This window comes from Arthrobacter sp. 05L421 (assembly GCF_056397785.1).
Map to the genome: position 1 here is coordinate 1 of NZ_JBFTOC010000003.1, position 55,057 is coordinate 55,057.

A 55,057-nucleotide genomic window follows, 5' to 3' on the forward strand; every position below is an offset into this window, starting at 1 on the left:
CTTCTCGCTGGTCTCCCTCTCGGCGACTTAGAAAACAATACACCCACCCACGCCCCACCGCAACTCCACCCCCGGCCACGGCCCCACCACCCCGCAACCCCGGAAATCCGCGGCAGAACACCGCTCCCGACCCCCAAACGGCACCCCGGCACCACAACCACCAACTATGCCGTGCATCACCACAACCAGCACGCAGTCAACCAACACCGCCGGCCCCCACCAACACCGCAGGCACGAAACAAAGGAACAACCCCGCCGCAGCCGGCGACGCAGCACCGCGGCGGACCTCGGACCACCCAGAGCGCCCCAGGCACCCGCAATCGGTGCCTTAAACACAAAAAGGGCCGGCAACCAAACGGTTGCCGGCCCTCCTTCAAGCCACTGGCTTCAGGACTACTGAATTACCAGGAAGACTTCGTGATACCCGGGAGCTCACCGCGGTGAGCCATGTCGCGGAAGCGAACACGGGAGATGCCGAACTTCTGGAAGGTACCGCGGGGACGGCCATCGATGATGTCGCGGTTACGCAGACGTACCGGTGAGGCGTTGCGGGGCAGCTTCTGCAGGCCGAGGCGAGCAGCTTCACGTACTTCGTCGGTTGAGTTGGGATCAACCAGGGCCTTCTTCAGTTCGAGGCGCTTTGCAGCGTAACGCTCGACGATGACTTTACGCTGTTCGTTCTTAGCGATCATTGACTTCTTAGCCATGTGTTTAGCGCTCCTCTCGGAATTCGACGTGCTGGCGGATTTTGGGGTCGTACTTCTTCAGAACCAGTCGGTCCGGGTCGTTACGACGGTTCTTGCGCGTCACGTAGGTGTAACCCGTGCCCGCGGTCGACTTCAGCTTGATGATCGGACGTACGTCCTTATCCTTTGCCATTAGAGCTTCACTCCTCGTGCCAGGATGGCGGCGACGACTACGTCAATGCCGCGTACGTCGATGGTCTTGATGCCACGAGCAGAGACCTGCAGCGTGACGTTGCGGCGCAGGGACGGAACCCAGTAGCGCTTCTTCTGGATATTCGGGTCGAACCGGCGCTTGTTGCGACGGTGCGAGTGCGAAATGCTGTGTCCAAAGCCCGGCTCGGCTCCGGTCACCTGGCAGTGTGCTGCCATGACGACTCTCCTCAAAAATATATGAAACGGCTAACGGAGTTCCCGCTGACCGTGCGTTAGGCGGCGTCCGCATCCGGCTCCCGCCCCCAATCACCGATTCCGCGGGATTGAAGCAGACGGCACAAACCGTCTGGTTCCTCACTGCGGCGAAGATTGTGGGCCACGGGCACCTGACGGTGACGGTCCTTGGACAGCCATTGCGAAGTGCCGGGATGCTGGGCGAATACAGGAATGCGCGCAACTTGAGCCCCTAACTACCGGCCTGCAGGACCGTCGATTTCTCAGACGAGTCCTGCCAACCGGAGCAATTGCGCACGCTCCGCGCCACCTAGCGCCTACCAAGTCTACGAGTTCGGCGATTTAAAGACCAATCCGTCAATGAATGGTGTATGGGGCAGCGGCCGTCAGCCCGTCCGGGCAGACGGGCGGGGTGCGCCGAGGTCATATGCCTGACGAAGCATTTTCACAGCCAAATGATAGGCAGAGAGACGATTCTGGATGCATGAACACACAACTTCTGACGAGCCGTCCCGGGGTTCGCCGCCGCTCCGGTGGCGCTGCGAACCCCTTCAGGGGACAGCACCGGCGGCGGTTGCTGAGAACGGACCTGCTGACGGTCCTTTTCTGGGCGTCCCTGGCGGGCGCCGTCGCTTTGTGGCTGGCCGATGGCGGCATTGCCGGCTTCTCGACGGCGGCCGGCTCCTTCACCGCGTTGGGGATTGTGGCCGGCCTCGCAGGCATGGATCTGGTGCTTCTCATGCTGCTCCTGGCAGCCCGCATTCCGGTCATCGACCACACCGTCGGCCACGACCGCGCGCTTGAGTTTCACCGCAAGCTGGGCAAGCCTGCCCTGTACCTCCTGCTCGCCCACGGGATCCTCATCGCGATCGGCTACGGCATGGCCGAAGGGCTGGACCCTGTCAGTGAGTCGGTTGCGCTGTGGGTCCTGGTACCGGACATGTGGCTGGCCTATATCTCCATGCTCCTGTTCATCGCCGTCGTCGTGACCTCCCTCGTGGCCGTCCGACGTCGGTTCCCTTATGAATTCTGGTACGCCGTCCACCTCCTGACGTACGCGGCGGTCCTGACCGCGATCCCCCACCAGTTCAGTGTGGGCGGTCTCTTTGCCGAGGGCACCTGGCAGCGCTGGTACTGGCTGGCACTGTGCATCGCCACCGGCGCCGCCCTGCTCTACTACCGCGTGGCCCAGCCCCTGGTGGCAACGTTCAGGCACCAGTTGACCGTTAAGCGGGTGGTACGGGTGGCGCCTGGGGTGGTGAGCATCGAGATGTCCGGCCTTGGCCTGGACCAGCTGGCAGGCAGCGGCGGCCGGTTCTTCATCTGGCGGTTCCTGGCTCCCGGCCTGTGGTGGCATCCGCACCCGTTCAGTCTGTCCGCCGAACCCGTGCACTTCGACGCCGCCGGCCAGGGCACGCTGCGGATCACCGTCCGCAACCTGGGCCGGGGTTCGGCTCAGCTGGCCGCGCTGAGGCCGGGCACCAAGGTGGCGCTGGAGGGTCCTTACGGGCTGTTCAGCACGGCCGCGCGGAGCCGAAACCACGTGGTGATAGTCGGTGCCGGGATTGGCATCACCCCGATCCGCGCCCTGCTGGAAAGCACGCCCTTCCAGCCCGGGAACGCCACTGTCATCCTCCGCGGGCACAGCGAATCCGGGCTTTACCTGGGCGAGGAAATCCTCGCCCTCTGCCAGCAGCGCGGAGCCACGCTCTTCCACCTGACCGGCTCCCGCCCGGCCGGTGTCCGGACCTGGCTGCCGGAGGGCTCCGCGCGTGCCGGCCACCGGCTGGCCAGTTTTGACCCGAACGTCGCCGAGGCTGACGTGTACGTCTGCGGCCCCGCCGCCTGGGCGCAAAGCGTGCTTGAGGACGCCCGCGACGCCGGCGTCCGGGAAGACCAACTCCACTACGAAAGGTTCGACTGGTGAGAACCCGCGCCGCGGTTTCAGCAGCCCTGGCCTCCGCCGGCATCCTCATTGCAGGCTGGCAGTCGGGCGTCCACATAGCCGATACCAGCAGCTCCGTCGCGAGCGCGGCCACCGGCGCCAAAGCGTTGGGCACGGGCGGCTCATCAGCTTCGTCCGGCTCGTCTGGCGCGGGCTCCACGGGGGCCTCGGGCGCCACGGGGGCCTCGGCGAAGGCCGTGGGGACGTACGCCGGCTCGGTGGTCCAGACCAGGTTCGGCTCCGTCCAGGTCCAGATCACGGTTCAGGCCGGAAAGATCACTGATGTCACGGCACTGCAGCTGACCGACGCTGAACGCAGGTCGGTGCAGATCAGCAACGAGGCAGCCCCGCTCCTGCGCGACGAGGTGCTCCAAGCGCAGTCCGCGAACGTGCAGACCATCAGCGGTGCCACGGTGACTTCCGACGCGTACTTGAACTCCCTTCAGGCGGCCCTCGATGCAGCCAACCTCTGAGCTGGGCGGCTCCGCTCTGAAGGCCCGGACCTTCGGCTCCATGGGCACCGTCATCAGCCTGACAGTTCCGTCCGGGGCCATCCCGGTAACAGCGGGCGACGGTGGTGCTGAGCTCGACACCGCAGCCACCGCCGTCGAACGGGTGTTTGCCCGCGCGGATGAGACCTTCAGCCTCTACCGTCCCGATTCCGAGGCCAGCCGGCTGGCGCGCGGGGAGCTTTCCCTGCGGGGCGCATCCGCCGGGATGCGGGACCGCTACGCGGATGCACTCAGCTGGCGGCTCATGACGGAGGGCGCGTTCTCCCCGGAGCGGCCCGACGGCGTGCTGGATCTTTCCGGGATCATCAAGGGCTACGCGATCGGGCAGGCCGGTGCCGCGCTGCGGAGCCGGGGGATCACCGACTGGTGCCTGAATGCCGGCGGCGACGTGCTGGTGATGGGCTCGCCCGTGCCGGGCAGCGGAGCCGCGTGGGCGGCCGGGGTGGTTGACCCGCTGGACCGCTCGGCACTGCTTTCCGCCTACGGGCTGGGCGGGCCTGGCACCCGGTGCGCCCTCGCGACGTCGGGCTCGGCGGAGCGGGGGGACCACATCTGGACTGCGGGCTCCCGCGGCGTCGAGTTCGCCCAGGTCTCCGTGGCCGCAGCAGACATTGTCACGGCCGATGTGCTGGCCACGGCGATCGTTGCGGGCGGGACGGCAATGCTGCACCGGGCCACAGACGGCTGGGACATCGATGTGCTCGCCGTGCGCCGCACCGGGGAACTGCTCGCGACGCCGGGATTCCGTGGCTAGGTTGCCGTTCTAGAGGTGGGTCAGCTGGCCGTACTTCGGTTCCAGTCCGTCGCCGGAGGACTTGCCGGTGACGCGCCGGACAACCCACGGCCCGGCGAATTCGCGGACCCATCGGGCATTCGCACGGAGGGCGTCCACTCGGCTCAACTCAGGGACCGGAGTCATGGGCGGGACGTCTATCGAGTGCTCGTGGGCCAGGACCGTAAGGACGCGCTTGGCCATGTTCGCGTGGCCGGCGGCGGACATGTGCATCCGGTCGGTGGCCCACATGCCCCAGTCGTAATACTCGCTGAAACGCCAGTAGTCGACCAGCAGGGCACCGTTGTCTCCGGCGATGCCACGAACCAGTTCGTTGTAGATGGCCGTGCGGCCGCGCATGGTGCCGAAAATCTTGGAGCCCCTCGCGTCGAAGCCGGTGAACATCACCACAGTGGCGCCGGTGGCCGTGAGCTTGCGGATCCCGGCGTCGTAGTCGGCCAGCAGGTCATCGATGTCGACCTTGGGCCGGAGGATGTCGTTGGCGCCGGCGTAGATGCTGACCACGGTGGGTTTGAGTGCGACGGCGGCATCCACCTGTTCGGCCATGATCTGGCGGAGCTTCCTGCCGCGGATGGCAAGGTTCGCGTACCCGAAGTCCGGGTCGGCGGCGCCGAGCCCCTCTGCCACGCGGTCCGCCCAGCCCCGGACGCCATTGGGCCGGGTGGGGTCGTCGTCGCCGACGCCTTCCGTAAAGGAGTCTCCAAGGGCTACGTAGCGGGACGTGAAATCCATGGGTCAAGTCTGCCAGCAGTTGCCGCGAGCAACAAAGACGGGATGCCCGACGGCGGCGCATTCAGCATTGGTGCTTAGATGTCCCGCAGAATCCAGTGGTCGTCGTCGAGGCGGGCCACGATTTTTTCGCCGATCCGGGCCAGGTCCGCGACGTCCTGCGGGCCCAAGGCGTCGAGGAACAGTGACCGGACCGCCTCCACATGGCCCGGGGCAAGCTTCACGATCGTCTCCATGCCAACATCGGTCAGGTGCGCCGTAGTGACGCGGGCGTCGCCGGGGTGCGGCCGCCGCTCAAGCCAGCCGCGGTTCTGCAGCTTGGTGACAACGTGGGAGAGCCGGGACAGGGAGGCGCTGGTGCGCGCGGCGAGCTCACTCATGGGCAGGAAACGCCCCTCGGTCTCCGAAAGCATCGCCAGCACGTTGTAGTCGAACAGGGAAAGCTTGCCCGCGGCATGGAGCTGGGTGTCCAGGGCTGCCGGCAGCATGGTGTTGATGCTGAGCTGGGCAAGCCAGGCCCGGCGTTCGTCGGCGTTGAGCCAGCGGGGTTCGGTCATGGCTACATTCTAGGAGACTGGAAGCTTGACGATTCAACTTCAGGCTGGGGAATTCCAGAAAAGTTCCCGCCTGCCCGCAGCCGGGTACCGGTAGGCTGGCCGCATGTACGTAGTCTCCCTGACATACAAGGTCCCCGACGACATCGTGGAGTTCCATCTTGCGGCGCATGTCACGTGGCTGCAGGCGGCCTTCGACGAGGGCGTCTTCATGGTCGCGGGGCGCAAAATCCCCCGCACCGGTGGCCTGTTGCTCTCCAACGCGGACCGGGCCAGCCTGGATGCCGCCCTGGCCAAGGACCCGTTCTACGTCAATGGTGTGGCTGATTTCGAGGTCATGGAGTTCCATGCCAACAGGGTGGCTCCGGGCTACGAAAACCTGCTGGACAGCTGAGTCCCTGGCGGCTACCCGGCGCTGGCCTGGTTCCCGGCGCGTTGATTCTTTAGTAGCTTCTTCAGGCCGCCCTTGCGGGGGACCCTCACGGGTTCGGGCCAGCGCGGCCGGAGCTGGTCGCCGAGGGTGACGCCGCGCAGTTTGCGTCCGAACAGGGGCAGCACCCAGTCGTGGACCCAGCGGCGCTGCCGGCGTTCCCACTCCCGCAGGCCCGGTTTCACCGGCGGCTCCAACTCCTTGGGCTTGATCTTGTGGGGCACGCCGAGGTGGTCCAGGACCTGTGAGGCGAGGTATTTGTGGCCTGCCTTGGACATATGCAGCCGGTCCGAATCCCACATCCGTGGGTCATGGAATGCGTCGAAGCGCCAGTAGTCCACCAGCACCGCGCCGTAGCGGCCGGCGATCTCGCGGACCCGCCGGTTGTAGAAGGCGTTGCGCTTCTTCAGCGGCTCCAGCAGCGCGGAGACCTTGACGTCGAAGCCGGTGAACAGCACCAGCGTGGCCCCCGTGCCGGCGAGCGCAGCCACGACGGACTCGTAGTCCTCCATGAGGGTGCCGATGTCCGTGCCGAAATCCAGGATGTCGTTGCCGCCCGCGTACAGGGTGACGAGCGTCGGCTCCATGGCCAAAGCAGGACCGAGTTGCTCACCGATGATGTGGCGCAGCCGCTTGCTGCGGATGGCCAGATTGGCGTACTCCCACCCCGGCTGCGCTTTGGCCAGCTTCTCCGCGACCCGGTCCGCCCAGCCCCGCACGCCGTTCGGGAACCGGGGATCGTAGTCCCCCACACCCTCGGTGAAGGAGTCCCCCAAGGCAACAAAGACGCGCCGCCCACCCCGATCCGGAAGCAAAGGAAATGAAGCCACCCCAAAACCCTAACCACCTCAAAAAACGGGCAGGGAAAGAGCAAGTTAACCCAAGGTGACCGCCCCGAGACCCGCATGGCAAAGCAACGGTCCGGGGCGGAAGCCCGGTAGAACAGGCGGACGGCACCGCCGAAAACTACAGCTCGGCTCTCCCCTGCCGCCAGTACCCCATGAACGCCACCTGCTTCCGGTCGATCCCCACGTAGCGCACAAGGTACCGGCGCAGCTCCTTGACGGTGGCCGCTTCGCCGGCGATCCAGGCGTAGAACGGCAGGGCCCCGGCGGGCTTGCCCGGGTTTTTGCTGGCTCCGATCGCCGCGGAGTCCATCCGGGCGGGGGTTTCCCAGAGGATGTCCTGGTCCACGTTGACGTCATCGGGTTCGGGGCCGGCTCCACCGGCCGCGGCCTTGAAGCCCACCCAGCCCGGCTCGGGAACAGCGGCGCGGACCGCCTCCTGCAGCAGTTCGCCGTGCGGACGTGAGCGGCCAATCGAGGCGCCGCGTGCCAGCCAGGTGATTTCGACGTCGGCGTCCGACTCAAGCTCCAGGAAGTCGCCGGCCTCGGGGACTTCAAGGAACGCGTGCCCGCTCATGTAGGACGGGAGGCTTTCCAGGATGGCGCTGATGGCCGGAACAGCGGTCTCGTCGCCGGCAAGGAGTACCCGCTGGGCCATGCCGGGCCGCCATTCGATGCCGGAGTAGGTCTCCGCCGTGACACAGTGCGCGGCCCGGTTGTTGGGTCCGATGATGGTGAGGGCGTCGCCGGGCTTGGCGTTCAGGGCCCAGTTGGCGGCGGGTCCGCCGTTGCCGGCGGCATCGAAGTGCAGCACGAAGTCGACGTCGATCTCCGGGTAGACGGCGTCGAGGCGTCCCTGCCGCACGGTGTAGGTGCGCATGGAGCCGCGGGTCGCCGGATCCATGGCCAGCCATTCCTGGTACCAGCCGGACTGCTCCATCTGGAACACCGGCAGCGGCAGCTGGGTGCCGTCCTCGGCGAGGGACGGGATCATCAGCTTCACGCGCAGGTCCAGGGTTTCGCCGTGGACGCCGAAGTCACGCAGGGAGTACCCGCCGAAGGTGATGCGGCGGAAATTGGGGCTGAGCTGCTGCACCGCGGCCACCGTCACGCCGAGCGCCAAAGTCATCGGTTGGGTGGTTGCGCTGCTGTTAACTGCCCTCATGGGACCAACTCCAGGGTTGCTGATTCGGCTTTTGGGAAATGGGTGTGGTGCCGGCCAAGCGGAATGATCAGCGGCGTGCCGGATATGGGATCGGGCAGCACCCGCGAGTCCAGGCCGAAGACGTCACGGACCAAGTCCTCGGTGACGACGTCGGTGGCGGTGCCCTCTGCCACGATTTTGCCGCCCTTCATGGCAATCACATGGTCCGCGTACCGGGCCGCCAGGTTCAGGTCGTGCAGGACGATAGCCACGGTGGTGCCGCGGTGCCGGTTCAGGTCGGTGATCAGGTCCAGGACCTCCACCTGGTGGGCCAGGTCCAGGTAGGTGGTGGGCTCGTCGAGCAGGAGCACCTCGGTTTCCTGGGCAAGCGCCATCGCGATCCACACGCGCTGGCGCTGCCCGCCCGAGAGTTCGTCGACATTGCGCTCGGCAAGCTCCAGCGTTTCGGTTGCTTCGAGCGCGCGCTGCACGGCTAGATCATCGGCCGCGCTCCAGCTGCGGAAGAAACCTTGGTGTGGGTAGCGGCCGCGGCCCACGAGGTCGCGGACCAGGATGCCGTCGGGGGCGGCGGGGTGCTGCGGGAGCAGGCCGAGGATGCGGGCGAGTTCCTTGGCTGGACGGGAATGGATGTCCTTGCCGTCGAGCGTCACGGTACCGCCGGCCGGCTTCAGCAGCCTGGACAGGCCGCGGAGGAGCGTGGACTTTCCGCAGGCGTTGGCGCCCACGATCATTGTCACCTTGCCCTCGGGGAGCTCCGCCGTGAGGTCTTCCACCACCCGGCGCTGATCGTACTGCAGCGTCAGGTCCTTGGCGTTGAGAACTGCCATGTCAGGCGTCCTTTCGGTTGGCTGTGACCAGGAGCCACAGCAGGAACGGGGCTCCCAGCGCGCCGGTGACCACGCCGACGGGCAGGACGGTGCCGTCCAGCAGCAGGGGGGCGATGTTGGCGGCGAAGTAATCCGCTGCGAGGACAATTAGGGCCCCGACGAACGCGGCGGCCGGGAGGCTGGACGTGCCGGTGAAGCGGCGCGCGATGGGGCCGGCCAGGAAGGCCACGAACGCCACAGGCCCGGCGGCGGCCGTGGCGACGGCGGCCAGGGCGACGGCGGCGGCCACCACGCCCAGCCGGGTGATGCCTACCCGGATGCCGAGTCCGGCGGCGGCGTCGTCTCCCAGTTCCAGGATCCGGAGCGGTCCGGCGAGGACGGCGACGGCGGGCACGAGGACCAGCAGCGCCAGTGCCAGCACGCCGGCGCGGTCCCAGCTGGCGGAGTTCAGGGACCCGTTCAGCCAGATCAGGGCCTCGGACGCGGTGCGGATGTCCGCCCGTGTCATGAGGAAGTTGACCACGGCGTTCAGTGCCGCGGCGATGCCGATGCCGGCCAGGATGAGCCGGCTCCCGGCCGCGTTGCCACGGTTGCCGCCGCCTGATCCGAGGGAACCGCTCCGGGAGATCGTGTAGATCAAGACCGCTACGGCCATGGCCCCGCACAGCGCCGCGCCGGAAACGGCCGCTCCGGAGGCCCCGAAAACGACGATGGCGGTGACGGCGGCCGCGCTTGCCCCGTAGCTGATGCCGATGACGTCGGGACTGGCCAGCGGGTTGCGCAGCATGGTCTGGAACAGGATGCCCGAGAGCCCGAAGGCAATCCCGATCATGGTGCCGATGACTGCCCGCGGGAGCTTGTTCTCCATCACGATGAAGCTGGCGCCGGGGATTTTCTCGCCGCCGGTGAGGTGGGCCGTGAGGATCCTGAAGAAGTCCGGGATGGTGACGGTGTAGCTGCCCAGCAGGATGTTGACAGCGAGGAGCACCACGACGGCGAAGGCCAGGAGGGCCGTCCGGCTCATGAACCGGGCATTGCCGGCCGGTTGGTGCTCTGCGGGGGCGCTGCCACCGAGCTCGTGCCTGACGTTGGCGAGGTCTGCCTGGCTCACAGCCCTGCCCCTTTCCCGCGGCGGACCAGCCACACGAAGACGGGCGCACCCACCAGGGCCGTCATGATGCCCGCGGGGACTTCGCCGGGGAGCAGGATGACACGGCCCACCACGTCCGAGAGCAGGAGCAGCACGGGTGCCAGGACCAGCGAGAAGGGCAGGATCCAGCGGTAGTCCGGGCCGGTCAGGAAGCGGACGGCGTGCGGAACCACCAGGCCGACGAATCCGATTGGCCCGGCCAGTGCCGTGGCGGAGCCGCAGAGCAGCACAATGCCCAGCGCGGTGACGCCGCGGGCCAGGCCGACGCGCTGGCCCAGGCCTCGGGCGATGTCGTCCCCGAGGGCGAGGCTGTTCAGGATCCGCCCGGTGAACAGGACGATCAGTGCCCCGGCAGCCAGGAACGGCAGCTCGGGCAGCACCACCGACCAGTCCCGGCCGGCGATCCCGCCGACCTGCCAGAAACGGAACCGGTCCAGGGTGTCCTGGCTGGAGACCAGGACGACGTTCATCAGCGAATACAGCCCTGCGCTCAGGGCCGCGCCGGCGAGTGCCAGTTTGACCGGCGTCGCCCCGTCACGTCCCATGGAGGCGATCAGATAGACGGCGACGGCGGCTGCTGCGGAGCCGATGAACGCGAACCAGATGTAGCCGGTCAGGGTCGAAACGCCGAAGACGTAGATCCCGGTGACGACGGCGAGGGCGGCGCCGGCGTTGACGCCGATGATGCCGGGGTCGGCGAGGGGGTTGCGGGCCACCCCCTGCATGGCCGCGCCCGCCAGCCCGAGGGCGCCGCCGGCCAGCAGGCCCAGCACGGTGCGCGGGATGCGGGCGTGGATGACGGCGTGGTTGCCGTCGGTGGGGTCGAACTGCGTCAGCGCCTGCCAGACGGTGCCGAGGGGAATCCCGCGGGCGCCGACGGTCAGGGACGCTGCACAGACCAGAACAAGTACGACGACGGCGGCCAGCAGCCAGGCGGCCTGCGTTGCGGGGGCTTTCCTCCCGGTGGGGGCCGGGGGTGCGCCGGCCGCGCTGGCGGCGGGCGCCGTCGTCGTACTGTTCGTCATGGGAGGGTGTTACTTCGCTGCGGTGACTTTGTCCGCTGCGGTGGCCAGCTGCGGCAGGAACGTGTCCAGTGACCAGGGCAGGCTCAGCGGTGAGGAAGCGGAGATGGACAGCGTCAGCGTGTTGTTCGAATCGGCAACCAGGGCGCCGCTCTTGATGGCGGGGATCTGGCCCAGGAGCGGGTCGGCCTTGATGGAGCCGGTGGTGGCCGCATCCGGCACCCAGGTCACGAAGATGTCCGAGGTGAGCTCGTTGGCCTTTTCGGCGGACCAGGGGATGAAGAATTCCTTGGAGCCCTTGGAGTTCTCCTCCACGACGGATGCGAGCTTCATGCCGATCTCGCTGAGGAAGCGCGGACGGTTGTCGTTGGCCGTGTAGACGTTGACGCCGTCGCTCTTGTCCGGCTCCAGGTTGCCGTAGATGAAGGTTTTTCCGGTGATCTGCGGGTACTTGGAGACCTTGTCCTTGATGGTGGCCTCGGTGTCAGAGACCAGTTTGTCGGCTTCGGCTTCCTTGCCGAGGGCCTTGCCGATGATGGTGGCGGAGTCCTGCCAGGACGTGCCGTAGGCGATCTCCGGCTGGGCCACGACGGGTGCGATTTCGCTGAGCTTCTTGTAGTCCTCCGCCGTCAGGCCGGAGTAGGCGCCAAGGATGACGTCCGGATTGAGCTTGGCGATCTCGGTGAAGTTGATGCCGTCGGCCTCGGAGAACTGGACGGGGGCCTTCGCCGAGCCGAAGCCCGCGCCGAGCTTCTCCAGCGCGGCGTCCTTCCACGGTGTGGAGCCCTTGTCATTACCGCCCCATTCGTTCTTGGGGACGCCCACGGGAACCACTCCGAGGGCAATGGCGACATCGTCGTTGACCCAGGAAACGGTCACAATGCGCTTGGGTTGTTCCTTGATGGTGGTCTCGCCGAAGAGGTGCTTGATGGTGACCGGGAAAGCGATGCTGACCGGCTGGCTGGGGGCGTCCGTCGCCGTCGAGGTTGCCGGGCCGGTGGAGCAAGCGGTCAGGGTAAGCGCGACGGCGGCCAGAAGAGCTGCGGGCCGCCCTGCGGTCTTGCGGAGGCTGCGGCCGGCTGGGCGGCCGGCGGAACGGGGGAAGACGGCGGAAGCCACGGAACTCCTTAGGTAAGTGATGCAAACCTAAGTAAGGCTAGCCTATCCTTTGAATAATTAAGAAAGGTTTGAGTAACGTAATTGTCTCAATGCAAACAACGCGGGGTCACTTATAGCCCATAACGGTGGCGTTTATGGGCTATAAGTGACCCCGCGTTGCCTTGGAGTGGAGTGGTGGTCAGCGCAGGACGATGTCCACAGGGTTCGCCTCGGACCGCCAGATGCCCTCGGTCCCCGCACGCGGGGCAATCACCGGCGCCGTCAGGACGCCGGAGCGGTTAGTGCGTTTGTCCCGCAGGATCTCCGTCACCGATCCCAAGTGCCGGGAGAGGTCGATCACGTTCTCCGGCGCGGCCAGCAGCAGCTGAAAGCCGAACTCGTGCAGGGCCTTGATGCCCGCCCCGGCGAACTCCTCCGAGGCGAGCACGAAGGCCTCGTCCATCATGACGGTGCCGTAGGTGGTGAACCCCTGCTCGGCGATGCCCAGCTGGTAGCTCAGCGCCGCCGCCATGATGAACGCGGTGAAGCGCTGCCGCTCGCCGCCGGACATGGAGCCGGTGTCCGCGTGCATGTAGACCTCGGTTTTCTTCTGGCCCTTCCCCGCCCCCTTGGGGCCGGCACTGTGGGCACCGGTACTCTGCACTTCGCGGTGCTCCTTGCACTGGATGAACAGGTGGCCGCGGACGTCCAGCACCTCGGCGCGCCAGCGCCGGTCCTCCGGAGTCTGCGAACCGAGCCGCTTCACGAGCGTTTCGAGCGACTTGTAGCGCGTGGTGAGCTCGGCGTCGTCGTCCGTCGCCGCCCCGGACGCCGCAGTGACCGTCTTGCCCGGCCGGGTATGCCGGACCTTGAGCGCGTTCTGGATGGCGTCCTTGAACTGCTTAGCCGTCGCGGGCAGCGTCTGTTTGATATCGAGTTCCAGGAAGCTGCCCTCGTGGAAGTTGACCTCGGACAAGATTCCGTTCAGCGGCAGGATGCGGCTGGTGATGGCGCGGCGCTCCTCGTCCAGCAGGTGCAACAGGGTGCTGAAGGATTCGTGGGTCCGCTGGTTGAAGAACTGCCGGAATTCAGCCTCCTGGGCGGGCAGCCCGTCGCTGACAATCGCGTGGTAACGGGATTCGAACTCCCCCGCGGCGCCGATCGAGGTGCCGTGGTCCGCGGAAATCGCCGTGCCCCATTCACGGACGAAGCCCTCGAAAATGCGGGTGAGACGCTCTGAAGTGGCCTGCCCGCGGGATTCGGCCCCATGCAGTTCCGCAAGGAGCCGCGTGCGGACCTGGTTGGCCAGATTGTCGAGTTCGTGCATCTCCAGGACGTCGCCGAAGCCGGCGAAGTACGGTTCCAGCGCGGCAACGCCGGCGTCCGACGGCGGCGCCTGGGCCAGCCGGCTGCGGGCGGCGTCGAGCAGCGAATCAGCGGCGGTCATGCGCGCATCGAGGGCTTTGTACTCGCTCTGCAGCACGGCCGCGGCCTCGGTGCTGGACTGGTGCCTGTGCCGCGCGGCTTCGATGCTGGCACGCAGCGGTTCGAGGTCCGCCTGCGCGGCAAGGGCGTCCTTGAGGCGCTGCTCGATCCGGGCGAGCTCCTCCGCGGCCACCGCGGCCGAGACCTGCTCCCAGGTCCGGTGGTCATCGGCCACGCGGCGCAGGGCATCGAGCTGGCGGGTCATGCCTTGGTGTGACTCTTCCCTGGTTTGCGCCAGTTCGGCGGCCTTGGCCAGCGCCTGTTGCAGGTCCTCAACCTGGGCCGCCACAAGTTCGAGCTTGGCGGCGTTGTCGAACCCGAGGACGTAGTCCTGCCGGGACGTGAAGCGATCGTCCTTTTCCACCGTGTGGCGGTTGCGCTTGACCACGCCGCCCAGGCTCAGGCCCTTGTCCAGGCCGGCGAGCTGGTCCGGGTCTTCCACGCACGGGTAGGCGAAGTCGAGGGCAATCCGTTCGCGCAGCCACGCGCTGGCCTGCCCAAGGGCATCGGCGTGAGCGCCTGCGGCCAGGCCGGCGTCGGTGAGGAAACGGAGCTTGGTCAGCAGATCGCCGTCGGCCACGTCCTCGACAGCCAGCGCGCCGCCGGCCAGGGGCCGGGAGACGTCTACGGCGCGCAGCGCCCCGCGCACGGAGTGATCGTTGAGGTACCGGGTGACTGCCGCGAAGTGCTCGCCCGGGACCAGCAGCGTGGTGGCCAGGCTCCGCAGCGCGCGCTCGGCGGCCGGGCGCCACTGTTCCTGGCCCTCGGCGAGGTCGATCAGCTCGCCGCCGAAGGGCATCTGTTCCTCGGGCACGCCCGCGGCGGCCGCAATGGCGCTGCGGTTTTCAATGCTCGACGGCGGCAGCAGCGACTTTCGCGTCTTCAGCGAGACGAGCTCCTGCTGGGCCGCGGCGAGTTCGCGCTTCCGGGTGGCGTGGCCGTCAAAGGCCTCGAAGCGCAGTTCCTTGAGTGCCTCGGAATCGTCCTGGAGCTCGGCCGAGCGTGCCGCGGCGTGCTCGTGGGCCCGTTCCCAGCCGGCGGCCGACCACTGGAGTTCCAGCCCGGCGTCGGTCAGCGCCTTGCGGGTCGATTCCTCCACCTCCTGCCGGAGCTTGAGCCCCACCCGGGCGTTCTCCAGGGACTGCTCTATCGCGGAAATCGCGTTGCCGCCCTGGTTGTTGTACTCCCCCTCCAGCTGGCGCAGCTCCTTGGCGAAGCCGTCGCGGACAGCGCGTTCGGCGGCGAGGTCACTGGCCTTGGCCTGGGCGAGCTCCTTCAACCGGGCCAGGGTCTTCTCATGGACCGTGACAGCGAGCTGCTGCTTGTAGGCCTCGAATTCCTCACCTGTTAGGTCCCGCAGCCGGTTCGCGTCCAGCAGCGCCTGCGCGTATTCCTTGTTCAGCCCGGGGACGGGCGCCAGCTGGTCGCGCTGCTGCCGGACGTCCTCGAGGCGCTGCCGGATGGACATGAGGTTGCTGAATTCCTCGACGACGTCGTCCGCCGCCGCAAGTGTGGCGGGGGCATCGAGGACCTGGTCGCGGAAGAAGGTGTTGACGCTGCCGCCGAGTCCCTTGCCGGCCTGGATGACGCGCAGCAGCGGGAGGGCCTGATCCGAGTTGATGCCGAGGAGGCGGCGGAAGCGTTCGGCGAAGGCCTTGTGAACGTCGAAGATCTGGGCGTCCGGGAAGATCGCGTCCAGCGCGGACTTGGTGAAGCGCTTCTCCGCGATGCCCTCGATCGCCGCGAGGTCCAGGGGCTTGTTGTCGATCATGTAGTACCGGCCGACGCTGGATTCCGTGCCGTTCTTGGGCAGGTCGAACAGCGCCGATACCGTCACCCGGGTGCCGGCGGCGTTGTCAAAGGTGAGCGCGACGGCGGACCAGGTGGCGCCGGGGCGCTGGAACGCACTCGCGGAGCCCTCGCCCACCGCCTTGTCGCCCACCTTGCCGCGCATGTACGTGAACGTGGTGCGCTTGTCCTCTACAGCGCCGCCGGCCCGCTGCGCGGCGGCTTCGTTGGAGCGGGGACGGGCGTCGAAGACCCGAAGCATGGCATCGAACAGCGTGGACTTGCCGACGCCCGAGTTGCCGGTCAGCAGGGTGCCGTTGCGGTCCACGTGCATGGTGTGGGCGCCATGGAACGTGCCCCAGTTGACCACCTGGACGAGGGCCAGGCGCATCTGGCCGGGGTTGGTGAGCTCGCCCATGGGCAGCATGGTTGCGAGGCTCACTGGGCTGCCTCGTTCGTTTCCGTGGTTGCGTCAGGCGTGGCCGGTGATGCCGCTTTGGGGGACGACGACGGTGATGCCGCCCCCGGGGCGGCATCACCGTCGTCGTCCGGGTCGTCATCCGTGCTTGCCGGTGTATCTGCATCGAGCTCCAGGAGTGGCTCGGTGCCTGACTGGTCTGTGCTGGCCGCGATGAGGGCTTCGATTTGGGCCGGGATGTCGCCGATGTTTTCGAACGGGAGGGCCAGGGGGAGGGCGTTGGAGATGGTGTAGACCTCGTCCAGGCCCGTGGCGAGGAGGAGCTGGCGGGCCAGGAGCTTGGTAATGGCGCGATTGACGACGTCGGCATCGCGCAGGGCATCCTGCTGGCCGGTGGGCTGGTAGTGGGCCACGAGTTCGGCGATTTCCTCGCGCGTGATCGTGGGGTCTGTCTGGGCGGTGACGTGGCGGTCCAGGAGCAGGCGCAGGCGGAGCAGGACGATGGTTTCGACCCGGCTCAGGGCACGTTGCTGGCGCAGGATGCTGGAACGGGTGCTGCCGCCGATCGCCTCGGGGTCCACGGGGCGCAGGACGGCCACCTTGCGTTCGTGGTCCAGCTGCAGCGTGAGGAAAAGTTCGGAGAGGCGGCTGCGGAGGATCAGCTGGTTGTCCAGGAGCGTGGTCCACAGTTTTTCGTCGCGCCCGCCGTCGATGTATGGGCCCTTGAGCAGCTTCACGAGCGCCTGCCGGACTTTCATCGGGAGCACGCCGGTATCGCCCGGGAAGAGGGCGGCGCCGTCGACGAACGTGTCCCGGGGAGTGACGGTAAAGGGGTCGCTCCGGACGTGGCCGCCGTCGTTGTCGGCGGGCACAGGGGGCAGATCGGCTGTCGCAGTCTCTGTCGCAGTCGAAGTCGCAGTCGCAGTCTCAGTCTCAGTCTCAGTCTCAGTCTCAGTCTCAGTCTCTTCAGTCATGGTCAATCCTTTGCGAGCGTGACGACGGGCAGGTAGGCGGTGCGGGTGGTGCCGTCGATTTGTTCGAATTCGATGGGGCCCCAGGCGCCGCGGTCGAAGCCGGCGCCGTCGTGGAGGGTCTGCGACAGCAGGGCCCGGATGGAGTTGATGTGGCGTTCCCCGGCTGGCAGTTGCGCCCAGGCCTCGGTCAGGGTGGTGGCCCCCACGAGCGCGGCGCGGATGGCTTCCGGCTTGGCCTTGGCGGACCGGGGCGAGCGCGCCCGGTCCGAGTCGGAGAACGCGATGGGGTCAGCCAGTTTGGGCGGGGCGGCGAATTCGTCCGGGTCGAAGAGCTTGACCATGGCCAGGGATTCGAAGCCGGCGCTGAACAACACCGGCCCGCGGACCAGGCCGGGCCGTTCGCGCTCGTAGGGGAGGGAGCGGATCGCCTGCTCGGCCTCCCGCAGGACCCTGCGGAGCCGGACCGACTGCCGGAAGTCGTCACTTTGGACGTAGGTGTTGAGGCTCTCGCTGAGCTTGCCGTAGATCCTCTGGATCTGGCTGTGCTGGCTGCGGAGTTCGGCCACGAGGTTCTTGAGGGTCTCGCGTTCGTCCTGGCTGAGCTCATCCGCGAATTGCCGGCTCAGCACTTCCCCGATCGCCGATCGGAACCTCAGCTGCTGTTGCGGGTCCTCCAGGAACGCGGTGAAGGACCGGAACGTCCGGCCTTCGGGGCTCTGCCGCAGCCGCTTGTCGGCCTCGAGTACCTGCGCCATGGTGGCGCCCTTGCTGAGGGATTCCTCGATGATCTGGTTGCGCAGCTCCCCCACGAGCTCTTCAATCCGGTCACGCATCTTCTTGTAGTCCGCGGGCAGGCTGGCGGCGAGATCGAGGATGTTGCCGGCAGCCTCCACGGCCTCGTCGTCATCGAGCAGTCCGTCGAAGTCCCCGGAGCTGATGTCCTCCATCAGCTGGCGGCGCTCGTCGATCTCCTCTTCAAGGGATTCAATCCGTGCAGTCTGGTCGGGGTTGGTCTCGTTGGCGAGCTTTTCCACATCGCCGAGGAGTGTGCCGAGCCGGGAGCCGTTCAGCGTGGACCGCTCGCTGGACAGGCTGTCCAGAAAGGCCAGGACGCGGGCAGCAGGCTCGGTGACTTCGTAGACGATCTGGCCAGACTGGTTCCGGCGCGTCAGGAAGTTCTTGCGGGTCCATTCGTCCGCATATTTTTTTCCTGAGAGCGCGCCGCCGGCCGAACCGCCCTGCTGCTCTCCGGTGCCGGGCTCCTGCCGGCGGAGCTGCTCGAGGAAGGCGTCGACGTCGGCGTGGAACTGTTCCAGCGGCAGCTGGGCGCGGGTGCGGGTGAAGGAGGCCTGGAGCACGGCGATCACCCACGGCGCCGAGCGCGTCAGCGCCCAGGCAGGTCCTTTGGTGAGGAGCTCGAGGTCCCGGAGCCGGGCGCTGATGGCGTCGGCTGATGACACGGCGGAGCGGGACACGCACTCTCCTTCGGCTGCCAGGGGATGGTTGGGGGTGGTGCTGCGGGGCGGCGGAATCGAAAAACTGCCAGCTACAAGGTTAACGCAGGGCCCCGGCCGTTAACGCAGGCCCGGGCAGCATTCTTCGTTGTGCGCTCCCCCGCGTCGGAGCAAACTGGAATGACCAGCTGAAGGGAGACGATCATGCGGAAGAGAACGATGTGGATCGCGGGGGCGGCCTCTGCAGCAGTGATGCTGGGGGGAGCTTCGATTGCGGCCGGGGCAATCCGACAAGACCGGGATCTTCCCTCCCTGAGCCCGGACGACCTGACAGCCAGCATCGGAAAGCTTGCCCTGGATGGCGATTCCGACGGACCGGCGCTCACCGACGCCGACCGCGCCAGGGCAACCAGCGCCGCCCTGGCGAAAGTTGGCCAGGGCAGCGTCACCGAAGTGGAGCGCGACGACGACTCCGGCGCGGCCTATGAGGTCGAGGTACGCCTCAACGACGGAACCCAGGTGGACGTGGCCCTCGGAGCGGACTTCCAAGTGGTGAGCCAGAGCGCCCCCGGACCCGACGAGGACTGACGCAGGGAAGCATTCATGGCATTGACGTCCGGTGTGTCACCTGTGATTGGTGAGGCTGCCGCAACCGTGCCGTGACCTACGCCTCGGTAGCATTTCGATCCCGTATCAAGAGGCCGCGATCGTCCATGGGGCCCTAGTTCAGCACGTCTCCTGCACCCTACGCTCGGGCTACTGATTCAACCGAAGCGATGGTGCAGGGGGAAGAATGCAGTTCGACCTAAGCGCAGTGGAAACGGGCACGATGGTGGTGATTGGAACCCTCGTGTTCGCCTTGGTGATCGGCGCCTTCATGATGGTGTCCGCGTTCGCGGCCATGGTTCTGGTCGGCGTGGGCCGGCTCGCCTGGTACCTCGTAGCCGGCGCGGTGGTTGGCCTGGTTCACGGCATCAACTACGGTTGGGACCGGCTGGTCCACCACGCCTCAACCGTGGAATTGCCCGCCGATTTCCAGGTCGACTTCGGCGCGGACTTCCGGCCCGACCATCCGGGTCAGGCTTCCCCTAGCACAGGCACTTACCCGCGAGTAGTATTGCGGGACAGCTGAAGGGTCCTCCACCCGCGGCGGATCCAGGGCTCGAGCCGGCCACCCGGTTAGAGGAGATGCCCAATGAGCTCCGCCATCGAAGACCCCGCCACCGCACCCGACTCTCCAACACCCGACTCTCTGACACCAGGCACCGCGACGCCGGAGACCGCCGGGGCGCCGGACCACATCGGCCCCGACGCGTCGGCCGCCGACGCCCGGGCCATCGCCGAGGCCGCCCGCGAGACCAGCTGGACACAGCCCAGCTTCGCGAAGGGCCTCTACCTTGGCAGCTTCGACTTGAGCCTGATCCACCCGTGGCCCGAGGCCCCCGCCGACGACGTCGAACGCGGCGAGGCCTTCATGGCCCGGTTGACCGACTATTGCCGGACGATGTCGGGGCGCGCCATCGAACGGGACGACCGGATCCCGGACGACTATCTCAAGGGGCTCGCCGAGCTCGGCGCCTTCGGCATGAAGATTCCCCGCGAATACGGCGGACTGGGCCTGACCCTCGTGTACTACGGCCGCGCGCTGGCCGTGCTTGGCTCGGTGCACCCGAGCCTTGGCGCGCTGCTGTCCGCGCACCAGTCAATCGGCGTCCCGGAACCGGTCAAAGAATTCGGCACTGCTGCCCAGAAGCGGGAATACCTGCCCCGCTGCGCCGCCGGAGCCATCACTGCCTTCCTGCTGACCGAGCCCGACGTCGGCAGCGATCCCGCCCGGATGGGCAGCACGGCCGTCCTCTCCGACGACGGTGAGTCCTATGTCTTGGACGGCGTCAAATTGTGGACCACGAACGGCGTCATCGCCGAGCTGGTTGTGGTGATGGCCCTCGTCCCGCCGCACACCGATGCCGACGGGACCGCCCACAAAGGCGGCATCAGCGCGTTCGTGGTGGAAATGGACTCCCCCGGTATCACTGTGGAAAACCGCAACACCTTTATGGGGCTCCGCGGGATCGAAAACGGCGTCACCCGTTTCCACCAGGTCCGGGTCCCCGCCACCAACCGGCTGGGCCGGGAAGGCCAGGGCCTGAAGATCGCGCTCACCACACTGAACACGGGCCGGCTCTCGATCCCCGCACTGTGCGTCGCCACGGGCCGGTGGAGCCTGAAGATCGCCCGCGAATGGTCCAACGCCCGCACCCAGTGGGGTCGGCCGATCGGCCAGCATGAGGCCGTGGGCAAGAAGATCGCGTTCATCGCGGCCAGCACCTTCGCCTTGGACGCCGTGTTTGAACTCTCCGCGGAAATGGCGGACGCCGGCCAGAAGGACATCCGGATCGAGGCGGCCCTGGCCAAGCTGTGGTCCACGGAGATCAGCTGCCTCATCGCGGACGAGCTCGTGCAAATCCGCGGAGGCCGGGGCTTTGAAACGGCGGACTCGCTCGAGGCCCGCGGCGAGCGCGCCGTCGCCGCGGAACAGCAGCTCCGCGACATGAGGATCAACCGGATCTTCGAGGGGTCCTCGGAAATCATGAAATTGCTGATCGCCCGCGAAGCCGTGGACGCGCACCTGGCGGCCGCGGGAGACCTCGCCTCGGAGGACGCCCGGCTGTCGGACAAGGCGAGGGCCGCCGTAGGCGCCTCCGGCTTCTACGCGAAGTGGCTGCCCAAGCTCGTGGCGGGCGCGGGCATGGATCCGCGGTCCTACAGCGACTTCGGCAGGCTCGCCAAACAGCTCCGCTACGTGGAGCGCTCCTCCCGGCGCCTCGCACGGCAGACCTTCTACGGAATGGGCCGCTGGCAGGCGAAGCTTGAGCACAAGCAGGCGTTCCTGGGCCGGATCGTAGACATCGGCGCGGAGCTATTTGCCATGGCGGCCTGCTGCTCCCGGGCCGAGATGCTGCTGCGGACGCAGCCCGAAAGAGGCGCCTCCGCCTACGAACTCGCCGAGGCGTACTGCGAACAGTCCCGTGTTCGGGTCGACGAATATTTCGACCGTCTGTGGCGGAACACCGACGACGCCGACCACGCCCTGTCCCGCAAGACCCTGGCCGGCGACTACGCCTGGTTGGAGGCCGGGGTCCTTGACCAGTCAGAAGGGACCGGGCCGTGGATCGCGGCCGCCGGACCGCGCGCCTCGGTCCGGGAAGACCTGCACCGCAAGTACCGCTGACGGCGCCGCACGAATGGTAAGCATCCTTGCTAACCGGATACCGCCGTGGTTAGGTGGACGCCAGACTGTCACCCCTACGGTGCCTGTCATTCAGCGAAAGTGAACAACCCTCATGAGCAGCACAGCAGGCCCCGACGACAAGACGACACGCCTCACGACGCAGGAAGGGGACACGACCGGGCCGGTTACGGCAGTCCGCCACGACGAGTCCGTCCGTGATGCGCCCCGTCACGACGCACCCCGCCGCGAGGCTGTTGCCGAGACTGTCGTGGAAGGGATCCCCACGCGCCAAACGGTGGTGGCCCGCGAGAAGGAGCAGTTCGGCGGCATCCAAGTCGGCTCGGCATTCTTCGGCTGGCTGGCGGCCACGGGTACGGCCGTGCTGCTCACCGCACTGGTTGCGGCAGGCGGCACCGCCGTCGGGCTGGCCACCAACACCGATGTGAACGACGCCGTCGACCAGGCCTCCAACAACCAGACGGTCGGGCTGGCCGGCATCATCGTGCTGCTGGTGATCCTTCTGATTTCCTACTACTGCGGCGGGTATGTGGCCGGGCGGATGGCCCGCTTCAACGGCGTCAGGCAGGGCTTCATGGTCTGGATCTGGGCCCTGATCGCGGCGATCGTGGTTGCCGTGCTGGGTCTGGTTGCCGGGCAGCGCTTCAACATCCTGGCCAACCTGAACAGCTTCCCGCGCATCCCGATCAACGAGGGCCAGCTGAACACCCTGAGCATCATCGCGGCGATTGTCGTGGCCCTGGTGGCCTTGGTGGGCGCGGTGCTGGGCGGCCTCGCGGGGATGCATTTCCACCGCAAGGTGGATCGGGCCGGCTTCAGCCCGGCAGCAGTCGAGGAGACCCCCGTCGGGGACTCCTCAGCCGGGGACACCTCATTCGGGGACACCGCACCCTCACGCCGCTAGCCCGGGCACCGCTGGCTCGGAGGCGTCAGCCGGACACGACGCCGGACAAGTAGTACCAGCGCCGGTCCACCCGGACAAAGCGGCTCGTTTCGCGCTGGACACCGCGTTCGCCCTCGTGCCGGTAGTGCGCGGCGAATTCCACCACGCCGTCACTGTCCAGCGGGCCGCCCCGGCTGGTGGAAAGAATGTCCAGGCGACGCCACTGCATGCCGGCATCGAACTCCAGCTCCGCGGGCCGCGTGTCCGGGTGCCAGGTCCGGAGCAAGTAGTCCGCGTCCCGGACCACGAACGCGCTGTACCGGGAGCGCATGAGCTGCTCCGCCGTCGGCGCCTCGGCATCTCCGCGGTGGAACCGCCCGCAGCAGTGGACATACGCCTCGCCGGACAGGCACGGGCAGTTCCCCTCATACGGTACGGCCGAGCTGCTCGGGGACCAGTCCGCGCCGGCGGGCTCGGAATCGGCTGCTGCGGCGTGCGTCACAAGGTGTCCTTCCGGCGGGCCGGACGACGCCGGCGGGGCTGACTTTGACTATAGACGCCGGGGCGGAGGGGCCGGGCCCCGCTCGCGGATAACGGCTTCGACACATCTTCGCCGCGACCGCCCGGGGCGGCACGCGGCCAAGGAAAAGTACGTATTGTTAAGGGGGCTCCTGCCCGCCACGTGCTTGCGGCAGGGATCACGCTGCAGCAGTCTGACCAGGAGAGGTGACATGGAAGATCCAACAACCATTGCGCTGAACCTTACGTTTTTCGGGACCCTCGGCGTGGCGTTCTTCATGTTCCTCGGTCTCTTTATGGTCTTCGCCGCCACTCTCGTGCTCGCAGGGATCGGCCGGCTGGCGGCAGTCGTTGTCCTGGCCGCCGCCGGACTCCTCCGCGAGGGTCCCGGCATGCGGGAAGATCGGGCCCGGGAAGATTGGCCCCTGATCGAGCCGGTCAAGGCCGCAAAGCCCGCGCGCCCGGCCGTGACCAAGAAGCCTCGCCCCCCTGCCCGGAATGCAGGCAAGAAGGAGCCGGCGTTGTCGCCGGAGTGGGCGGCCGCCGTGGCCCGGGCAGATGCCCGCGCTGCCGCAAGGGCCAGGGCCGAAGCCGGCCGGGCCGTCCGGGTCACCGTCCGGGACCTGCCCAACCCCATGGCACCGGCACATGACATCAAGGAAGTCTCAGCCCTCGTGCAGTCGGCAACGGACACCAACGGAACACTCGGCGTCGTCCCGCGGGCGTTCCAAAAGCCGCCCATGCCCGCGGCAAAATCCCTGCTGGACACCGGCTCCCTCGTGTCACTGCGCGGCAGCCTGCCGGCCGGGAAGGCCAAACAGCCGGCCCAGGAGCGCAAGGCCGGCTGAGCCCTTACCCCGGGCCGGCAAGTCCGCTACGTTGGAACCCATGGAATTCAGATACCTCGGGAACAGCGGCTTCAAGATTTCAGAAATCACGTTTGGCAACTGGCTGACCCATGGCTCCCAGGTGGAGAACGACGTCGCCACCCAGTGCGTCCGGGCGGCGCTCGACGCCGGTATCAGCACCTTCGACACGGCGGACGTCTACGCCAACACCGCGGCGGAGACGGTCCTCGGCGCAGCCTTGAAGGACGAACGCCGGGAGTCGCTGGAAGTCTTCACCAAGGTCTTCGGCCCCACCGGGCCCAAGGGCCACAACGATCTTGGCCTGTCCCGCAAGCACATCATGGAATCCATCAACGGCTCCCTCAGGCGGCTGCAGACGGACTACGTGGACCTCTACCAGGCCCACCGCTACGATTACGAGACGCCGCTGGAAGAGACCATGCAGGCCTTCGCGGACGTCGTGCGGCAGGGCAAGGCCCTGTATATCGGGGTCAGCGAATGGACGGCCAACCAGATCCGCGATGGCCATGCCCTCGCCAGGGAACTGGGCTTCCAGCTGATCTCCAACCAGCCGCAGTACTCCATGCTGTGGCGGGTGATCGAGGCTGAGGTGATTCCGGCGTCTGAAGAGCTGGGCCTGTCCCAGATCGTCTGGTCTCCGATCGCGCAGGGCGTGCTGAGCGGCAAATACCACCCCGGCAAGCCGGCCCCCGAGGGCAGCCGGGCCACAGATTCCAAGGGTGGTTCGCGGATGATCGAGCGCTGGATGTCCAACGAGGTCCTCACCGGCGTCCAGCAGCTCAAGCCGATCGCGGAGGAGGCCGGGCTGACCATGGCGCAGCTCAGCATCGCCTGGGTGCTGCAGAACAAGAACGTGGCCTCGGCGATCATGGGTGCGTCCCGGCCGGAGCAGATTGAGAAGAACGTGGCGGCCGCCGGCGTGAAGCTGGACGCGGTGATCATGGACAAAATCGACGCCGCCATCGGCTCGCTGGCCGAACGCGACCCCGCGCAGACCAAATCACCCGCCTCCCGCGAGGCCTAGGCCCATGCCCATCGCGCCCGAGCTCGCCGTCACCGGATCCACCGGCCACCTGGGCGGCCTGGTGGCCAGGCTGCTGGCAGCGGCCGGAAGCGAGCAACGGCTCCTGGTGCGGGACGCCGCCCGGGCACCTGAGCTCGAAGGTGCCGTCTCCTTCGTGACCACCTACGCCGATCAGGACCGGACAAAGGCGGCGCTGGTCGGCGCGAAAACGGTGTTCATGGTCTCCGCCGCCGAGGCGGAGGACCGTCTGCAGCAGCACTACGCCTTCGTCGACGCGGCGGCCGCGGCGGGCGTCCAGCACATCGTCTACACCTCGTTCTTCGGCGCGGCGCCGGACTCCACGTTCACCCTGGGCCGGGACCACTTCGCGACGGAGGAGCGCATCAAGGCCTCCGGCATGGACTACACGTTCCTGCGCGACAACTTCTACCTGGACTTCCTGCCGCTGCTGGCCGGGGAAGACGGCTTTATCCGCGGCCCGGCCGGGAACGGCGTGATGGCGGCCGTGGCGCGGGCGGACATCGCCCGCTCGGCCGTCACCGTGCTGCGGGACCCGGCCCTGCACGTGGGACGGACCTATGACCTGACAGGCCCGGAGGACATCTCACTGGCCCGCGGCGCGGAACTCCTGACCGCAGGAACCGGCCGGGCCATCACCTTCCACAACGAGACCCTGGAGGAGGCCTACGCGTCCCGCGCCTCCTACGGCGCGCCGCCGTGGCAGGTGGACGCCTGGGTGAGCACCTACACGGCCATCGCGGCCGGCGAACTGGCCGGTCCGACGTCGGCGGTGCATGAGCTGACGGGCCGCGAACCGCTGAGCCTGAAGCAGTTCCTGGCGGAGGCGCACACGCTGTAGCCCGCGCGCCGGCGCCCCCGCGGGACCTGACGGGCCGGCCTGATCCGGTGTTGACGGTTTCCGGGCTGCGGCGTAGACCTGATTTCAGGTGACACCGGCCAGCAACGGGCTGGCGAACAGAAGAATCGGTGCGGAGAAGAATCGCAACGCCATGCCAAAGCAAATGTCCAGACACTCCGGCATCCTGAAAAGTCCGCGGCGGCAGGACCGGAGACTCGCGCCGCATTCCGGGGAGCCGAGCCACGGCCCGCTGACGGCGGACGAGCTCCAGCTCGCCGTGCGGAATCATTCCATGCCGCTCGAGGCCTTGCAGATCGATACCACTCCGCCCGGGCTGCACTACGTGCTCACCCACTTCGACATCCCCTTCATCGACATCGAGCACTGGCATTTGCAGATCGGCGGCGCGGTGCAGCGGGCCGTGGAGTTGAGCATGCGGGCCCTGCGCCGGGCACCGAGCATCACCCTCCCGGTCACCCTGGAATGCGCCGGCAACGGCCGGTCCCTGTTGCGTCCCCGTCCGTTGAGCCAGCCGTGGGTCCTGGAGGGAGTCGGCACCGCGGTGTGGACCGGCGTCCCGCTGGCCTACCTGCTGACCCAGGCCGGGGTGGAGGACGACGCCGTCGAGGTGCTGTTCACCGGGGCGGACTCCGGCGTCCAGGGCGGCGTCGCCCAGCAGTTCGCCCGGAGCCTCCCGATCGGCGAGGCCCTGCGGCCCGACGTCGTGCTCGCCTACCGGATGAACGGCGCAGACCTGCCGCCGCAGCACGGCTATCCGCTCCGGCTGGTGGTGCCCGGCTGGTACGGCATGGCGAGCGTGAAGTGGCTGTCCTCGATCAGGGTCCTGACCAAGCCCTATGACGGGTTCCAGCAGGCCGTGGCGTACCGCTACCAGCAGGATGCCGGCGATCCCGGCACCCCGATCACGTGGATCAAGGTCCGCTCGCTCATGGTTCCTCCGGGCGTCCCGGACTTCTTCACCCGGAGCCGGATCCTGCCCCGCGGACCGGTGATGCTAACCGGCCGGGCGTGGTCCGGGCAGGGCGCCGTGCAGCGCGTCGACGTCGGGATCGACGGAAAGTGGGCGCCGGCCCATCTGGAGCACCCGGCCGCGCCGTTCGCGTGGTCCGCGTGGTCGCTGCCCTGGGTGGCCGATCCCGGCGAACACGAGCTCTCCTGCCGCGCCGCCGATGCCAGCGGCGCGGTGCAGCCGCTGGAACCGGTTTGGAACTACCAGGGCATGGGCAACAACGTGGTGCAGCGAATCAGGGTCAGTGTGGAGTAGTGCCCCGTAGGGGGATTTGTCGTACGGGGACTTGACGGGCAGGTGGTCAGCGGCCGTGCCGCAGGTGCTCCGCATTCAGTTCGTCCAGTTCCTCGTCCGTGAGGTCATCGAAGCCGCGGGCCTCGTGCTTGTCGCTGCGCGAGAAGCGGATGAACATCAAGATGATCAGGGGCAAGTCGACAATTTCGCAGATGAACCACAGGACGTCCCCCGCCAGTTGCTGGTCGCGCAGGGCATCGGGGAACCAGCCCAGCGCGGACGGTGTGGTTGTGACGTGATCGAGGACCTGGCCGTTGAGGCGCAGCAGGATTCCGGGCACTGCATCGACCAGCAGCTCAATGAACACAAACACGAATTCCAGGATGAAGAAGGCGCTGGAACGGCGGAAGTCTGCCTCCTCGATGATCGGCAGTGCCATCATCATGCCCAGTAGCGGGACCCCGATGGTCAGGAGTGCCTCCGCCAACGGGGCTGCGCGGAGGGTGTAGAACGCCGGCGTGAGGAAGGTGGAGAAGAGCGCGAGGCCAAGGAGCGGGGCGGCCATTGAGTTGCCGGCGAGCCGCACAGCGCGGTGTGCGAGCGCCTTGTTCAGCCGGTCGACGCCACGTGGCGGGAGGGCCGCCCTGGCCAGGGAGATCGGCTTCCCCAGCCCGATCAGCAGAGGCACCACGAAGAGCAGCAGGGAAATCTTGAGTGTGAAGGCCCACCGGAGCTGTGCGCTGTAGACGCCGGGGAAGCCGCACGTCAGCACGGTCAGGGACCCCAGGCCCAGGATGTAGAACGCCAGCGTCCGCCAGACGGGGTGGCGGTGACCGCGCGCCGCCGCGGCCTTCAGGCCCAGCGCATACAGCACCGCCGATCCGCTGATCAGGGCAGCGGCGGTCCAGTCAATCTGCCAGGCGGTGAGGACTACATCAAGGGGCGGCACGGGTTCATGCTAGTTGCCTTACCTTGGAGGAGCCCGAGTTCAACTTGCAGGGACCCGTCCCTCCGCGCCTACAATGAGCCGGATCCCAGCTCCGGGCTCACGGGCGTGCCCCCGCCGGCGCCCCACAGCACGCCGGAGGTGCCTGGGAGCCTGGTGGCCTAACCGGCGTCAGTAGTCCACGATCGCGCCGGCGGAGATATTGACGGTAGCGTCAGTGATGGCCGCCGCCTTGTCCGAGACGATGAAGGATGCCACGTTTCCGACGTCCGCCAGCGTGGCCGTGCGGTTCAAGTGCGCGGCCCTGGCAATCTCCACCACGATCTCCTCGCGGCCCTCCGCCTGCCAGGGGATGGTTTCGATAATGCCGCCGGTGACCATGGTAACCACCCTGATGCCGTGTTTGCCCAGCTCGAGGGCCCACTGCCGGCGCAGCCCTTCCATCGCGTCCAGCGCCACCTTGAACCCGCCCAGGCCCGTGATGGTTTGCGGACCGGAGCCGCCGAACATGAGCACGACGCCGGAGCGCTGCTTGACCATGTAAGAGGCTGCCGCGCGGGTAGTCAGGAAATGCGTGCGCGCGGCCAGGGCGATGGGCCGGGTGAAGTCATCCACGTCGATCTCCATGAGTGGCTCCTGCACGTCGCCAAACGAGATCACGTTGAAGGAAATATCGATCCTCTTGCTCTTCTTCGCCACCCGGCTCACGAAGGCATCCACCTGCTCTTCGTCCAGCGCGTCGACGACGGCGGTCTCGGCGGTGCCGCCGGCCTCACGAATGTCATGGGCTACTTTTTCCAGCCGCGATTCGGTCCTCCCGGCGATGTGGACCGTGGCGCCGTCGGCCGCGAAGGCCCTCGCCACCGCCCCGCCAACCGCTCCTCCGCCGCCGTAGATCAGGGCGGTCTTGCCGTAAAGCAAGCCGTTTTCCGGAATCCCGATATTCAGCATCTTTGCCTGCCTAGTGCCGCGGAGTTCGTGAATTCCCTCAACTATGTTCTTGCGGAGGGCCGGTGGCAAGAGGACCGGCAGCCGCACGGACCGGCGCTGCCCGCGGCGTGGCGGGGACGATTGTCACGCCGGGACCCGGCCAGGCGTCCCCCCAAAGCACACTCCTGACCGAACCACGACGTGCCGGGCGGGCTATATCCGCCCCAGCACACGAGAAATTGGACACGTCCAATTTCTCGTGCTGAGCCTACCCGGAAAATATTGGACATGTCCAATCTGCTAGACTCGCAGGCGACCTGATGATTTGTGACAAGCCCGCGCCTGATGAATATTGTCCGATGAAAGAAGCCACTGTGAGCGACGACCAGCCGACCCCCGCACCGGGTCCAGCCCTGGCCCGCAAGCTGAACATCCTGCTGGACACCGCCGAAGCCGAGGGCCGAAAAGTCACCTTCACCGATGTCCGGGACGCCATGTCCGCCGCCGGGACGCCGCTCTCCCGGGCCCGGTGGCATTACATGCGATCGGGCACGGGACCGGCCGTCAAGAAGGTCGAACTCCTTCAGAATTTGGCCAAGTTCTTCGGCGTAAGCGAGAACTACCTGATCGACGTCGACGAAGAGCTTCCGCCCCGGGTGGAGGCGCAGCTTGAATTGCTCGCGTCGATGCGGGTCAACAAGGTGCGCAACTTCGCAGCCCGCCAGCTGGACGGGCTCTCCCCGGAGACCCTGCTCCAGATCCGCGACCTGATCGACGAGCAGCTCTCCCGCGGGGATTCCGACGAGACCGCCCGCGGGGATTCCGGCCAACCCTGACGCCCAGCGCCCCTCACCACGCGCTGACCTGCACTGATATGATTCTGGCGAGGTTTGGCCGTCAGGAAGTGGCGTGTCCACGCTGACGCTCTATCAACAGCCAAGGACTCGGTACATGGATTACGACGCCGCCCGGGCGCGGGCCCGGGAAGCAGAAGCAAGCCTCTCCCTCAGCGAGCCGGTCTCCCCGGCATCAATCCAGGCGCACCTTGAACGGCAGCGGAACCGCAAGATCGTCATCAAGCCCATCGAAGGGGCAACGGACAAGGTCTGCGGACTGTGGTTCGGACTGGACCACATGGACCTGATCCTGCACGCCCGGGCTGCCTCCGAAGTCCACCGGCAGCAGATTGTTCTCCATGAGTTCGCCCATATGATCCTGCATCACGAACAGGACATCGTGTCCGCCGAATATGCGGGCACGTTCTTCCCGGACCTTGATCCGGAGCGCGTCGTCAGGGCACTCAAGCGGACCGATTTCCTCAATGAGTTCGAGGTCGCCGCGGAGCTCCTGGCTGACCGTCTCGCCGCACGCATCCGACGTTCCCAGGACCGCTCGGGAGGCCAGCCGGGGAACTTTGGATCGGTTTTCGGATGATCCAGCTCGTCGCAGCCGCGGTCCTTTTCGTTCTCGCCGCGGCCCGGATCCCGGCCATGATGCGGAACCGCCGCGATACCGTGTTCCTTTCGGCTTTGTTCGCCGGTGCCGGTTCGGTGTTGATGTCGCCGGCCGTGTACGCCGCGGTCGATGCCCACATCGGCGGATTCAATCTGGCCAAGCTTGCCTTGCATGCCTCGATGATCTTCAGCCTCTGGTACCTCCGGCGTTCAGTCCTCGCGGCGATCGTCCCGGCCGGCACGCGCCTGGCACTCGTGGTCTCCCTGCCGCTGACGCTCACGCTGGCGCTGGAATTGTTGTTCTTCGTCCTGACCGGCCCCACCACGACGACCGACAGCTGGGGGCTCTACCATGAGCGTCTGCCAGCCGCCCTGTTTTCCGCCGTGCTGATCGCCTACATCGGGTGGGTGTGCTTCGGGGTCGCCGTAGCGTGCTTCCGCTATATCCCGAGGATGCGCCAGTCCTTCAAGGTCGGGTTCACCATGGTCGGCGCCGCTAGCGTTCTGGCCCTGTTCGTGACGATCAAGTTCACGATCGGTCTGCTCTCCGTCCCGATCCCGGCGCTCCTGGCCGTCCCTGTGCCCCCCGACACCGCCATCCGGGTCGTGGAGATGCTCACCCTCATCCTGGGCGGTGCGGGCTTGACGGTGCCCGCCGTGGCCGGGCATGTCCGACTCAAGCGGCAGGCCCGCTGGGCGGCCGACGCCCTCGCCGGCGTCGAACCCATCAGGGACCGGGTCCTCCAGCATGCAGGCGGCGAACGCCTCCTCGAAAGCGACCCCTCCGCGCCAACCGGGGAACGGCTGCACCGGATGATCGTTGAAGTGTGGGATGCCGAGCTTGCGTCCGGCGGGACCTTGACTGCTCAGGAGCGCACTTTCCTCTTGGCCGCCGAAGAGCAGCTCGATCTGAACCGGCTTCCCTGACAGCTCCGCTCCGGTCATCGGGCCCGGGGCCGGCGTCAACGAGGCACGGCACTAGCTTTTGGGCGGCCCTTCAGAGCCTTCACCGCGGGGGCCTTCACCGACTGAGCCCGAGGGCTTAGGACCGGGCACCCCGCCCGCCGGTCCGACTGCGGGTGCGACTGCGGGTCCCGCGTACGCCGGCACCGGCAGCTCGCCCGGATCGATGGGACCCATATCGAGGTGGAACGGCGGATACTCGTCCCGCATGAGTGCAACATAGGCGATCACGCGGTAGATCCAGCGGTTCAGGCCGAGCACGAGGTCGAAGATCCCCCGATAGTATTTTGCCGTGAACAACAGGATCACCCCGGCAATGAGGACCAACAGCCCGAGGAGGGAGATGCCCACACTTTGCTGTTCCCACTCGCCGCCCTGGAATACCCACGTCGTCGCCGTCCCCGTCAGCACGCCGATGATCAGCAGATGCGGAATGGCCAGCAGCCACGATTTCACCAGCACCAAGCCGCGGGATAGCCGTTCGGGATAGTCGACGTCGAAGTCCGCCGGGTAATCGGTGCGAGCCAGCGTGAAGGGCGGATAGGCGTCCGTGCCGATCGCACTGAAGGCATAGAAGGCCACGCGCCAGTTCCAGCGGATCACGCCGGCATTGAAATTGAACAGAGAGCGCGGGTAGCGCGCCGTGAACAGGATCGCGAACCATGCCACGACCGTGACCACGCCGAAGGCGAACCAGAGGAAGAACAGGATGATGCAGTGCGGGATGGCCAGGAACCACTTCACGAGCCACATCCACCGTGAGAGATTCGGATCGAGGTAGCCGTGGAGGCGTGCGGGGTAAACGTACGGTGTAGTCGCTCCCGGCGTTACCGGATAGGGAGTCACCGGATACTGAGTTCCCGGCGCGGCGGCGTAAGCCGCTACAGCACCCGGCGGCGCAGACGTGTTCTGCTGGCCGGGGCCGGACCCGGGCGGGTATGAACCCGCCAGATATGGCTGGCCGGGCTGGGCTGGCAGGTAGCCAGGAGGGACGCCGCTGCCCGTTCCGCCTTGGCCCGGCCCGTCACGGCCGAGTCCGGCGGCGCCCAGCACGATCAGCGGCACCCCGATCAGCAGCATCACCAGGCCGCCGATCAGCAGTCCGATGAATACCGGCAAGAGCAGGTCCGTGCGTGCGCCGGCCTGCAGATTCACGCTCACCGGGGAACTCGCGTCGGCGTTCATGACCACGGCGGCCCAGGCCCCGGAGCGAAGGTTCCAGGTTAGTTCCTGCTCCCCCGGGCCCGTGGCAGTCGCGGTCCAGAAGTTCTGCTGCGCCGGATCGGCCGGGATTTTGGCACCGTTGACGTCGCGGTACAGCGCACGGAAGGGGCGGAATCTGACGTCGACGATTTCGGTGCGCTGGACACCGGCCAAGTACGCCGCAACATCGGCCCGCGGGGCAATTCCGATGAAGATTTGCTTGCCGGGATCGGTGGTGGAACCGCGGAGCAGCACGCTGCCCGCAAAGTCCACGGGGACGCCGTCGTTGACGCCGCCTCCGGTCGTGAGGTCCAGCCGGGGGGTTGTCAGTGCGTAGGAATTGCCTGAGAACTGCTCCGACGGCGTGATGAAGTACCTGCCGTCCCGCTGCTGGTAGTTGACCCAGCCCGTGACCCCGGCGCCCGCCAGCAGTCCCAGACCGACCAGCGCGCACAGCGAGCCGATCACCAGCATGACAATTCGGCCTGCTTTCATGGCCGCCGTCCTTTCAGATGGTCCGTTTGCCACGCCCGGCGGGGCGGGACTTCCGGAAACTGGCGGCCCGGGCCGCTACCGCCCGCGCCAGGTCAGGAACGGATTGGCTTCGGCGATGATGTCTGCACCGCCGGCACGGAGGACGCGCGCAATCTTCGTGACGGCGTCGCCGTGGCTGAAGGTGCTCAGGCGGGTATTGCAGGCGGCCGGCTTGGCTGCCGTTGCCTGGCGCTGCCCGATGCCAGGGGTGTGGACAAGGAACGCTTTCACGCAGTGATCACCACTTTGAGGGCCTTCGTCTCCGCGGCGTGGGCGAAAGTGTCGTACGCCTCCATGAACTCGTCAAAGATGAAGTGGTGGGTGGCGAAACTGTCTGCAGGGATTTTCTGTTGAGCGACCAGCTTGAGCAGCATGGGGGTGGTGTTGGTGTTCACCAGGCCCATGCTGATGTTGATGTTCCGGATCCAGAGGTCTTCGACATGCAGTTCCACGGCCTTCCCGTGGACGCCCACATTGGCCACGTTGCCGCCGGGCCGCACGATCTCGGTACACATCGTGAACGTCGCCGGGACGCCCACGGCCTCGATCGCGACGTCCACACCCTGCCCGTCTGTCAGGACCATCACCTGTTCCCTCCAGTCGGGAGCGCTGGAGAGGACCACATCCGTGGCGCCGAATTCGCGGGATTTTTCGAGCCGGTTCGGGTCGCGGTCGACGGCGATGATCGTCGCGGCGCCGTAAAGTCCGGCGGTACAGATCGCGGCGAGTCCGACCGGGCCAGCGCCGATCACGGCGACCGTGTCGCCGGGCTTGACACGGCCGTACTGCACACCGATCTCAAAGCCGGTGGGAAGGATGTCGGAGAGCATGACGGCTTGTTGGTCGCTGACTCCCTCAGGCAGGAGGTGCAGGGAGTTCTCGGCGTACGGGACGCGGACGAACTCGGCTTGGGTGCCGTCGATCAGGTGCCCGAATACCCAGCCAATGCCGGACGTGCCTTCCTCCCCCAGGCAGTGGGAATACAGGCCTGTCTTGCAGTTGGCGCAGTGCCCGCAGGACTTGATGCAGGAAATGATCACGCGGTCGCCCACCTTGAGGCTGGTGACGGACGCCCCGATCTCCGTGATGGTGCCAACCCCCTCGTGGCCCAGGATGCGGCCCTTGGCCACGGTGGGGACGTCGCCTTTGAGGATGTGCAGATCGGTGCCGCAAATGGTGGTGGTTTCCACCTTGACGATCACATCGCTGGGGCTTTGGATGGTGGGATCGGGGACGTCGGTCCACGACTTCTCCCCGGGCCCACCGTAGACAAGGGCTTTCATACGTGTTCCTTGGTCTTGAGAATGACCAGCGGATCCACGAGGCGCAGACGGCACGGCGTCTCCGTACTGTCGATCCCCGACGACATCAGCGAGGCGCGGGCGCGCTCACGGAGTTCTTCGATAGCGGCGGCCGACACCCGGGCATGGGCGAGGTCGAGCACAAGCTCAAAGCTGGGGAGCTTGCTAGTGACGCGGCGGCAAACCACATAAAGTGCCCGCACGTTGGCTGCGGTCACCACGCCATGCACCTCGATCCGCGCTGATTCGGCGTCGGCGTTCAGGCGTATGAGAACTTTCAGTTTGGGGTCCCCGGAATGGTGGTGCATCGTCATGTGGCCGTGGCCTCCTGCCTTTTCCTGCTGAAGCCGGGGTTCCCCCCTCAACTACGACGCCCAACTGGCCGTGCAGGAACCTCCCCACATTTAGCTTGGTGGGCTTGCACGGCAGGGGTAAGGGGCGAAAGTCCCGTGTGTGTGTTTGGGTCCTGCGGGTTCAGATGCTCGATTTATGGGTTCCCGACTTTGGGTTCTCGACTTTGGGTTCAGGGGCGTGCACGCCTAGCCTGTTTCTATGTCTGCTCCGCTCGTTCCCTGCCCCGCGCCGGACCTCGTGCTGGCCTCGGTGCGGCAACCCGGGGACGGAACATGCTTCGACGTTCATCTTTGCGGCGGCGCCGTCTCTGCGATCATCCCGTCGCGCCAGGACGCCCCTGCGGTCCCCGCTGCCACCCGCGTGGTTGACCTGGACGGCCGCTACGTCATTCCGGGGCTGTGGGATGAGCATGTCCATATGACGCAGTGGGCGCTGGCCTCTAACCGGCTTGACCTCTCCGCCGCCGGCTCGGCGCGCGAGGCGGCCGCCGTCGTCGGGTCCCATCTCGCCGGGACCGCTGCCGCAGAGTCCCTCGTCGCCGGCGCCGTGACTGGGGTCGGCGGCGGCATTGGGGTTCCGGGTCCTGTCCAGACGCTGGTGGGCGTCGGTTTCCGCGATGCCGTCTGGCCGGACCTGCCCAGCTTGGCGCTCCTCGATAGCGTGACGCGCGGCCGGCCGGCGGCGCTGATCAGCCACGACCTCCACTCTGTCTGGCTCAACTCTGCGGCGGCCCAGCGGTACGGGGTGCCTGTGGACTCGGACGGGCTGCTCCGGGAAGATCCGGCGTTCGCCTTAACCGGCCAGCTTGGCCAGCTTCCGGATACGGTGGTGGATCCGTGGGTGCGGCAGGCGGGGCGGGCTGCTGCGGCGCGGGGCGTGGTCGGGATCGTGGACTTCGAGATGACCTGGAACCGCGACGCCTGGCTGCGGCGGATCTCCGGCGGCTTCGCTGCCCTGCGGGTTGAGGCGGGGGTCTACCCACGGGACCTGGACCGGGCCGTGGCCGAGGGGCTCCGGACAGGTTTGGCTGTGGCCGGCAGTGGCGGGCTCCTGACAGTGGGCCCATTGAAGGTGCTGATCGACGGCTCGCTCAATACCCGCACAGCGTACTGCGTTGACCCGTATCCAAACGGCGGTCACGGCCTGCTGACGGTGAACGAGGCGGAGTTGCTTGCCCTGCTGGTCCGGGCGCGGCAGGCGGGCTTTGTTCCGGCGGTGCACGCCATTGGCGACGCCGCCAACCGTGTGGCGCTGGATGCGTTTGAGGCGGCGGGCATTCCAGGGCGGGTGGAACATGCCCAATTTGTCCGGAGCGAGGATTTCACCCGGTTCGGCCGGTTGGGTGTGACCGCGAGCGTCCAGCCTGCGCATGCCCTCGACGATCGGGACACCGCCGAGGCGAACTGGCCGGGGCGGACGGACCGGTCCTTCCCGCTCCGTTCGTTGGTAGCCGCCGGTGCGACGCTGGCCCTTGGCTCGGACGCACCGGTGGCCCCACTGGACCCGTGGACCGCCATGTCCGCCGCCACGGCGCGGGCCCGGCAGGATGGCCGCGGGCCATGGCATGCCGAGCAGGCACTCACGCGGCAGGAGGCCGTCACGGCCTCGACCCGCGGTCGCGGCCGGCTCCGGGTGGGGGACCCCGCCGATATTGCAGTGCTCGACGGCGACCCGCTGACGGTGTCCGACGCGGACTTTGCCGCGATGCCGGTGGCCGCCACGTTGGTGGCGGGACGGTTCACCCACGGCGGCCAGTAGCTGCCCGCCAAGTGCCTCTGACTTATTGCGTTGCCTTGTTTGCCGTCGACTGTTTGCCTTTGACTATTTGCCTTTGACCCTGGCCTGGACGAGGTTGGCGAACGGCAGCCGGCCGTAGTCGTCGCGGAACCGGGCGTGGTATACGGCCTCCGCTTCGTTGACTGCCTCCGCGGGCAGCTCCTTCCAGGCAACCAGGAGTGAGCCGGGATCGGCGAGTTGCCAGATGAGCCTGCCGTCCCAGTGGCCCGGCGGCTTGCCCTTGCCGAAATCGATGAACTCCTGGATTTGCCGGCGAAGGCCGCGGTTGCCCTTGCTGCCGGCGCCCGCTTTCCCGAGATACACGACGTCGGCGCCGTCCACCCACTCGGCGGTCAGCGCTGGCTCCGGGACCGAAGGGTCCTTCTTCTTGAAGACTCCTGCCGTGCTCCTGGGCAGAAACCGCGGCTCATAGCCTGCAGGCTGCAGCACGGCGAAGATCCCGGTGCGTTGCGGGATCCGGTTGATATCCAGCGCCGCGAGAGTCCTAAACCCCGTAAACCCGTCTTCCTTGAGTGACTGTCTGTTGATCGGCATGGGTTCCTTGGCTCGGGGGTGTTCGCCTTAGAAGCTTACGGCGCACGAAAGTAGGCTCAGCCGCGGGTGAAGGTGCCCAGACCGGTTTGATCGTAGAAATCGAGCCTGACGCTCGACGCCGTTCCGCTGGCGCCTGGGGCGGCGCCGGGCGCGCCGGGGGCGAAGATCGCTCCGGCAAGGCCGTTGGCGTTCTCGCCGATGGATTCAAAGCTGAAGGTGTCGCCGTCGAAGTGTTTGAGTGGGAACTTGGTGGTCCTGCCGGCCGGACCCAGCTCTAGGGTCAGCACGCCGCTCTCCACGGCGACGTTGAGCTGGCCGTAGTAGGAGTTCGCATACTTGCCAACGTAGAAATCGTTGACGCGCGCCGGTTGGACCCGCTGCGGCGCCTGGGAGTAGTCGACTTTTGGCTTCTCCGCCTCATCGATCTTCTGGAAGACGCCCGCGGTGAATCCGAACCAGTCCACTGTCGGGGCGCCGTTCTGGGCCGTGTCCAGGAATGACGCGCAGATGGCTTCGGGGATGCCCTGCGGCCGGCCGTTGGTCAGGGCCACAATGCCCAACTGCTCGCCGGGGAGCAGCGAGACGGCGGTCGCGGCACCAAGCTCGAAGGCTCCCGAGTGCCCGAGCGAGAGCCGGGCGTGGTCGTCGTAGGAGACATTCCAGCCCAGGCCGTAGAAGCGGGTGCGGGCCGCCGGCGTCGCGGGTGGGCCCGATACCGCGTGCGGGACATGCGTGACACTCAGAGCGCCCGGGGCGATAACCTCCTTGCCCTCAAAGCGGCCGTTGGCGAGCTGCAGGCGGATCCAGCGGGCCAGGTCATGCACAGTGGAACTGGCCCCGCCGGCGGGCGCTTCGGCGTCGGCGTCCCGACTGTATTTGGCCACCCAGGTCTTGTTACCGGTGGGCACGTGGATCAGTGCCCTGTTCGATTCCTTTTGGTAGTCCGCGTGGCGATAACTTGTGGATGTCATGCCGAGGGGCTTGAACAAGACTTCCTCAGCGAGGTCTGCCCAGGGCAGTTTCATGGCGTCGGCAGCAGCGAGCGCGCCTGCCGTGTAGCCGAAGTTGCTGTAGTTGTAGCTCGCCCGGAAGGAGTCCAGCGGTTGCTGATTGAGGTGGCTGAGGATGTAGGTCTGGTCGAATCCGAGATCCTCCAGCAGGTCGCCCGCCCCCGTATGTAGGCCGCCTTGGTGCGACAAAAGGTCGGCGACAGTGGCGTTTCGCGTCACGTAGGGGTCCTTCAGGGCGAAGCCCGGGCTGTGGTTGATCACGGGGTCCGTCCAGGAGATCGCCTTTCTGCTCACGGCCACGGCCGCAACCGTGGAGGCCAAGGGTTTGGACACTGAGGCCACTTGAAAGACGGTGTCCGCGTCCACCGTCTCGGGCTTGCCCGACTCCCGCACGCCGAAGCCTTTGGCGTACACCATCTGGTCCCGGTAGACCACGGCCACCGCGACTCCGGGAACACCAGTGCTCTCCATCGCCCCCTGGACTATCCCGTCCAGCTTGGCCAGAGCGACGTTGACCTTCTGTTGGTCAAGGAGCGGTCCAACCTGCGGTTCCGGCGCCGGAAGCAACGACGCCGACGGCGTGCCGGAGGGGCCAGTGCCGCTGCGTCCGGCGCCGGCGGGGGCATTTTGGGCCGTGCAGGCGGCCAGCAGCGGCAGCCCCGGCTATGCCCGCGGCACCGACGCCGACCGCCTTCAGCAGCGAGCGGCGGTCCGAGGGCAGCGAACCGATCCTCATCGCAATAGATTCCCTTTGGTTCATGGACACCACCCCGCCCGACAACAACCTGCCCGATACCGCCTGGGGCGCCGAGCAGACGCCCTCTTTTATGATGGACCCGCGCCGGGGTTTTGAGACAGGGCGGCCGGGCCTGCGGGCGATTGGGGTGAGCGAGAGCCTTGAGGGGAGTGGGTTGGACTTCGGTCCCTCAACACGACCGGCGGGGCGCGGGCGCTTGAAGGCGCTGGGCACGGGCGACGGATCCGCGGGCCTGACACCCCCGCCGTGAACTCCGATTTGTCGCCCTCGCCAAGTCTGGACCTGGCTCATCCTGGTGGCCCCACGAATTCCGCCCCATTAGTCTCCGTGTGGACACCTCCACACCCGCCAACGAAGCCCACGAACGCACGAACCTCGTGACCTCCCTCCGGTTGCGCCTTTTAATGTCAGACCCCCGGAGTTAAGTGGAACTATGGACGACAATCAGGGGCCCGAAGTGGTTCCGGCAGGAGACGGCGACAGGGTGATCAGTCCTGCTGGGCGCGTTAGGCCTGCGGACCCCGCCCGCTCTGGCTGTCCGTTAAATGTCGGACCCCCGCAGGAGACTTGATTCATGGACGGCAAACAAGGGCCCGAAGTGGTTCGGGCAGGAGACGGCGACAGTCTGATCAGTCCTGCTGGGCGCGTTAGGGCCGCGGACCCCGCCCGCTCTGGCTGTCCGTTAAATGTCGGACCTCCACGGGAGACTTGATTCATGGACGGCGATCAGGGGCCCGAAGTGGTTCCGGCAGGAGACGGCGAGGCTAGGCCCCGCCGCGCCGGGCGCGGTGCGGCTCAAGTGCCGACCGCGGACCACCGCGGCGGGTCAGTCGTTGCAGCCGGCCGGCTGGCCACCCTCCCACTGGCCGCGGCCAGTGCCGCGATCATCGACCGGATCCGGGAACTGGAAAACGAGAAGTGCGCCGCGTCCGCGGAGCAGGCTCGGCTGGCTGTGGCTTTTGATCTGCTCCAGCGCCGCGCGCAGGCCGCCGCCGGGATCCCCGCCGAGCAGCTCGGCGCCGGGATCGGCGCGCAGATCGCCCTGGCCCGGCACGAATCCCCCGCCAAGGGCGGCCGGCTCCTGGGCCTCGCGAAAGCCCTCGTGGCCGAGATGCCGCACACCCTCGCCGCGCTCGAGTCCGGGCAGCTGAACGAATGGCGCGCCACCTTGCTCGTGCGCGAAACCGCGTGCCTGACCGCCGCGGACCGGGCCGCCGTCGACGAACGCCTCGCACCCGACACCGGGACCCTCGCCGGGGCCGGGGACCGGCGGCTGGTCGCCACCGCCCGGGCCGCCGCGTACCGGCTGGACCCGCGCACCGTCACCGACCGCGCCGCACACGCCGTGTCCGAGCGGCATGTCAGCCTCCGCCCGGCCCCGGACACCATGTGCTACCTCACCGCCCTGCTCCCGGTCACCGCCGGCGTCGGCCTCTACACCGCGCTGAGCCGGCACGCCGACACCCTGCGGGCCGCCGGGGACCCGAGGGGCCGCGGCCAGGCCATGGCCGACACTTTGGTCCAGCGCTGCACGGGCACGCCGGGCGGGATCACCGGGGTGGAGATCCAGGTCGTCATGACCGACCGCACACTCTTCCAGGCCGACAGTGAACCGGCTCGGATCCCCGGCTACGGCACTGTCCCCGCCGGCTGGGCCCGCGCCCTCATCAACGGCACCGAGGCCAATGACGGCAACCATCCGCCCGGACCCGGCAGCCCGCCACCACCCGGCGGCGGTGCGGGGACATCAGACGACACGGGACAGGGCACCGGAGGCAGCGCCAGCGGATCCGCCGGACCCGGCAGGCCCATCAGACCCGGTGAAGCGTCCGGTGCCGGTGCCGACGCCCCTGCCGACGCCAACGCTTTCACCGTCTTTCTCCGCCGGCTCTACACCCGCCCGCGCACCGGCGAGCTCATCGCGATGGACTCCCGGGGCCGGATCTTCCCGCACCGGCTCCGCCGCCTCATCCAAACCCGGGACGACACCTGCCGCACGCCCTACTGCGACGCCCCGATCCGGCACCTGGACCACATCATCCCCTGGCACAAAGGCGGACCCACCACCCAGACCAACGGCGCCGGCCTCTGCGAAGCCTGCAACCACACCAAAGAAACCCCCGGCTGGCGAGCCCGCCCCGTAAACCCCGCACACCCACAGCTCGCGGACTCTGGACCCGGACCAGCACCCGGTCCAGCAGCCGGGCCCGGGAGCAGCAGAACCAGGCACACCATCGAACTCACCACCCCCACCGGCCACACCTACCACTCCACCGCACCACCCCTCCCGGGGACACCGCTCCGTCCATCAGCCGCAGACCAGCCGGTATCCCGCCACCGGCGCCAACGCCAACTCCGGTACCAAGCCAAAAAGATGAAGAGCGGCAGGCTCCATGTGGTTGCCGCGGCCTAGGGACCAGTCAGCCGGCAGCCACAGGGGCACGCGGCACGGGGGGCACGCGGAACGGGCTAACGTTGGGCCGCCACGCTTCGCCGCATCCAGCAGGCACGGGTCGGCGAAGAAGGACCGAATGGCAATGCACCTTGCTGGGACGGGGAGCTGCCCGCGACGGAGGCTCCCACGGTCGGTTAGAAAACGACCGGTGCCAGCCGCTGACCGCGCTGACTAATCTGCCGCGGCGGCGGCGACAAAGAAAGCCGCCCTCCAACTCGAAAGGCGGCCTGACGCTCGGGCCTGCAGGTACCTTCGCGATCTCGCTAAGAGAAGGCTCGGACACTTCAATGTCCCGAACAACCCGACGTCATCAGATGGTTACCTGCAGGCGCTTTAAGCCTACGCCCGCCTCATCGCCATCACCAGAGGCCGCAAGCCACTGGGCCCACAACGAAGCCCATCATGAGGACCCGCAACCAGGGAGACCGGCCATAAAGGCCCCGGCCGAAACACCCCCTGCCGCGAAAGCGTAGAGTGGAGGAAGCCGCCTGATTCTGGACGCCAAGTGCTGAGGGAGAAATCGTGACGATTGACTGGGACGAAAAGAAGACCCTGCTGCAGGAGCCAAACATTGCCGCCGTGACGCAGCTGTGCGACGAACTCATGGAAAAGAAGCCTGGATCGGTGGTCCCGTACATCGACCCCATCCATGACGAGGACGAATGCCGGATCGTCAGCCTGCATATCAGCCCCGGCAAGGGCACAGAATCGGGCTTTGTTTCGCACTTCAACGACGATGAGGCCGCCCGCCGCGCCACCTCCATTTACGAGGCCGCAGAACTGGACCCCCGCTATGTGATGCCGTGGAACGCCTATCCGTGGATCCGCGATCCTGACGCTTCCTCGGCGCTGAACGTCCAGGAAAAGACGGATGGCCTGCGGCCGTTCCGCCAGTTCCTGAAGATCAACAAGCGCGTCTCGGCTGTGATTGCCCACGGCGCGGACGCCCACTCTTTCCTGACCCTCTTCGAGAAGACCTACCATTCCTCATTGAAGAACCATGGCGTCAAGATCTACAAGGCCACCGCCCTCGGCGGCCGCGCCTTCGCAGTCTCCCCGGCCAAGCAGGAAGAGCTCCTCGCCAAGAACGTTGAAGTCTACAAAGACGCCATGCAGCGGGCCGGCATCCAGCACCTTTAAGGATTCACGCAGCATCATCCGACGCCGGCAGAAGCCAAAGCCCGCGGCATAACCCGCCAACAGCCGACGCCGGTGAGCCTCACCCCGCCAGCAGCCTGCGCCGGTGCTTCAGTTCCTTGATCCAATCGCGGGTGACCATCGCCGAAAACGGCGAGGCGCCGTCGTCGGTCACGGAACGGAACGCTGTGCCCGCCTGAAGGTCCGCCAGCAGCGGCTCCGAAGCCCTCAGCGCCAGCTCCAGCACCTGGACGGCCGCACGCTCCGTCAAACCCATCCCCGCGGCCCAGCCCAGGAAGTGCTTCCGGGAAACCCCCGTCCGCTTGCCGTCCAGGGTCAGGGCCAGTGTCTTGTCCCCGTAGACAACAGTGGACGGAATGTCGTAGACGGGCGCAATGGACCACTCCCCGGCGGGGTGCTGCACCATGGAAACGTTCTTCGCGTGCAGGTCACCGTTGCCCGTCAGCCATGCGAATGCCGCCTGGAGGGCCAAATTCCGCAGCGCGGGCAGCGGCGCCGCGCAATACGCCGCCAGCGCGTGGCACACCTGCCCGTATCCCACGTTGTACTTGTCCGCAGGGTAGAGCCCCAGCACCTGTGCCCCGTCCTCGACGGCGAGCCGCTGCACCGCCCCCGGCGACCCGGCCGCCGCTTTGGGCCCCGGGGCCCTGGCGACACGTTCCCCGGAGACAGGCACCCGGTCGAAGCGCTCAACGAGCAACCCCGGCCGGCCGGCGACGTCGCGGATCAGCTGGACCCGGCTCAACGGGATCCGAAGCCGGGCCGCGTACCGGAACATTACGTATTCGTTTTCGACGACGTGCGGAAACTCGGGGGCGTTGAGTTTGAGGATGTACCGCCTGTCAGCGCTGGCCACAGGCATGGAGATCATGCCCGCGGACAGTTTGTCCTGCACGCCGGCCAGCGCCACGGGATCGATCAGCCCGGAGTCTCCCAGCAGGGCATCAAAATCCACGGGTGTGCGGGGGTCAAGCTCGACGGCGTGCTCGTCCGGGTCCAGCTTCTCGCCATGGCCAACGATTTGGACGTCACCCACGGGGTTGGCACCGGCCGCGATGAGCAGGGAGAGCTCATCGTCAACACTGGTCTTGATGGAGCGTCGCAGTGCATTCAGCCGCCGTCCCTCCGGCAGGAGCCCGGTGAAATACGGCGGGGCAGCCCCCGCCGCGGACAACACGGGCTCCGGAGTCAGCGGCAGGGAACTCGCGACGGCGGGGCCCCCGGACGCCAGGTATGCCGGCAAGTAGCTGAACCTGGTGCCGCCGTCGTGGCGTTCCAGCCGCGCCGCCAGCGCCCCGGCCTTGTAGATATCCGCGATGCGGTGCCTCATGGCCGGACTTCCGGGCCGTCCCGCAGTTCACTGTTGACCTGCGGTTCATTGTTGGCCCGCGCTTCACTGCCTGCCCGCGGGCCGGCGAGGGCCCGGGCAGCGGCGCTGGTCCGGGTCTGGACCCGGAGCTCCAGCCCCAGCGTGTCCAGGAGCGCCAGCAGGGAATCCAACTGGACCGTGCGTTTGCCCTGTTCGACGAACCGGACGAAGCGCTCTGAGACCCCGGCCAGTTCGGCTAGTTCGCGTTGGCTCAGCCGGAGGGAACCGCGCCGGGCCCGCGCCTCGGCAGCGAGTTCGTCCGGAAGTGAGTTCCCCATGGTCGCCTCCCGTTGATCAAGATAGGTCAAATTTGCCTAGGTCTATAGGTACGAACGTGCCGTTTTGCGCGTAATTCCAGTATAGAACCGGCACACGCGACTGCAAAGCGTCATTTCGGCACGTTCGTACCGGCGGGCGGTGCGGAGCCGGTGTAGCGGAGCCGATGAGGCCGGTGCCGCGCAGCCGGCCGGCGCAGCTGACTCGGGATCGCTGGCGCCCACCGTCACATATTGGGCGGTCCTGCCGCGTGGCGCGTGGCGGTGCAAAATGGCCCGTAGAATTTAAGGGACTTAAGAAAACCAGCCCGCCCAAGGAACCCGGAGAGGACTGCTCACGATGACGCGCGCTTCCTTCCGGCTTTTCCGCACCGGGCTGATCGGATCCCTCATCGTGGCCCTGGCGGCCGGCGGACACCTGGCCGGCGGCGGACGGCTGCCCGAACCGGCGATCGTGATGGCCCTGTGCGCCGTGGCGATGATCCCGGTGGCGGTCCTGACCCGCTTCCGCCTGAACTTCCCAGTCCTGACCGGCCTCCTCGGCGCGGGTCAACTGTGGCTGCACTGGTCATTCGGCGCACTGTCCGCCGCCGCGCCCCTGAAGATTCCTGAGCCGGGGGTATACAACCATCCCGGCCATGCGGCGGCTGTGATTCCTCCGGAGATGCTCCACCCCTCCATGGCCGTTTCCGCGACCGTCATGGATGGGGCCATGTTCGCCGCCCACGTGGCGGCGACCCTCGGCACGGCCCTGCTGCTGGCCCGCGGCGAGCGGGCCCTGTCCGTGCTGGGCTCCTGGCTTCGCCCGCTCGTGCGGCTGACGGAACCTGTCGCCCTGGTGCCGCTGCGCGTCCCAGGCCCCTGCACCGTCAACCTGGCCCCGCTCAGGGTCCGGGTGGGCCACCTCCTGCCGACCCGGCGTGGCCCGCCGCAGCCGGCGCCCGCCGCCTGACACCATCCCCTTTCACGCACGGACGGGGACGGCAGGCGGCCACCCGTCACCGCCGGACGAACACCGCACCGGCCGGCCCCCACCGTTTCTTCCTTAGTGAAAGGCACCCTTTGCCATGAAATCCTCCCTCCGCCGTACCCTCAAGACCGCCGCGGCCGCCACGATGACCGCCGCGCTGCTCGCCGCCGGCGCAGCGGCCGCGTCCGCCCACGTCCACGTCGACTCCGATGACCCAGCCGCGGGCGGCTACAGCCACCTGACGTTCAATGTCCCCAACGAGTCCGCCACCGCCAAGACCAGCAAGCTCGAAGTCACGCTGCCCACCGACACCCCGTTCACCTCGGTGGCGGTGAAGCCCGTCGAGGGCTGGAAGGCCGTGGTCACCACCAGCGACCTGCCGAAACCGCTCACCATCGCCGGCGCCACCGTCACGAAGGCCCCCAGCTCCGTAGTCTGGACCGCCGACGCCGCCCACCAGATCGACCCGAACGAATACCAGGCGTTCTCCATCTCCGTGGGGGTCCTGCCGGACGCCGGCACCACCGTGACCCTGCCGACCGCCCAGACCTACACCGACGGGACCATCGTGAAGTGGGACGAGAAGGCGGCCGAAGGCCAGGCCGAACCCGAACACCCGGCCCCCTCGTTCGTGACCACGGCCAAAGACGCCGAACCCGCGGCCCACGCCGCATCCACGGAAACAACAACGGCGGCGTCGGCCGCCCCGGCCGCGGCAGCAAGCACCTCAAGTGATGCCGGCTCGGTGGCCGGCTGGATCGGGATGGCAGCAGGACTGATCGGGCTCGCCGTGGGCCTGACGGCACTGGCCCGCACCCGCCCGTCCCAGGCCAAGCAAACAGAGGCCAAGCAAACGGCCAAATAGCCGACAAGTAACACGGTCAGATAGCCTGCCGCCTGACCTCCGGCGGCAGGCGCGACGGCGGCTCCGGACACCCGGGGCCGCCGTCACAATTGACACCCCGGTGTGATCCCTGCCATATTTTAAGGGTGAACCTGTCAGACAGCCGGACAGCAGGACAGCCCTTGGCCCGCCTCAGCGCCGCCGAAGCCGTCTTCAACGTCCTCCGCTCCGAAATCGAATCCGGCAAGCTCGGTGTCGGCGCCAAGTTGAGCTCCGAGGCCAGCCTTGCCCAGCAGTACGGCGTAAGCCGCTCTGTGGTTCGCGAGGCCTTGCGGTCCTGCACCGCCCTGGGCCTGACGGTCACCAGGACCGGGCGGGGCACGTTCGTCGTCGCCAACCACGTGGCCAAGGACCTGGTTCTGGGCCAATACTCCGCACGCGACCTTACGGAGGCCCGTCCCCATATCGAGGTTCCTGCCGCCGGACTGGCTGCCGAACGCCGTTCGCCCGAGGAACTGGACACAATGCGGGACATCGTTGCGGCCATGAGCGGCGAGGACGACCCCGAAGTCTGGGTGGGCCTGGACTCCAGCTTCCACGCGATGATCGCGCGGGCCAGCCGAAACAAAGTGTTCGAAAACGTCGTCGCGGACATCCGGGACGCCCTCGCCCACCAGTCCGAGACCCTGAACATGGTGGCGGACCGCAAGCACGCTTCCGACGAGGAGCACCGGCGCATCCTGGCCGCGATCGACGCCGGTGACCCGGCGACGGCGCGCATCGCCATGAGCCAGCACCTCCACGCCGTTGGCGTCGCCCTCGACTCGATCCTCAACGCCTGACGGCAGGCGCCTGACCCTTGTCAGGAACAGCAGAGTCGGGAACCACAGCCAGCAACAGAGTGGCCAACACAACTGCACCTGCCGCCACATTCACACCGACCGCTACCGCCAAAAGGACGCAATGATTTCTCCCGCTCTCGCGCACACCCCGACCCCGCTGGACCCGGAGCGGCTGCCGCAGCACACCCCACTCGCGGTCCAGACCCGGGACGGCATCGTCGAAAGCGTCCACTACGGCTCGGTCATCGCTACCGCAGCGGACGGCCGAACCCTCCTGGCGGCCGGCGATCCCCTCGCCCCCTTCTACCCGCGGTCCGCCCTGAAGCCCCTGCAGGCCGTCGCTATGGTTCGCGCCGGCCTGGATCTCCCGGACGATCTCCTCGCCCTCGCGGCCGCCAGCCATTCCGGTGCCGCCGCCCACCGTGACGGTGCGCGGCGCATCCTGGACCTGCATGGCCTGACACCGGGCGACCTCAATAACAGCACGGACCTCCCCTACGGGGCCCGCGAGCGCGAGGACTGGCTCGGCGACGGCGGCCAGGCCACCCAGCTGGCACAGAACTGTTCCGGAAAGCATGCCGCGATGGCTGCCACCTGCGTCATCAACGGCTGGCCGGTCCAGGGATACCTTGACCCCGCGCACCCGCTGCAGCAACTCGTGGCCCGGACCGTGGTGGATCTGACCGGCGAGGACCCGCAGGCCACCACCACTGACGGCTGCGGGACCCCGCTGTTTGCACTCACGTTGCGCGGCATGGCCCGGGCCTTCGGCCGCCTGGCCGCGGCTGCCGGATCCGGCAGCGCGGAAGCCGCCGTCGCACACGCCATGCGCCGCCACCCCGAGATGGTTGCGGGCGAGGACCGGGATGTCACCGCGCTAATGCGCCTCGTTCCCGGCCTGTTGGCCAAAGACGGCTTCGAGGGCGTCCAGCTGGTGGGCCTCCCCGACGGCCGCGCCGTCGCGGTGAAGGTCTCCGATGGCGGAGACCGCGCCCGGATGCCCGTCACCGTGCGGGTCCTGGCCGCGCTCGACGTCGACACCTCACCCCTGGCGCGCCTCGCCGCCACCCCTGTGCTGGGCGGCGGCCGGCCCGTCGGGCTGCTGCAGGCCACCGATTTCCTCGCTGCCCCCAAGACCTCCGACGCCCCCGAAGCCCCGTAAGGACCGCCATGACCTCGCCCGACGCACGCGCAGAATTCCGCTCCGAACACGACCTCCTGGGCGACCGGGATGTTCCCGCCGACGCCTACTGGGGCGTCCACACCCTCCGGGCGGTGGAGAATTTCCCCATCACTGGCCAGCCGCTCTCCTCCAACATGTACCTGGTCCGCGGGCTGGCCGCCGTGAAACTGGCCGCGGCACGCACCAACCACGAGCTCGGGCTGCTCGACGCCGGGCGTGCCGCGGCCATCGGGCAAGCCTGCGCCGACGTCATGAGCGGCAAGCTCAGTGAGCAGTTCGTGGTGGACGTCATCCAGGGCGGTGCCGGGACGTCGTCGAACATGAACGCCAATGAGGTCATCGCCAACAGGGCCCTGGAAATCCTCGGGCACCCGAAGGGCGACTACGCCCGGCTGCACCCCAACGACCACGTCAACCTCAGCCAGTCCACCAACGACGTCTACCCCACCGCGGTCAAGCTCGGCACGATCTTCGCGGTCCGGGAACTGTTGGAAGCCCTCGCCGAACTCGAGGACGCGTTCGCCGCCAAAGCCCTAGAGTTCCGCACGGTGGTCAAGATGGGCCGCACCCAGCTCCAGGACGCCGTCCCCATGACCCTCGGCCAGGAATTCGGCACCTATGCCGTCACGATCGGCGAGGACCGGCTCCGCCTGGCCGAAGCCGACCTGCTCATCCACGAAATCAACCTCGGCGCCACGGCGATCGGCACCGGCCTGAACGCACCGGCCGGGTACGCCGAGGCCGCCTGCCGGCACCTCGCCGAGATCACCGGCCTGCCGCTGGTCACCGCAGTGGACCTGATCGAGGCCACCCAGGACGTCGGCGCCTTCGTGCACCTCTCCGGGGTGCTCAAGCGCGTCGCCGTGAAACTCTCCAAGATCTGCAATGACCTCCGGCTGCTCTCCTCCGGCCCGCGCGCCGGATTCGGCGAGATCAACCTCCCCGCGGTGCAGTCCGGGTCCTCGATCATGCCCGGCAAGATCAACCCGGTCATCCCGGAAGTGGTCAGCCAGGTGGCCTACGAGGTGATCGGCAACGACGTGACCATCACCATGGCCGCAGAAGCCGGCCAGCTCCAGCTCAACGCCTTCGAACCGATCATCGTCCACAGCCTCCACAAGAGCATCTCCCACCTGGAAGCCGCCTGCCGCACCCTCACGGCCCGCTGCGTCCGGGGCATCACCGCGAACACCGAACACCTGCGCCTCACCGTGGAACAGTCGATCGGCCTCGTCACCGCCCTCAACCCGCAACTGGGCTACGCCACGGCCACGGCCATCGCTCAGGAAGCCCTCGCCACCGGCAAGGGGGTTGCGGAACTCGTGCTCGAACACGGGCTGCTCACCGCCGAGCAGCTCACCGAACTCCTCAGCCCGCAGCGCCTGGCCAACCTGAGCAAGTAGCGCACCCTCGAACCCCGAAGGACCCCCATGACGCATCCCGAAACTGCCCGCGCCTCAAAACAACCAACCCAAGAACTGCCAGCCCAGGAACAGGCCCTCTCCCACCACACGATTCCGGCGCATGCCCATGCGTCCGGGGCCACGCTCCACGCCGAGGACCAGGGGTACCACAAGGGCCTGAAACCCCGGCAGGTCCAGATGATCGCGATCGGCGGCGCCATCGGCACCGGCCTGTTCATGGGCGCCGGCGGCCGTCTCGCCACCGCCGGACCGGCCCTGATCATCAGCTATGCCGTCTGCGGGTTCTTCGCCTTCATGATCCTGCGCGCGCTCGGCGAACTCGTGATGCACCGGCCCTCGTCCGGCTCCTTCGTCTCCTACGCACGTGAATTCTTCGGCGAGAAAGCCGCGTTTGTCACCGGCTGGCTCTACTGGCTGAACTGGGCCATGACGGCGATCGTGGACATCACCGCCGTCGCGCTGTACATGAACTTCTTCAAGAAGTACTGGGCGCCCATCGCGGACGTGCCGCAGTGGACCTGGGCCTTGGCGGCACTGATCCTGGTCCTGGGCCTGAACCTCATCAGCGTCAAGGTGTTCGGCGAGCTTGAATTCTGGTTCGCGCTCATCAAAGTGGTGGCGCTCGTGTCCTTCCTGCTCGTGGGCATCTACTTCGTCATCTTCGGCACGCCCGTGGCTGGCCAGGAGGTCGGCTTCAGCCTGATCGCGGACAACGGCGGCATGTTCCCCAACGGCCTGCTGCCGGCGATCGTGGTGATGCAGGGCGTCGTGTTCGCCTACGCCTCGATCGAACTGATCGGCACCGCCGCAGGGGAGACCGAAAACCCGGAAAAGATCATGCCGCGCGCCATCAACACGGTGATCGTGCGCATCGCGGTGTTCTACGTCGGCTCGCTCGTGCTGCTCTCCCTGCTCCTGCCCTACAGCTCGTACAAGGCCGGCGAAAGCCCTTTCGTGACGTTCTTCGGCTCTATCGGGGTGGACGGTGTGGACGCCATCATGAACCTCGTGGTCCTTACCGCGGCGCTGTCCTCGCTCAACGCTGGCCTGTACTCCACCGGCCGGATCATGCGGTCGATGTCCGTTTCGGGTTCTGCGCCGAAGTTCGCCGGCCGGATGAACAAGTCCGGCGTCCCCTACGGCGGCATTGCCCTCACTGCCGGCGTGGCCGGCCTGGGCGTGATCCTGAACGCCGTAGTCCCTGCAGAGGCCTTCGAGATCGTCCTGAACGTCGCATCGCTGGGCATCATCAGCACCTGGGCCATGATCGTGCTGTGCCAGATGCAGCTTGCCCGGCTCGCAGCCCGCGGGGAGCTGATCCGGCCCGCGTTCCGCATGCCCGGCGCCCCTGTCACGGGCTGGATCACCCTGGCCTTCCTTCTGGCGGTGCTAGTCCTCATGGCATTCGACTCGCCCGTGGGAACGTGGACCATCGCCTCCCTCGTGGTCATCGTCCCGCTCCTGATGCTCGGCTGGCGCCTCTGCCGGCACCGGATCCTGGAAATCGCCGCGGTCCGCGACGGGTTCACCGGTCCGTTTCCGCTCGTCGCCAACCGCCCGGTACGCGGCACTGACGGCAGCGCCGGCGGGGATTCGGAGTGACACCCCGGAAGTCCGCGTCCGCGTAACGCAACGTCCCCGCAACCTCTCGCACACCCGGTTCGCATATGCTCAGCGGAAGACTCAACATGGCTCAGCGACGAACCACCCGGGAGATAGCTCATGACCAATTGGCGGATTAGGGATTTCCATTCGGCCGATCTTGACGGCATCCTGCACCTCTGGGAATCCCTCAAAGAATCAAACGTGGAGCCCGTCTACGCGCTCTCGGAGGTCCTGGCCTCCTGCGAAAAGGACCACGCCGTCGTCGCGGTGCAGGGCGATCAGGTGGTGGGCGCCGCTGTCGGACGTGCCGCCCACGACCAGGGCTGGATCGTCTTCCTGGCCACATTGCCCGATTACCGGGGACGCGGTATCGGCACTTCGTTGCTGGCCGCGGTCGAGAACCGGATGGCCCCGCACGGGCTCAACAAGCTCTCGGCCCTGATGCCCGAATCCGAGACCCGGGTGGAGGCGTTCCTGGGCCGCGGCTTCGCGCTGAAGAAGAACCTGCGCTATTTCGAGCGGAAAATCCCGGTCCAGCGCCAGGAGCTGGAACCGCTCAGCCTGCTGGGCGGCCGGATCCTGGCCCGTGACCTGTGGGAGAACGTGGCCGGCATGCGCAACGAAAAGGAACTCCTGGAACGCCGGCTGGTCCTTCCCCTCGCCGAGGCCGACCTCGCCGACGAATACGGCGTGGTGCCACCGCGTGCAGTGGTCCTCTTCGGCCCTCCCGGCACTGGCAAGACGACCTTCGCGAAGGCCATTGCCTCCCGGCTGGAGTGGCCATTCGTGGAGGTTTTCCCCTCGCGGCTGGCCTCCGACCCCAAGGGCCTGGCCGGGGCGCTGCGCGAGACCTTCCTGGAGATCGCCGAACTCGAGCACGCCGTCGTGTTCATCGATGAGGTGGAGGAGATCGCCTCCCAGCGTTCCGGCGAACCGCCGTCGCCCCTGCAGGGCGTCACCAACGAGCTCCTCAAGATCATCCCGGCGTTCCGCGAACAGCCCGGCCGCCTTCTGGTCTGCGCCACCAACTTCATCCGCGCCCTGGACTCCGCATTCCTGCGGCACGGCCGGTTCGACTACGTCATCCCGATCGGCCTCCCGGACCGCCAGGCCCGCGAGGCCATGTGGCAGCGCTTCATCCCCGTTGCCGTGGTGGACGACGTCGACGTGGAGCTCCTGGTGGAACGCACCGAGGGATTCTCCCCCGCAGACATTGAGTACGCGGCCCGCAGCGCCTCCCAGCGGGCGCTGGAAAAGGCGGTGTACGACGACGGCGGCTTGGCGTCCGGCGGCAGCGCCTCAGTCCGCGAGGCGGTCCGGAAGGGCCCTGCCACCCAGGACTACGTCGACGCGATCGCCGACACCCGGACCACGGTCAGCGCCGAAGTGCACCAACAGTTCCTCGAGGACATCGACGACTTGGGGCGCGTCTAGGCGAAGCAACGCGGGGTCAGCTACGGCCCATGTCGGGGCTCTGGATGGGCGCCAAGTGACCCCGCGTTGCAGTCAATGCCGAGTGAAGGGGGAAGGGTGATCCTGTTTCTCACGATTGTGAGCGGCCTGGCCTGGACCGCGGTCTACGTCGATGCCATCCGGATCGGCTTCAGGGACAGGACCTACGCGATCCCGGCCGCCGCACTCGGGCTCAACTTCGCCTGGGAGGCCATCTACGCCGCCCGCTCCATCGCGACCGGCATTGACGCGCAGGGGGTCTTCAACATTGCATGGGGACTCGCCGACGTCGTGATTGTGTATACCTTCCTGAAGTTTGGCCGTTCCGAGCTGCCGGGCTGGGTGACGCGGCGGCTGTTCATCGGCTGGGCGGTCCTGCTGGGCGTCATGTCCTTCGCCGTGCAGCTGCTGTTCGTCGCCGAGTTCGGCTGGGAGGACGCGTCGCGCTATGCGGCGTTCCTGCAGAACCTGCTGATGTCCGGGCTGTTCATCGCCATGTTCGCCGCCCGCGGCGGGCCCCGGGGCCAGACCCTGCTGATTGCCGTGGCCAAGTGGATCGGCACCCTTGCGCCCACCATTGTGTTCGGCTGGTACGGCAACTCGCCGCTGATCCTGGGCGTGGGGATTCTCTGCAGCATCTTCGATCTGGTGTACATCGGGCTGCTATGGCGCTCCCGGCGGATGAGCCTTATAGGGTGACGACGATCTTGCCCTTGGCGTGGCCCTGTTCGAGCGCAGCGAAGGCCTCCGCAATTTCCGCGAACCGGTAGGTGCTGTCGATGACTGGCTGCACGTGGCCGCCGTCGACGAGCGCCGCCAGGGTGCGCAAGTCATCCCCGCTGGGGTGCGTGAACAGGTAGCGGTAGCTGGCTTTCGCCTTGCGGGCGCGGCGGCGGAGGCCCATGCTCATCAGCCAGAACGCGGCGGTGATCGGCGGCGGCGCGCTCAGGTCTTTCGTCGCGGTGAGGGGCTCCGGAACGCCCGCAATGGATACCACCAGGCCGCCGGACTTCAGAATACGGAAGGAGTCCCCGGGCGGGGCTGGGGAGCCGGAACATCCCGGAGCTCCATCGCGTCCGGGCCGCCGTAGCGCGAAAGGACGTAGGCACGCATGCTTAGTCCCTAGTCCCGGGCGGACTCGGTTTCGCCGCCAACCTCGTCCGGCGTGGCTGCTGCCGCCGTGGCTCCCGCCGTCACGTCGACCGGGTCTCCTGCCGGGTCGTCGGCAGGGTCATCGTAGGAGAGGTTCTCGTAGTCGGTGTCGTCCGCCTCGTCGAGCATGTCGTCGAGTTCCCTCAGCAGCCACGGATTGACCCGGGCCAGGATTTTCCGGGTATCCTCGACGGGGACGGCCGCGTAGAGCACGGGGCGGGCGTCGTCGTAGCGGGTGACCGGGGGCTTGTCCGGCCACTTTTCGGCCAGCGCCTTGACCCGCTCGGGCAACGAATTGTGGGCGTTGTCGGCAATTTTCACGAGCGTGGCGTCGTGGTCCTCGGCGATGTACCGGATGCCGGCCTGGTAGTCGTCCGGGTTCTCATGCAGGCGCTTCGTGACCCGTTCGATGATGTCCACGGCATGCTCGGAGACGCCCATGTCCAACAGCGCCTGCCGCGTCATCGGGGTGTCCTCCGCGATGTCGTGGAGGTACCCGGCGATCCGGATGTCGTCGTCGAAGTCTGCCAGAGCATCCCCGACGGCGAGCACATGCTCCCGGTAGGGCCGCTTGAGCTTGTCCTTCTGCCGGTTGTGGGCCACCTCAGCCAGGACCTTGGCTGTCTCGACAGTGAAGCGGGGCTGGGGGCGTGCGGGCTCGGTCATGAATCCAGCCTACGCGCCGCGGCCGTCCGTCCGGGCCCGGATGCCGGTTCCCGGACGCGCCGCCCCCGGCATGCCGGGCCACACCCAGGGCTCGCGCGGCAGCGCGGCGGGGTCGAAGACTGCCAGTGCGTCTTCCAGGCGGCCGGGCGGGAGGCCGACAGACGCCAGCAGCTCGTCCCGGACCTGGTCCGCGGTCACGCCGGCCAGCGCCAGGTCGGCGAGCGTGACGGCGCCGTCCCGCTTGGCCAGACGGGCGCCGTCCGCATTCAGTACCAGCGGCACATGCGCATATTCCGGAACAGGCATATTCAGGAGGGAGGCCAAATGCGCCTGCCGCGGCGTGGACGGCAGCAGGTCATCGCCACGGACCACCTGGTCGATGCCCTGGGCGGCATCGTCCACCACCACGGCCAGGTTGTAGGCGGTCACGCCGTCGTTGCGCCGGAGCACGAAGTCGTCCACCACCCCGGTGTAGTTGCCGTGAAGCACGTCCCGCACCGTCACCTCCGCCACGGCGGAACGCAGCCGGACGGCAGGTGGCCGGGCTGCCCGTTTGGCCTCGCGCTCGGCGCCGGTGAGGTTTCGGCACGTCCCCGGGTAGGCGCCCAGCGGAGCATGCGGCGCGGAAGGGGCCTCCTGGATTTCCCGGCGGGTACAAAAGCACGCGTAGGTCAGGCCGGCCGCCGTCAGCCGCGCTATCGCCTCGGCGTACAGGTGCTCACGGTCCGTCTGGCGCACCACGCCGCCGTCCCAGCTCACCCCGATCGCCGCAAGGTCGCGGAGCTGCTCAGCCTCGGCGCCGGCCCGGGCACGGTCCAGGTCCTCCACCCGCATCAGGAACAGCCGCCCCGTGGACCGGGCGAAGAGCCACGCCAGGATGGCCGTCCGG

General features: G+C 67.5%; 54 protein-coding genes and 1 pseudogene (1 of these 55 cut by a window edge). 26 read left to right on the forward strand and 29 right to left on the reverse strand.

The window, feature by feature from the left end; genetic code table 11:
- Positions 1-401: 401 nt before the first annotated feature.
- The 3 genes from rpsN to rpmB are packed head-to-tail and all read right to left on the reverse strand — an operon-like array spanning position 402 to position 1,115.
- The gene (rpsN, locus tag AC1DKQ_RS04865) at positions 402-707 is read right to left on the reverse strand and encodes a 30S ribosomal protein S14 (RefSeq protein WP_026266887.1); all 306 of its coding nucleotides are present in this window, start codon (positions 705-707) and stop codon (positions 402-404) included.
- Between the two features lie 4 nt (positions 708-711).
- The gene (rpmG, locus tag AC1DKQ_RS04870; RefSeq protein WP_003798558.1) at positions 712-879 is read right to left on the reverse strand and encodes a 50S ribosomal protein L33; all 168 of its coding nucleotides are present in this window, start codon (positions 877-879) and stop codon (positions 712-714) included.
- Positions 879-1,115, reverse strand: coding sequence for a 50S ribosomal protein L28 (rpmB, locus tag AC1DKQ_RS04875; RefSeq protein WP_011693744.1), 237 nt, complete (start codon positions 1,113-1,115; stop codon positions 879-881). The genes rpmG and rpmB overlap by 1 nt, the downstream gene beginning before the upstream one ends.
- A gap of 502 nt (positions 1,116-1,617) precedes the next feature.
- On the opposite strand from rpmB, the gene AC1DKQ_RS04880 reads away from it, so the two are divergent.
- The 3 genes from AC1DKQ_RS04880 to AC1DKQ_RS04890 are packed head-to-tail and all read left to right on the forward strand — an operon-like array spanning position 1,618 to position 4,344.
- On the forward strand, positions 1,618-3,060 hold the full coding sequence (locus AC1DKQ_RS04880) for a ferredoxin reductase family protein (RefSeq protein WP_476882922.1): 1,443 nt from the start codon (positions 1,618-1,620) through the stop codon (positions 3,058-3,060).
- Positions 3,057-3,551: an FMN-binding protein gene (locus AC1DKQ_RS04885; RefSeq protein ID WP_476882923.1), complete on the forward strand. Its 495-nt coding sequence runs from the start codon at positions 3,057-3,059 to the stop codon at positions 3,549-3,551. The genes AC1DKQ_RS04880 and AC1DKQ_RS04885 overlap by 4 nt, the downstream gene beginning before the upstream one ends.
- Before the next feature lie 40 nt (positions 3,552-3,591).
- The gene (locus AC1DKQ_RS04890; RefSeq protein ID WP_476883230.1) at positions 3,592-4,344 is read left to right on the forward strand and encodes an FAD:protein FMN transferase; all 753 of its coding nucleotides are present in this window, start codon (positions 3,592-3,594) and stop codon (positions 4,342-4,344) included.
- A 9-nt stretch (positions 4,345-4,353) separates the two neighbouring features.
- Here the strand turns inward: AC1DKQ_RS04890 and AC1DKQ_RS04895 are convergent, their stop codons facing one another.
- A complete protein-coding gene (locus tag AC1DKQ_RS04895) occupies positions 4,354-5,115 on the reverse strand; it encodes an SGNH/GDSL hydrolase family protein (protein ID WP_476882924.1) in 762 nt (253 codons plus the stop codon).
- A gap of 74 nt (positions 5,116-5,189) precedes the next feature.
- Positions 5,190-5,669 (reverse strand): MarR family winged helix-turn-helix transcriptional regulator, encoded by a 480-nt coding sequence (locus AC1DKQ_RS04900; protein WP_476882925.1) that lies wholly within the window; start codon positions 5,667-5,669, stop codon positions 5,190-5,192.
- Positions 5,670-5,772: 103 nt separating this feature from the next.
- Between AC1DKQ_RS04900 and AC1DKQ_RS04905 the strand changes: the two genes are divergently transcribed.
- Complete coding sequence (locus AC1DKQ_RS04905) at positions 5,773-6,060, forward strand: YciI family protein (protein WP_476882926.1); 288 nt, start codon at positions 5,773-5,775, stop codon at positions 6,058-6,060.
- 11 nt (positions 6,061-6,071) lie between these two features.
- On the opposite strand, the gene AC1DKQ_RS04910 is transcribed toward AC1DKQ_RS04905, so the two are convergent.
- The 9 genes from AC1DKQ_RS04910 to AC1DKQ_RS04950 all read right to left on the reverse strand — a co-directional run bounded on the left by AC1DKQ_RS04910 (position 6,072) and on the right by AC1DKQ_RS04950 (position 18,343).
- Entirely contained in the window at positions 6,072-6,926 is an 855-nt protein-coding gene (locus tag AC1DKQ_RS04910; RefSeq protein ID WP_476882927.1) for an SGNH/GDSL hydrolase family protein, read from the reverse strand.
- Between the two features lie 136 nt (positions 6,927-7,062).
- Entirely contained in the window at positions 7,063-8,106 is a 1,044-nt protein-coding gene (locus AC1DKQ_RS04915) for a siderophore-interacting protein (RefSeq protein WP_476882928.1), read from the reverse strand.
- A complete protein-coding gene (locus AC1DKQ_RS04920; RefSeq protein WP_476882929.1) occupies positions 8,103-8,933 on the reverse strand; it encodes an ABC transporter ATP-binding protein in 831 nt (276 codons plus the stop codon). Before AC1DKQ_RS04920 ends, AC1DKQ_RS04915 begins: the two co-directional genes overlap by 4 nt.
- Before the next feature lies 1 nt (position 8,934).
- Positions 8,935-9,957: a FecCD family ABC transporter permease gene (locus AC1DKQ_RS04925; RefSeq protein WP_476883231.1), complete on the reverse strand. Its 1,023-nt coding sequence runs from the start codon at positions 9,955-9,957 to the stop codon at positions 8,935-8,937.
- A gap of 83 nt (positions 9,958-10,040) precedes the next feature.
- Positions 10,041-11,108 (reverse strand): FecCD family ABC transporter permease, encoded by a 1,068-nt coding sequence (locus tag AC1DKQ_RS04930; RefSeq protein ID WP_476918372.1) that lies wholly within the window; start codon positions 11,106-11,108, stop codon positions 10,041-10,043.
- A gap of 9 nt (positions 11,109-11,117) precedes the next feature.
- Entirely contained in the window at positions 11,118-12,224 is a 1,107-nt protein-coding gene (locus AC1DKQ_RS04935) for an iron-siderophore ABC transporter substrate-binding protein (protein WP_476882931.1), read from the reverse strand.
- Between the two features lie 178 nt (positions 12,225-12,402).
- Positions 12,403-15,918, reverse strand: a complete 3,516-nt coding sequence (locus tag AC1DKQ_RS04940) for an ATP-binding protein (protein ID WP_476918373.1) — start codon at positions 15,916-15,918, stop codon at positions 12,403-12,405.
- On the reverse strand, positions 15,915-16,868 hold the full coding sequence (locus tag AC1DKQ_RS04945; RefSeq protein ID WP_476918374.1) for a DUF4194 domain-containing protein: 954 nt from the start codon (positions 16,866-16,868) through the stop codon (positions 15,915-15,917). The genes AC1DKQ_RS04940 and AC1DKQ_RS04945 overlap by 4 nt, the downstream gene beginning before the upstream one ends.
- A 2-nt stretch (positions 16,869-16,870) precedes the next feature.
- Positions 16,871-18,343 (reverse strand): DUF3375 family protein, encoded by a 1,473-nt coding sequence (locus tag AC1DKQ_RS04950; RefSeq protein ID WP_476882934.1) that lies wholly within the window; start codon positions 18,341-18,343, stop codon positions 16,871-16,873.
- A gap of 183 nt (positions 18,344-18,526) precedes the next feature.
- On the opposite strand from AC1DKQ_RS04950, the gene AC1DKQ_RS04955 reads away from it, so the two are divergent.
- The 4 genes from AC1DKQ_RS04955 (at position 18,527) to AC1DKQ_RS04970 (ending at position 22,476) form a co-directional block, all read left to right on the forward strand.
- Positions 18,527-18,910, forward strand: a complete 384-nt coding sequence (locus AC1DKQ_RS04955) for a PepSY domain-containing protein (protein WP_476882935.1) — start codon at positions 18,527-18,529, stop codon at positions 18,908-18,910.
- Positions 18,911-19,115: 205 nt separating this feature from the next.
- Positions 19,116-19,454 carry a hypothetical protein gene (locus AC1DKQ_RS04960; RefSeq protein WP_476882936.1) on the forward strand — a complete coding sequence of 113 codons (339 nt, stop codon included), beginning with the start codon at positions 19,116-19,118 and terminating at the stop codon, positions 19,452-19,454.
- 63 nt (positions 19,455-19,517) lie between these two features.
- Positions 19,518-21,554, forward strand: coding sequence for an acyl-CoA dehydrogenase family protein (locus AC1DKQ_RS04965; RefSeq protein ID WP_476882937.1), 2,037 nt, complete (start codon positions 19,518-19,520; stop codon positions 21,552-21,554).
- Positions 21,555-21,666: 112 nt separating this feature from the next.
- Positions 21,667-22,476, forward strand: coding sequence for a hypothetical protein (locus tag AC1DKQ_RS04970; RefSeq protein WP_476882938.1), 810 nt, complete (start codon positions 21,667-21,669; stop codon positions 22,474-22,476).
- A gap of 25 nt (positions 22,477-22,501) precedes the next feature.
- On the opposite strand, the gene AC1DKQ_RS04975 is transcribed toward AC1DKQ_RS04970, so the two are convergent.
- The gene (locus AC1DKQ_RS04975) at positions 22,502-22,864 is read right to left on the reverse strand and encodes a YchJ family protein (protein ID WP_476883232.1); all 363 of its coding nucleotides are present in this window, start codon (positions 22,862-22,864) and stop codon (positions 22,502-22,504) included.
- A 322-nt stretch (positions 22,865-23,186) separates the two neighbouring features.
- On the opposite strand from AC1DKQ_RS04975, the gene AC1DKQ_RS04980 reads away from it, so the two are divergent.
- From AC1DKQ_RS04980 to AC1DKQ_RS04995, 4 genes are all read left to right on the forward strand, one after another.
- Entirely contained in the window at positions 23,187-23,822 is a 636-nt protein-coding gene (locus AC1DKQ_RS04980; protein ID WP_476882939.1) for a hypothetical protein, read from the forward strand.
- Between the two features lie 40 nt (positions 23,823-23,862).
- A complete protein-coding gene (locus AC1DKQ_RS04985) occupies positions 23,863-24,867 on the forward strand; it encodes an aldo/keto reductase family protein (protein ID WP_476882940.1) in 1,005 nt (334 codons plus the stop codon).
- A gap of 4 nt (positions 24,868-24,871) precedes the next feature.
- Positions 24,872-25,726 carry an SDR family oxidoreductase gene (locus tag AC1DKQ_RS04990; RefSeq protein WP_476882941.1) on the forward strand — a complete coding sequence of 285 codons (855 nt, stop codon included), beginning with the start codon at positions 24,872-24,874 and terminating at the stop codon, positions 25,724-25,726.
- 151 nt (positions 25,727-25,877) lie between these two features.
- On the forward strand, positions 25,878-27,011 hold the full coding sequence (locus AC1DKQ_RS04995) for a sulfite oxidase (RefSeq protein ID WP_476882942.1): 1,134 nt from the start codon (positions 25,878-25,880) through the stop codon (positions 27,009-27,011).
- Positions 27,012-27,057: 46 nt separating this feature from the next.
- On the opposite strand, the gene AC1DKQ_RS05000 is transcribed toward AC1DKQ_RS04995, so the two are convergent.
- Together AC1DKQ_RS05000 and AC1DKQ_RS05005 are read right to left on the reverse strand one after the other, a co-directional pair.
- A complete protein-coding gene (locus AC1DKQ_RS05000) occupies positions 27,058-27,939 on the reverse strand; it encodes a cytochrome c oxidase assembly protein (RefSeq protein ID WP_476882943.1) in 882 nt (293 codons plus the stop codon).
- Between the two features lie 168 nt (positions 27,940-28,107).
- Positions 28,108-28,887, reverse strand: coding sequence for an SDR family NAD(P)-dependent oxidoreductase (locus tag AC1DKQ_RS05005; RefSeq protein WP_476882944.1), 780 nt, complete (start codon positions 28,885-28,887; stop codon positions 28,108-28,110).
- A 338-nt stretch (positions 28,888-29,225) separates the two neighbouring features.
- On the opposite strand from AC1DKQ_RS05005, the gene AC1DKQ_RS05010 reads away from it, so the two are divergent.
- The 3 genes from AC1DKQ_RS05010 (at position 29,226) to AC1DKQ_RS05020 (ending at position 31,247) form a co-directional block, all read left to right on the forward strand.
- Positions 29,226-29,702, forward strand: coding sequence for a hypothetical protein (locus AC1DKQ_RS05010; RefSeq protein ID WP_476918375.1), 477 nt, complete (start codon positions 29,226-29,228; stop codon positions 29,700-29,702).
- A 115-nt stretch (positions 29,703-29,817) separates the two neighbouring features.
- Positions 29,818-30,300 carry a M78 family metallopeptidase domain-containing protein gene (locus AC1DKQ_RS05015; protein WP_476882946.1) on the forward strand — a complete coding sequence of 161 codons (483 nt, stop codon included), beginning with the start codon at positions 29,818-29,820 and terminating at the stop codon, positions 30,298-30,300.
- Positions 30,297-31,247 carry a hypothetical protein gene (locus tag AC1DKQ_RS05020; protein WP_476882947.1) on the forward strand — a complete coding sequence of 317 codons (951 nt, stop codon included), beginning with the start codon at positions 30,297-30,299 and terminating at the stop codon, positions 31,245-31,247. Before AC1DKQ_RS05015 ends, AC1DKQ_RS05020 begins: the two co-directional genes overlap by 4 nt.
- A 51-nt stretch (positions 31,248-31,298) precedes the next feature.
- Here the strand turns inward: AC1DKQ_RS05020 and AC1DKQ_RS05025 are convergent, their stop codons facing one another.
- The 4 genes from AC1DKQ_RS05025 to AC1DKQ_RS05040 all read right to left on the reverse strand — a co-directional run bounded on the left by AC1DKQ_RS05025 (position 31,299) and on the right by AC1DKQ_RS05040 (position 34,635).
- Positions 31,299-32,981 carry a DUF4389 domain-containing protein gene (locus AC1DKQ_RS05025; RefSeq protein WP_476918376.1) on the reverse strand — a complete coding sequence of 561 codons (1,683 nt, stop codon included), beginning with the start codon at positions 32,979-32,981 and terminating at the stop codon, positions 31,299-31,301.
- A 75-nt stretch (positions 32,982-33,056) separates the two neighbouring features.
- Entirely contained in the window at positions 33,057-33,251 is a 195-nt protein-coding gene (locus AC1DKQ_RS05030; protein ID WP_476882949.1) for a hypothetical protein, read from the reverse strand.
- Positions 33,248-34,303 (reverse strand): zinc-dependent alcohol dehydrogenase family protein, encoded by a 1,056-nt coding sequence (locus tag AC1DKQ_RS05035; protein WP_476882950.1) that lies wholly within the window; start codon positions 34,301-34,303, stop codon positions 33,248-33,250. Before AC1DKQ_RS05035 ends, AC1DKQ_RS05030 begins: the two co-directional genes overlap by 4 nt.
- The gene (locus tag AC1DKQ_RS05040) at positions 34,300-34,635 is read right to left on the reverse strand and encodes a hypothetical protein (RefSeq protein ID WP_476882951.1); all 336 of its coding nucleotides are present in this window, start codon (positions 34,633-34,635) and stop codon (positions 34,300-34,302) included. The genes AC1DKQ_RS05035 and AC1DKQ_RS05040 overlap by 4 nt, the downstream gene beginning before the upstream one ends.
- Positions 34,636-34,873: 238 nt before the next feature.
- Between AC1DKQ_RS05040 and AC1DKQ_RS05045 the strand changes: the two genes are divergently transcribed.
- Positions 34,874-36,433 carry an amidohydrolase gene (locus tag AC1DKQ_RS05045; RefSeq protein WP_476918377.1) on the forward strand — a complete coding sequence of 520 codons (1,560 nt, stop codon included), beginning with the start codon at positions 34,874-34,876 and terminating at the stop codon, positions 36,431-36,433.
- Positions 36,434-36,496: 63 nt separating this feature from the next.
- Here AC1DKQ_RS05045 and AC1DKQ_RS05050 read toward each other — a convergent pair whose 3' ends face one another.
- The 3 genes from AC1DKQ_RS05050 to AC1DKQ_RS05060 are packed head-to-tail and all read right to left on the reverse strand — an operon-like array spanning position 36,497 to position 38,776.
- A complete protein-coding gene (locus tag AC1DKQ_RS05050) occupies positions 36,497-37,006 on the reverse strand; it encodes a hypothetical protein (RefSeq protein WP_476882953.1) in 510 nt (169 codons plus the stop codon).
- 56 nt (positions 37,007-37,062) lie between these two features.
- Complete coding sequence (locus AC1DKQ_RS05055) at positions 37,063-38,487, reverse strand: serine hydrolase (RefSeq protein WP_476882954.1); 1,425 nt, start codon at positions 38,485-38,487, stop codon at positions 37,063-37,065.
- 55 nt (positions 38,488-38,542) lie between these two features.
- Positions 38,543-38,776, reverse strand: coding sequence for a hypothetical protein (locus tag AC1DKQ_RS05060; protein WP_476882955.1), 234 nt, complete (start codon positions 38,774-38,776; stop codon positions 38,543-38,545).
- Positions 38,777-39,488: 712 nt separating this feature from the next.
- Between AC1DKQ_RS05060 and AC1DKQ_RS05065 the strand changes: the two genes are divergently transcribed.
- Together AC1DKQ_RS05065 and AC1DKQ_RS05070 are read left to right on the forward strand one after the other, a co-directional pair.
- Positions 39,489-41,186, forward strand: coding sequence for an HNH endonuclease (locus AC1DKQ_RS05065; protein WP_476882956.1), 1,698 nt, complete (start codon positions 39,489-39,491; stop codon positions 41,184-41,186).
- Positions 41,187-41,750: 564 nt separating this feature from the next.
- A complete protein-coding gene (locus AC1DKQ_RS05070; RefSeq protein WP_091564911.1) occupies positions 41,751-42,368 on the forward strand; it encodes a uracil-DNA glycosylase family protein in 618 nt (205 codons plus the stop codon).
- A gap of 79 nt (positions 42,369-42,447) precedes the next feature.
- Here AC1DKQ_RS05070 and AC1DKQ_RS05075 read toward each other — a convergent pair whose 3' ends face one another.
- Both AC1DKQ_RS05075 and AC1DKQ_RS05080 read right to left on the reverse strand, forming a co-directional pair.
- Positions 42,448-43,716, reverse strand: a complete 1,269-nt coding sequence (locus AC1DKQ_RS05075; RefSeq protein WP_476882957.1) for a type II toxin-antitoxin system HipA family toxin — start codon at positions 43,714-43,716, stop codon at positions 42,448-42,450.
- Complete coding sequence (locus AC1DKQ_RS05080) at positions 43,713-44,033, reverse strand: type II toxin-antitoxin system Y4mF family antitoxin (RefSeq protein WP_476882958.1); 321 nt, start codon at positions 44,031-44,033, stop codon at positions 43,713-43,715. Before AC1DKQ_RS05080 ends, AC1DKQ_RS05075 begins: the two co-directional genes overlap by 4 nt.
- Before the next feature lie 337 nt (positions 44,034-44,370).
- Between AC1DKQ_RS05080 and AC1DKQ_RS05085 the strand changes: the two genes are divergently transcribed.
- The 8 genes from AC1DKQ_RS05085 (at position 44,371) to AC1DKQ_RS05120 (ending at position 53,049) form a co-directional block, all read left to right on the forward strand.
- Entirely contained in the window at positions 44,371-44,982 is a 612-nt protein-coding gene (locus AC1DKQ_RS05085) for a hypothetical protein (protein WP_476882959.1), read from the forward strand.
- Between the two features lie 115 nt (positions 44,983-45,097).
- Positions 45,098-45,865 carry a YcnI family copper-binding membrane protein gene (locus tag AC1DKQ_RS05090; RefSeq protein WP_476882960.1) on the forward strand — a complete coding sequence of 256 codons (768 nt, stop codon included), beginning with the start codon at positions 45,098-45,100 and terminating at the stop codon, positions 45,863-45,865.
- Between the two features lie 125 nt (positions 45,866-45,990).
- A complete protein-coding gene (locus tag AC1DKQ_RS05095; protein WP_476882961.1) occupies positions 45,991-46,686 on the forward strand; it encodes a FadR/GntR family transcriptional regulator in 696 nt (231 codons plus the stop codon).
- Positions 46,687-46,807: 121 nt separating this feature from the next.
- The gene (locus AC1DKQ_RS05100; protein WP_476882962.1) at positions 46,808-47,848 is read left to right on the forward strand and encodes an asparaginase; all 1,041 of its coding nucleotides are present in this window, start codon (positions 46,808-46,810) and stop codon (positions 47,846-47,848) included.
- Between the two features lie 8 nt (positions 47,849-47,856).
- Positions 47,857-49,272, forward strand: a complete 1,416-nt coding sequence (locus AC1DKQ_RS05105; protein WP_476882963.1) for an aspartate ammonia-lyase — start codon at positions 47,857-47,859, stop codon at positions 49,270-49,272.
- A 27-nt stretch (positions 49,273-49,299) separates the two neighbouring features.
- Positions 49,300-50,895: an amino acid permease gene (locus tag AC1DKQ_RS05110; protein WP_476882964.1), complete on the forward strand. Its 1,596-nt coding sequence runs from the start codon at positions 49,300-49,302 to the stop codon at positions 50,893-50,895.
- A gap of 120 nt (positions 50,896-51,015) precedes the next feature.
- Positions 51,016-52,332: an ATP-binding protein gene (locus AC1DKQ_RS05115; RefSeq protein ID WP_476882965.1), complete on the forward strand. Its 1,317-nt coding sequence runs from the start codon at positions 51,016-51,018 to the stop codon at positions 52,330-52,332.
- A gap of 96 nt (positions 52,333-52,428) precedes the next feature.
- Positions 52,429-53,049 carry a transmembrane-type terpene cyclase gene (locus AC1DKQ_RS05120; RefSeq protein ID WP_476882966.1) on the forward strand — a complete coding sequence of 207 codons (621 nt, stop codon included), beginning with the start codon at positions 52,429-52,431 and terminating at the stop codon, positions 53,047-53,049.
- Here AC1DKQ_RS05120 and AC1DKQ_RS05125 read toward each other — a convergent pair.
- The 3 genes and pseudogenes from AC1DKQ_RS05125 to gluQRS form a co-directional block, all read right to left on the reverse strand.
- Positions 53,039-53,371, reverse strand: a pseudogene (locus tag AC1DKQ_RS05125) (zinc-binding dehydrogenase); the annotation flags it as partial. The gene AC1DKQ_RS05120 and the pseudogene AC1DKQ_RS05125 sit on opposite strands and share 11 nt — an antisense overlap.
- A gap of 101 nt (positions 53,372-53,472) precedes the next feature.
- On the reverse strand, positions 53,473-54,168 hold the full coding sequence (locus AC1DKQ_RS05130; protein ID WP_476882967.1) for an HD domain-containing protein: 696 nt from the start codon (positions 54,166-54,168) through the stop codon (positions 53,473-53,475).
- A gap of 9 nt (positions 54,169-54,177) precedes the next feature.
- Positions 54,178-55,057, reverse strand: the 3' portion of a protein-coding gene (gene gluQRS / locus AC1DKQ_RS05135; RefSeq protein ID WP_476882968.1) for a tRNA glutamyl-Q(34) synthetase GluQRS. Its footprint extends 59 nt past the window's final position; 880 of the gene's 939 nt are visible here — the last part of the coding sequence; its start codon lies off the right edge, out of view — the gene reads right to left on this strand; the stop codon is at positions 54,178-54,180.

Coding starts and splice junctions, on each gene's coding strand:
- rpsN (WP_026266887.1), bottom strand. CDS start 707: ATGGCTAAGAAGTCAATGATCGCTAAGAACGAACAGCGTAAAGTCATC.
- rpmG (WP_003798558.1), bottom strand. CDS start 879: ATGGCAAAGGATAAGGACGTACGTCCGATCATCAAGCTGAAGTCGACC.
- rpmB (WP_011693744.1), bottom strand. CDS start 1,115: ATGGCAGCACACTGCCAGGTGACCGGAGCCGAGCCGGGCTTTGGACAC.
- AC1DKQ_RS04880 (WP_476882922.1), top strand. CDS start 1,618: ATGAACACACAACTTCTGACGAGCCGTCCCGGGGTTCGCCGCCGCTCC.
- AC1DKQ_RS04890 (WP_476883230.1), top strand. CDS start 3,592: ATGGGCACCGTCATCAGCCTGACAGTTCCGTCCGGGGCCATCCCGGTA.
- AC1DKQ_RS04895 (WP_476882924.1), bottom strand. CDS start 5,115: ATGGATTTCACGTCCCGCTACGTAGCCCTTGGAGACTCCTTTACGGAA.
- AC1DKQ_RS04900 (WP_476882925.1), bottom strand. CDS start 5,669: ATGACCGAACCCCGCTGGCTCAACGCCGACGAACGCCGGGCCTGGCTT.
- AC1DKQ_RS04905 (WP_476882926.1), top strand. CDS start 5,773: ATGTACGTAGTCTCCCTGACATACAAGGTCCCCGACGACATCGTGGAG.
- AC1DKQ_RS04915 (WP_476882928.1), bottom strand. CDS start 8,106: ATGAGGGCAGTTAACAGCAGCGCAACCACCCAACCGATGACTTTGGCG.
- AC1DKQ_RS04920 (WP_476882929.1), bottom strand. CDS start 8,933: ATGGCAGTTCTCAACGCCAAGGACCTGACGCTGCAGTACGATCAGCGC.
- AC1DKQ_RS04925 (WP_476883231.1), bottom strand. CDS start 9,957: ATGAGCCGGACGGCCCTCCTGGCCTTCGCCGTCGTGGTGCTCCTCGCT.
- AC1DKQ_RS04930 (WP_476918372.1), bottom strand. CDS start 11,108: ATGACGAACAGTACGACGACGGCGCCCGCCGCCAGCGCGGCCGGCGCA.
- AC1DKQ_RS04945 (WP_476918374.1), bottom strand. CDS start 16,868: ATGACTGAAGAGACTGAGACTGAGACTGAGACTGAGACTGAGACTGAG.
- AC1DKQ_RS04955 (WP_476882935.1), top strand. CDS start 18,527: ATGCGGAAGAGAACGATGTGGATCGCGGGGGCGGCCTCTGCAGCAGTG.
- AC1DKQ_RS04960 (WP_476882936.1), top strand. CDS start 19,116: ATGCAGTTCGACCTAAGCGCAGTGGAAACGGGCACGATGGTGGTGATT.
- AC1DKQ_RS04965 (WP_476882937.1), top strand. CDS start 19,518: ATGAGCTCCGCCATCGAAGACCCCGCCACCGCACCCGACTCTCCAACA.
- AC1DKQ_RS04970 (WP_476882938.1), top strand. CDS start 21,667: ATGAGCAGCACAGCAGGCCCCGACGACAAGACGACACGCCTCACGACG.
- AC1DKQ_RS04980 (WP_476882939.1), top strand. CDS start 23,187: ATGGAAGATCCAACAACCATTGCGCTGAACCTTACGTTTTTCGGGACC.
- AC1DKQ_RS04985 (WP_476882940.1), top strand. CDS start 23,863: ATGGAATTCAGATACCTCGGGAACAGCGGCTTCAAGATTTCAGAAATC.
- AC1DKQ_RS04990 (WP_476882941.1), top strand. CDS start 24,872: ATGCCCATCGCGCCCGAGCTCGCCGTCACCGGATCCACCGGCCACCTG.
- AC1DKQ_RS04995 (WP_476882942.1), top strand. CDS start 25,878: ATGCCAAAGCAAATGTCCAGACACTCCGGCATCCTGAAAAGTCCGCGG.
- AC1DKQ_RS05005 (WP_476882944.1), bottom strand. CDS start 28,887: ATGCTGAATATCGGGATTCCGGAAAACGGCTTGCTTTACGGCAAGACC.
- AC1DKQ_RS05010 (WP_476918375.1), top strand. CDS start 29,226: ATGAAAGAAGCCACTGTGAGCGACGACCAGCCGACCCCCGCACCGGGT.
- AC1DKQ_RS05015 (WP_476882946.1), top strand. CDS start 29,818: ATGGATTACGACGCCGCCCGGGCGCGGGCCCGGGAAGCAGAAGCAAGC.
- AC1DKQ_RS05020 (WP_476882947.1), top strand. CDS start 30,297: ATGATCCAGCTCGTCGCAGCCGCGGTCCTTTTCGTTCTCGCCGCGGCC.
- AC1DKQ_RS05025 (WP_476918376.1), bottom strand. CDS start 32,981: ATGAAAGCAGGCCGAATTGTCATGCTGGTGATCGGCTCGCTGTGCGCG.
- AC1DKQ_RS05035 (WP_476882950.1), bottom strand. CDS start 34,303: ATGAAAGCCCTTGTCTACGGTGGGCCCGGGGAGAAGTCGTGGACCGAC.
- AC1DKQ_RS05040 (WP_476882951.1), bottom strand. CDS start 34,635: ATGACGATGCACCACCATTCCGGGGACCCCAAACTGAAAGTTCTCATA.
- AC1DKQ_RS05045 (WP_476918377.1), top strand. CDS start 34,874: ATGTCTGCTCCGCTCGTTCCCTGCCCCGCGCCGGACCTCGTGCTGGCC.
- AC1DKQ_RS05050 (WP_476882953.1), bottom strand. CDS start 37,006: ATGCCGATCAACAGACAGTCACTCAAGGAAGACGGGTTTACGGGGTTT.
- AC1DKQ_RS05055 (WP_476882954.1), bottom strand. CDS start 38,487: ATGGAGAGCACTGGTGTTCCCGGAGTCGCGGTGGCCGTGGTCTACCGG.
- AC1DKQ_RS05060 (WP_476882955.1), bottom strand. CDS start 38,776: ATGAACCAAAGGGAATCTATTGCGATGAGGATCGGTTCGCTGCCCTCG.
- AC1DKQ_RS05065 (WP_476882956.1), top strand. CDS start 39,489: ATGGACGGCGATCAGGGGCCCGAAGTGGTTCCGGCAGGAGACGGCGAG.
- AC1DKQ_RS05075 (WP_476882957.1), bottom strand. CDS start 43,716: ATGAGGCACCGCATCGCGGATATCTACAAGGCCGGGGCGCTGGCGGCG.
- AC1DKQ_RS05080 (WP_476882958.1), bottom strand. CDS start 44,033: ATGGGGAACTCACTTCCGGACGAACTCGCTGCCGAGGCGCGGGCCCGG.
- AC1DKQ_RS05085 (WP_476882959.1), top strand. CDS start 44,371: ATGACGCGCGCTTCCTTCCGGCTTTTCCGCACCGGGCTGATCGGATCC.
- AC1DKQ_RS05090 (WP_476882960.1), top strand. CDS start 45,098: ATGAAATCCTCCCTCCGCCGTACCCTCAAGACCGCCGCGGCCGCCACG.
- AC1DKQ_RS05100 (WP_476882962.1), top strand. CDS start 46,808: ATGATTTCTCCCGCTCTCGCGCACACCCCGACCCCGCTGGACCCGGAG.
- AC1DKQ_RS05105 (WP_476882963.1), top strand. CDS start 47,857: ATGACCTCGCCCGACGCACGCGCAGAATTCCGCTCCGAACACGACCTC.
- AC1DKQ_RS05110 (WP_476882964.1), top strand. CDS start 49,300: ATGACGCATCCCGAAACTGCCCGCGCCTCAAAACAACCAACCCAAGAA.
- AC1DKQ_RS05115 (WP_476882965.1), top strand. CDS start 51,016: ATGACCAATTGGCGGATTAGGGATTTCCATTCGGCCGATCTTGACGGC.
- AC1DKQ_RS05130 (WP_476882967.1), bottom strand. CDS start 54,168: ATGACCGAGCCCGCACGCCCCCAGCCCCGCTTCACTGTCGAGACAGCC.